General features: G+C 64.6%; 73 protein-coding genes, 1 tRNA gene and 1 pseudogene (2 of these 75 only partly in view). 38 read left to right on the top strand and 37 right to left on the bottom strand.

The features are described from left to right. Positions 1 to 1,582: the 5' portion of a sensor histidine kinase gene (locus GR702_RS04915; protein ID WP_160984841.1), read on the bottom strand. It extends 284 nt beyond the left edge of the window; the window shows 1,582 of its 1,866 coding nt (coding positions 1–1,582); its start codon is at positions 1,580 to 1,582; the stop codon falls past the left edge of the window. 252 nt (positions 1,583 to 1,834) lie between these two features. Here GR702_RS04915 and GR702_RS04910 point away from each other — a divergent pair, with 252 nt between their 5' ends. Both GR702_RS04910 and GR702_RS04905 read left to right on the top strand, forming a co-directional pair. After that, positions 1,835 to 2,299 carry an Lrp/AsnC family transcriptional regulator gene (locus tag GR702_RS04910; protein ID WP_160984840.1) on the top strand — a complete coding sequence of 155 codons (465 nt, stop codon included), beginning with the start codon at positions 1,835 to 1,837 and terminating at the stop codon, positions 2,297 to 2,299. A 7-nt stretch (positions 2,300 to 2,306) separates the two neighbouring features. After that, the gene (locus GR702_RS04905) at positions 2,307 to 2,792 is read left to right on the top strand and encodes a hypothetical protein (protein ID WP_160984839.1); all 486 of its coding nucleotides are present in this window, start codon (positions 2,307 to 2,309) and stop codon (positions 2,790 to 2,792) included. Here GR702_RS04905 and aroQ read toward each other — a convergent pair. The 4 genes from aroQ to GR702_RS04885 form a co-directional block, all read right to left on the bottom strand. Beyond that, positions 2,776 to 3,225, bottom strand: coding sequence for a type II 3-dehydroquinate dehydratase (aroQ, locus tag GR702_RS04900; RefSeq protein ID WP_160984838.1), 450 nt, complete (start codon positions 3,223 to 3,225; stop codon positions 2,776 to 2,778). The genes GR702_RS04905 and aroQ overlap by 17 nt on opposite strands. Before the next feature lie 68 nt (positions 3,226 to 3,293). Next, the gene (locus GR702_RS04895; RefSeq protein ID WP_160984837.1) at positions 3,294 to 3,656 is read right to left on the bottom strand and encodes a hypothetical protein; all 363 of its coding nucleotides are present in this window, start codon (positions 3,654 to 3,656) and stop codon (positions 3,294 to 3,296) included. A 64-nt stretch (positions 3,657 to 3,720) separates the two neighbouring features. Beyond that, entirely contained in the window at positions 3,721 to 4,134 is a 414-nt protein-coding gene (locus GR702_RS04890) for a holin family protein (protein WP_160984836.1), read from the bottom strand. Positions 4,135 to 4,268: 134 nt separating this feature from the next. Further along, positions 4,269 to 4,345, bottom strand: a tRNA-Pro gene (locus GR702_RS04885). 281 nt (positions 4,346 to 4,626) lie between these two features. Here GR702_RS04885 and yajC point away from each other — a divergent pair. The 4 genes from yajC (at position 4,627) to GR702_RS04865 (ending at position 8,591) form a co-directional block, all read left to right on the top strand. Then, a complete protein-coding gene (yajC, locus tag GR702_RS04880; RefSeq protein WP_160984835.1) occupies positions 4,627 to 4,962 on the top strand; it encodes a preprotein translocase subunit YajC in 336 nt (111 codons plus the stop codon). A 65-nt stretch (positions 4,963 to 5,027) separates the two neighbouring features. Continuing rightward, positions 5,028 to 6,638, top strand: coding sequence for a protein translocase subunit SecD (secD, locus tag GR702_RS04875; RefSeq protein ID WP_160984834.1), 1,611 nt, complete (start codon positions 5,028 to 5,030; stop codon positions 6,636 to 6,638). A gap of 15 nt (positions 6,639 to 6,653) precedes the next feature. Beyond that, entirely contained in the window at positions 6,654 to 7,646 is a 993-nt protein-coding gene (secF, locus tag GR702_RS04870; protein ID WP_160984833.1) for a protein translocase subunit SecF, read from the top strand. Positions 7,647 to 7,817: 171 nt separating this feature from the next. Beyond that, positions 7,818 to 8,591, top strand: a complete 774-nt coding sequence (locus GR702_RS04865) for an SDR family oxidoreductase (protein WP_160984832.1) — start codon at positions 7,818 to 7,820, stop codon at positions 8,589 to 8,591. Between the two features lie 59 nt (positions 8,592 to 8,650). Here the strand turns inward: GR702_RS04865 and GR702_RS04860 are convergent, their stop codons facing one another. Continuing rightward, entirely contained in the window at positions 8,651 to 9,337 is a 687-nt protein-coding gene (locus GR702_RS04860) for an SDR family oxidoreductase (protein ID WP_160984831.1), read from the bottom strand. A gap of 99 nt (positions 9,338 to 9,436) precedes the next feature. After that, positions 9,437 to 10,135: a TetR/AcrR family transcriptional regulator gene (locus GR702_RS04855; protein ID WP_160984830.1), complete on the bottom strand. Its 699-nt coding sequence runs from the start codon at positions 10,133 to 10,135 to the stop codon at positions 9,437 to 9,439. A 190-nt stretch (positions 10,136 to 10,325) separates the two neighbouring features. Here GR702_RS04855 and GR702_RS04850 point away from each other — a divergent pair, with 190 nt between their 5' ends. Genes GR702_RS04850 through GR702_RS04840 form a run of 3 tightly spaced genes read left to right on the top strand, consistent with a single transcriptional unit; the run spans position 10,326 to position 12,656 of the window. Further along, entirely contained in the window at positions 10,326 to 10,865 is a 540-nt protein-coding gene (locus GR702_RS04850; RefSeq protein ID WP_160984829.1) for a nuclear transport factor 2 family protein, read from the top strand. 34 nt (positions 10,866 to 10,899) lie between these two features. Beyond that, a complete protein-coding gene (locus GR702_RS04845; protein WP_160984828.1) occupies positions 10,900 to 12,222 on the top strand; it encodes an aromatic ring-hydroxylating oxygenase subunit alpha in 1,323 nt (440 codons plus the stop codon). Continuing rightward, positions 12,219 to 12,656, top strand: coding sequence for a nuclear transport factor 2 family protein (locus tag GR702_RS04840; protein WP_160984827.1), 438 nt, complete (start codon positions 12,219 to 12,221; stop codon positions 12,654 to 12,656). Before GR702_RS04845 ends, GR702_RS04840 begins: the two co-directional genes overlap by 4 nt. On the opposite strand, the gene GR702_RS04835 is transcribed toward GR702_RS04840, so the two are convergent. After that, entirely contained in the window at positions 12,646 to 13,002 is a 357-nt protein-coding gene (locus tag GR702_RS04835) for a putative quinol monooxygenase (protein ID WP_160984826.1), read from the bottom strand. The genes GR702_RS04840 and GR702_RS04835 overlap by 11 nt on opposite strands. Before the next feature lie 190 nt (positions 13,003 to 13,192). On the opposite strand from GR702_RS04835, the gene GR702_RS04830 reads away from it, so the two are divergent. From GR702_RS04830 to ssb (GR702_RS04820), 3 genes are all read left to right on the top strand, one after another. Beyond that, positions 13,193 to 13,432 carry a FeoA family protein gene (locus GR702_RS04830; RefSeq protein ID WP_160984825.1) on the top strand — a complete coding sequence of 80 codons (240 nt, stop codon included), beginning with the start codon at positions 13,193 to 13,195 and terminating at the stop codon, positions 13,430 to 13,432. Beyond that, positions 13,429 to 15,273 carry a FeoB small GTPase domain-containing protein gene (gene feoB, locus GR702_RS04825; protein WP_160984824.1) on the top strand — a complete coding sequence of 615 codons (1,845 nt, stop codon included), beginning with the start codon at positions 13,429 to 13,431 and terminating at the stop codon, positions 15,271 to 15,273. The genes GR702_RS04830 and feoB overlap by 4 nt, the downstream gene beginning before the upstream one ends. Before the next feature lie 81 nt (positions 15,274 to 15,354). Then, positions 15,355 to 15,942 carry a single-stranded DNA-binding protein gene (gene ssb, locus GR702_RS04820; RefSeq protein ID WP_160984823.1) on the top strand — a complete coding sequence of 196 codons (588 nt, stop codon included), beginning with the start codon at positions 15,355 to 15,357 and terminating at the stop codon, positions 15,940 to 15,942. Between the two features lie 79 nt (positions 15,943 to 16,021). Here the strand turns inward: ssb (GR702_RS04820) and GR702_RS04815 are convergent, their stop codons facing one another. The 3 genes from GR702_RS04815 to GR702_RS04805 form a co-directional block, all read right to left on the bottom strand. Beyond that, positions 16,022 to 17,011 (bottom strand): endonuclease/exonuclease/phosphatase family protein, encoded by a 990-nt coding sequence (locus GR702_RS04815; RefSeq protein ID WP_337192522.1) that lies wholly within the window; start codon positions 17,009 to 17,011, stop codon positions 16,022 to 16,024. Positions 17,012 to 17,178: 167 nt separating this feature from the next. Beyond that, the gene (locus GR702_RS04810) at positions 17,179 to 17,715 is read right to left on the bottom strand and encodes a DUF177 domain-containing protein (protein ID WP_160984822.1); all 537 of its coding nucleotides are present in this window, start codon (positions 17,713 to 17,715) and stop codon (positions 17,179 to 17,181) included. Continuing rightward, positions 17,712 to 18,287, bottom strand: coding sequence for a ubiquinol-cytochrome C chaperone family protein (locus GR702_RS04805; RefSeq protein WP_160984821.1), 576 nt, complete (start codon positions 18,285 to 18,287; stop codon positions 17,712 to 17,714). The genes GR702_RS04810 and GR702_RS04805 overlap by 4 nt, the downstream gene beginning before the upstream one ends. A 207-nt stretch (positions 18,288 to 18,494) precedes the next feature. Between GR702_RS04805 and GR702_RS04800 the strand changes: the two genes are divergently transcribed. The 7 genes from GR702_RS04800 to GR702_RS04770 all read left to right on the top strand — a co-directional run bounded on the left by GR702_RS04800 (position 18,495) and on the right by GR702_RS04770 (position 24,403). After that, positions 18,495 to 19,013 carry an outer membrane protein assembly factor BamE gene (locus GR702_RS04800; RefSeq protein WP_160984820.1) on the top strand — a complete coding sequence of 173 codons (519 nt, stop codon included), beginning with the start codon at positions 18,495 to 18,497 and terminating at the stop codon, positions 19,011 to 19,013. A gap of 82 nt (positions 19,014 to 19,095) precedes the next feature. Then, positions 19,096 to 19,656: an ATP-dependent protease subunit HslV gene (gene hslV / locus GR702_RS04795; protein ID WP_160984819.1), complete on the top strand. Its 561-nt coding sequence runs from the start codon at positions 19,096 to 19,098 to the stop codon at positions 19,654 to 19,656. Between the two features lie 14 nt (positions 19,657 to 19,670). Next, complete coding sequence (gene hslU, locus GR702_RS04790) at positions 19,671 to 20,969, top strand: ATP-dependent protease ATPase subunit HslU (RefSeq protein WP_160984818.1); 1,299 nt, start codon at positions 19,671 to 19,673, stop codon at positions 20,967 to 20,969. 109 nt (positions 20,970 to 21,078) lie between these two features. Then, complete coding sequence (locus GR702_RS04785; RefSeq protein ID WP_160984817.1) at positions 21,079 to 21,477, top strand: GFA family protein; 399 nt, start codon at positions 21,079 to 21,081, stop codon at positions 21,475 to 21,477. A 55-nt stretch (positions 21,478 to 21,532) separates the two neighbouring features. Further along, positions 21,533 to 21,769 carry a phytanoyl-CoA dioxygenase family protein gene (locus GR702_RS04780; protein WP_160984816.1) on the top strand — a complete coding sequence of 79 codons (237 nt, stop codon included), beginning with the start codon at positions 21,533 to 21,535 and terminating at the stop codon, positions 21,767 to 21,769. 25 nt (positions 21,770 to 21,794) lie between these two features. Further along, positions 21,795 to 21,995 (top strand): DUF1737 domain-containing protein, encoded by a 201-nt coding sequence (locus tag GR702_RS04775; protein ID WP_160984815.1) that lies wholly within the window; start codon positions 21,795 to 21,797, stop codon positions 21,993 to 21,995. 248 nt (positions 21,996 to 22,243) lie between these two features. Next, a complete protein-coding gene (locus GR702_RS04770; protein WP_160984814.1) occupies positions 22,244 to 24,403 on the top strand; it encodes a M3 family metallopeptidase in 2,160 nt (719 codons plus the stop codon). A gap of 69 nt (positions 24,404 to 24,472) precedes the next feature. On the opposite strand, the gene GR702_RS04765 is transcribed toward GR702_RS04770, so the two are convergent. Together GR702_RS04765 and GR702_RS04760 are read right to left on the bottom strand one after the other, a co-directional pair. Then, positions 24,473 to 26,062: an ABC-F family ATP-binding cassette domain-containing protein gene (locus tag GR702_RS04765; protein WP_160984813.1), complete on the bottom strand. Its 1,590-nt coding sequence runs from the start codon at positions 26,060 to 26,062 to the stop codon at positions 24,473 to 24,475. Positions 26,063 to 26,221: 159 nt separating this feature from the next. After that, positions 26,222 to 26,503, bottom strand: a complete 282-nt coding sequence (locus tag GR702_RS04760; protein ID WP_160984812.1) for a hypothetical protein — start codon at positions 26,501 to 26,503, stop codon at positions 26,222 to 26,224. 771 nt (positions 26,504 to 27,274) lie between these two features. Between GR702_RS04760 and GR702_RS04755 the strand changes: the two genes are divergently transcribed. After that, the gene (locus tag GR702_RS04755) at positions 27,275 to 27,451 is read left to right on the top strand and encodes a DUF5131 family protein (RefSeq protein WP_160984811.1); all 177 of its coding nucleotides are present in this window, start codon (positions 27,275 to 27,277) and stop codon (positions 27,449 to 27,451) included. Here the strand turns inward: GR702_RS04755 and GR702_RS22035 are convergent. The 14 genes from GR702_RS22035 to GR702_RS04690 form a co-directional block, all read right to left on the bottom strand. After that, positions 27,400 to 27,624, bottom strand: coding sequence for a hypothetical protein (locus tag GR702_RS22035; protein ID WP_202408073.1), 225 nt, complete (start codon positions 27,622 to 27,624; stop codon positions 27,400 to 27,402). The two genes, GR702_RS04755 and GR702_RS22035, sit on opposite strands and share 52 nt — an antisense overlap. Beyond that, complete coding sequence (locus GR702_RS04750; protein ID WP_160984810.1) at positions 27,621 to 27,893, bottom strand: hypothetical protein; 273 nt, start codon at positions 27,891 to 27,893, stop codon at positions 27,621 to 27,623. Before GR702_RS04750 ends, GR702_RS22035 begins: the two co-directional genes overlap by 4 nt. Next, positions 27,890 to 28,096, bottom strand: coding sequence for a hypothetical protein (locus GR702_RS04745; RefSeq protein ID WP_160984809.1), 207 nt, complete (start codon positions 28,094 to 28,096; stop codon positions 27,890 to 27,892). Before GR702_RS04745 ends, GR702_RS04750 begins: the two co-directional genes overlap by 4 nt. Then, the gene (locus tag GR702_RS22030) at positions 28,093 to 28,773 is read right to left on the bottom strand and encodes a hypothetical protein (protein WP_202408046.1); all 681 of its coding nucleotides are present in this window, start codon (positions 28,771 to 28,773) and stop codon (positions 28,093 to 28,095) included. The genes GR702_RS04745 and GR702_RS22030 overlap by 4 nt, the downstream gene beginning before the upstream one ends. Further along, entirely contained in the window at positions 28,770 to 29,246 is a 477-nt protein-coding gene (locus GR702_RS04735; protein ID WP_160984808.1) for a hypothetical protein, read from the bottom strand. The genes GR702_RS22030 and GR702_RS04735 overlap by 4 nt, the downstream gene beginning before the upstream one ends. Next, a complete protein-coding gene (locus tag GR702_RS04730) occupies positions 29,236 to 29,592 on the bottom strand; it encodes a hypothetical protein (protein ID WP_160984807.1) in 357 nt (118 codons plus the stop codon). The genes GR702_RS04735 and GR702_RS04730 overlap by 11 nt, the downstream gene beginning before the upstream one ends. 12 nt (positions 29,593 to 29,604) lie before the next feature. Further along, positions 29,605 to 30,513, bottom strand: a complete 909-nt coding sequence (locus GR702_RS04725; RefSeq protein WP_160984806.1) for a hypothetical protein — start codon at positions 30,511 to 30,513, stop codon at positions 29,605 to 29,607. Then, entirely contained in the window at positions 30,510 to 32,114 is a 1,605-nt protein-coding gene (locus GR702_RS04720; protein WP_160984805.1) for a hypothetical protein, read from the bottom strand. The genes GR702_RS04725 and GR702_RS04720 overlap by 4 nt, the downstream gene beginning before the upstream one ends. Continuing rightward, positions 32,111 to 32,791, bottom strand: coding sequence for a hypothetical protein (locus GR702_RS04715; protein WP_160984804.1), 681 nt, complete (start codon positions 32,789 to 32,791; stop codon positions 32,111 to 32,113). The genes GR702_RS04720 and GR702_RS04715 overlap by 4 nt, the downstream gene beginning before the upstream one ends. Before the next feature lie 64 nt (positions 32,792 to 32,855). Then, complete coding sequence (locus GR702_RS04710; RefSeq protein WP_160984803.1) at positions 32,856 to 33,392, bottom strand: hypothetical protein; 537 nt, start codon at positions 33,390 to 33,392, stop codon at positions 32,856 to 32,858. After that, positions 33,392 to 35,500: a phage tail protein gene (locus GR702_RS04705; RefSeq protein WP_160984802.1), complete on the bottom strand. Its 2,109-nt coding sequence runs from the start codon at positions 35,498 to 35,500 to the stop codon at positions 33,392 to 33,394. Before GR702_RS04705 ends, GR702_RS04710 begins: the two co-directional genes overlap by 1 nt. Beyond that, entirely contained in the window at positions 35,500 to 35,886 is a 387-nt protein-coding gene (locus tag GR702_RS04700; protein ID WP_160984801.1) for a DUF6950 family protein, read from the bottom strand. The genes GR702_RS04705 and GR702_RS04700 overlap by 1 nt, the downstream gene beginning before the upstream one ends. Next, the gene (locus tag GR702_RS04695; protein WP_160984800.1) at positions 35,886 to 36,434 is read right to left on the bottom strand and encodes a hypothetical protein; all 549 of its coding nucleotides are present in this window, start codon (positions 36,432 to 36,434) and stop codon (positions 35,886 to 35,888) included. Before GR702_RS04695 ends, GR702_RS04700 begins: the two co-directional genes overlap by 1 nt. Position 36,435: 1 nt before the next feature. Beyond that, complete coding sequence (locus tag GR702_RS04690; protein ID WP_160984799.1) at positions 36,436 to 38,934, bottom strand: tape measure protein; 2,499 nt, start codon at positions 38,932 to 38,934, stop codon at positions 36,436 to 36,438. A 195-nt stretch (positions 38,935 to 39,129) separates the two neighbouring features. On the opposite strand from GR702_RS04690, the gene GR702_RS04685 reads away from it, so the two are divergent. Then, positions 39,130 to 39,303, top strand: a complete 174-nt coding sequence (locus GR702_RS04685; RefSeq protein WP_160984798.1) for a hypothetical protein — start codon at positions 39,130 to 39,132, stop codon at positions 39,301 to 39,303. Between the two features lie 9 nt (positions 39,304 to 39,312). Continuing rightward, complete coding sequence (locus GR702_RS04680) at positions 39,313 to 39,558, top strand: hypothetical protein (protein ID WP_160984797.1); 246 nt, start codon at positions 39,313 to 39,315, stop codon at positions 39,556 to 39,558. A 214-nt stretch (positions 39,559 to 39,772) separates the two neighbouring features. On the opposite strand, the gene GR702_RS04675 is transcribed toward GR702_RS04680, so the two are convergent. The 10 genes and pseudogenes from GR702_RS04675 to GR702_RS04635 all read right to left on the bottom strand — a co-directional run bounded on the left by GR702_RS04675 (position 39,773) and on the right by GR702_RS04635 (position 43,596). Next, positions 39,773 to 40,222, bottom strand: a complete 450-nt coding sequence (locus GR702_RS04675; RefSeq protein WP_160984796.1) for a GTA-gp10 family protein — start codon at positions 40,220 to 40,222, stop codon at positions 39,773 to 39,775. Then, entirely contained in the window at positions 40,222 to 40,677 is a 456-nt protein-coding gene (locus tag GR702_RS04670; protein ID WP_160984795.1) for a hypothetical protein, read from the bottom strand. The genes GR702_RS04675 and GR702_RS04670 overlap by 1 nt, the downstream gene beginning before the upstream one ends. 39 nt (positions 40,678 to 40,716) lie before the next feature. Next, on the bottom strand, positions 40,717 to 40,962 hold the full coding sequence (locus GR702_RS04665; protein WP_160984794.1) for a hypothetical protein: 246 nt from the start codon (positions 40,960 to 40,962) through the stop codon (positions 40,717 to 40,719). 13 nt (positions 40,963 to 40,975) lie between these two features. Continuing rightward, a complete protein-coding gene (gene gp17, locus GR702_RS04660) occupies positions 40,976 to 41,437 on the bottom strand; it encodes a tail completion protein gp17 (RefSeq protein WP_160984793.1) in 462 nt (153 codons plus the stop codon). Next, positions 41,427 to 41,600 carry a hypothetical protein gene (locus tag GR702_RS04655; protein WP_160984792.1) on the bottom strand — a complete coding sequence of 58 codons (174 nt, stop codon included), beginning with the start codon at positions 41,598 to 41,600 and terminating at the stop codon, positions 41,427 to 41,429. Before GR702_RS04655 ends, gp17 begins: the two co-directional genes overlap by 11 nt. Continuing rightward, the gene (locus GR702_RS04650; RefSeq protein WP_337192521.1) at positions 41,600 to 42,031 is read right to left on the bottom strand and encodes an HK97-gp10 family putative phage morphogenesis protein; all 432 of its coding nucleotides are present in this window, start codon (positions 42,029 to 42,031) and stop codon (positions 41,600 to 41,602) included. Before GR702_RS04650 ends, GR702_RS04655 begins: the two co-directional genes overlap by 1 nt. Beyond that, the gene (locus GR702_RS22025) at positions 42,024 to 42,182 is read right to left on the bottom strand and encodes a hypothetical protein (RefSeq protein WP_202408045.1); all 159 of its coding nucleotides are present in this window, start codon (positions 42,180 to 42,182) and stop codon (positions 42,024 to 42,026) included. The genes GR702_RS04650 and GR702_RS22025 overlap by 8 nt, the downstream gene beginning before the upstream one ends. A 154-nt stretch (positions 42,183 to 42,336) precedes the next feature. After that, positions 42,337 to 43,101: a hypothetical protein gene (locus GR702_RS04645; protein WP_160984791.1), complete on the bottom strand. Its 765-nt coding sequence runs from the start codon at positions 43,099 to 43,101 to the stop codon at positions 42,337 to 42,339. A gap of 121 nt (positions 43,102 to 43,222) precedes the next feature. After that, a pseudogene (locus GR702_RS22645) lies at positions 43,223 to 43,351 on the bottom strand (putative metallopeptidase); the annotation flags it as partial. A 47-nt stretch (positions 43,352 to 43,398) separates the two neighbouring features. Continuing rightward, the gene (locus tag GR702_RS04635) at positions 43,399 to 43,596 is read right to left on the bottom strand and encodes a hypothetical protein (RefSeq protein ID WP_160984789.1); all 198 of its coding nucleotides are present in this window, start codon (positions 43,594 to 43,596) and stop codon (positions 43,399 to 43,401) included. Here GR702_RS04635 and GR702_RS04630 point away from each other — a divergent pair. From GR702_RS04630 to GR702_RS04555, 16 genes are all read left to right on the top strand, one after another. Beyond that, the gene (locus tag GR702_RS04630; RefSeq protein ID WP_160984788.1) at positions 43,595 to 44,041 is read left to right on the top strand and encodes a hypothetical protein; all 447 of its coding nucleotides are present in this window, start codon (positions 43,595 to 43,597) and stop codon (positions 44,039 to 44,041) included. The two genes, GR702_RS04635 and GR702_RS04630, sit on opposite strands and share 2 nt — an antisense overlap. A 111-nt stretch (positions 44,042 to 44,152) precedes the next feature. Then, positions 44,153 to 44,806, top strand: coding sequence for an XRE family transcriptional regulator (locus GR702_RS04625; protein ID WP_160984787.1), 654 nt, complete (start codon positions 44,153 to 44,155; stop codon positions 44,804 to 44,806). 478 nt (positions 44,807 to 45,284) lie between these two features. Continuing rightward, entirely contained in the window at positions 45,285 to 46,073 is a 789-nt protein-coding gene (locus GR702_RS04620; protein ID WP_160984786.1) for a DUF1828 domain-containing protein, read from the top strand. Beyond that, a complete protein-coding gene (locus tag GR702_RS04615) occupies positions 46,074 to 46,487 on the top strand; it encodes an HIRAN domain-containing protein (protein ID WP_160984785.1) in 414 nt (137 codons plus the stop codon). Positions 46,488 to 46,704: 217 nt separating this feature from the next. Beyond that, the gene (locus GR702_RS04610; RefSeq protein WP_160984784.1) at positions 46,705 to 46,866 is read left to right on the top strand and encodes a hypothetical protein; all 162 of its coding nucleotides are present in this window, start codon (positions 46,705 to 46,707) and stop codon (positions 46,864 to 46,866) included. An 8-nt stretch (positions 46,867 to 46,874) separates the two neighbouring features. Further along, positions 46,875 to 47,072, top strand: coding sequence for a hypothetical protein (locus GR702_RS04605; protein WP_160984783.1), 198 nt, complete (start codon positions 46,875 to 46,877; stop codon positions 47,070 to 47,072). A gap of 100 nt (positions 47,073 to 47,172) precedes the next feature. Continuing rightward, positions 47,173 to 47,466, top strand: coding sequence for a hypothetical protein (locus GR702_RS04600; protein ID WP_160984782.1), 294 nt, complete (start codon positions 47,173 to 47,175; stop codon positions 47,464 to 47,466). After that, a complete protein-coding gene (locus GR702_RS04595) occupies positions 47,463 to 48,227 on the top strand; it encodes an ERF family protein (protein ID WP_160984781.1) in 765 nt (254 codons plus the stop codon). The genes GR702_RS04600 and GR702_RS04595 overlap by 4 nt, the downstream gene beginning before the upstream one ends. 11 nt (positions 48,228 to 48,238) lie before the next feature. Continuing rightward, positions 48,239 to 48,769 (top strand): NUMOD4 domain-containing protein, encoded by a 531-nt coding sequence (locus GR702_RS04590; RefSeq protein WP_160984780.1) that lies wholly within the window; start codon positions 48,239 to 48,241, stop codon positions 48,767 to 48,769. Continuing rightward, on the top strand, positions 48,766 to 49,773 hold the full coding sequence (locus GR702_RS04585) for a hypothetical protein (RefSeq protein WP_160984779.1): 1,008 nt from the start codon (positions 48,766 to 48,768) through the stop codon (positions 49,771 to 49,773). Before GR702_RS04590 ends, GR702_RS04585 begins: the two co-directional genes overlap by 4 nt. Position 49,774: 1 nt before the next feature. Then, positions 49,775 to 50,113 carry a hypothetical protein gene (locus GR702_RS04580; protein ID WP_160984778.1) on the top strand — a complete coding sequence of 113 codons (339 nt, stop codon included), beginning with the start codon at positions 49,775 to 49,777 and terminating at the stop codon, positions 50,111 to 50,113. Beyond that, positions 50,113 to 50,694, top strand: coding sequence for a single-stranded DNA-binding protein (gene ssb / locus GR702_RS04575; protein ID WP_160984777.1), 582 nt, complete (start codon positions 50,113 to 50,115; stop codon positions 50,692 to 50,694). The genes GR702_RS04580 and ssb (GR702_RS04575) overlap by 1 nt, the downstream gene beginning before the upstream one ends. 11 nt (positions 50,695 to 50,705) lie before the next feature. Continuing rightward, positions 50,706 to 51,059, top strand: a complete 354-nt coding sequence (locus GR702_RS04570) for a DUF968 domain-containing protein (RefSeq protein WP_160984776.1) — start codon at positions 50,706 to 50,708, stop codon at positions 51,057 to 51,059. Then, complete coding sequence (locus tag GR702_RS04565) at positions 51,052 to 51,459, top strand: recombination protein NinB (protein WP_160984775.1); 408 nt, start codon at positions 51,052 to 51,054, stop codon at positions 51,457 to 51,459. The genes GR702_RS04570 and GR702_RS04565 overlap by 8 nt, the downstream gene beginning before the upstream one ends. Before the next feature lie 2 nt (positions 51,460 to 51,461). After that, positions 51,462 to 51,833, top strand: a complete 372-nt coding sequence (locus GR702_RS04560) for a VVA0879 family protein (protein WP_160984774.1) — start codon at positions 51,462 to 51,464, stop codon at positions 51,831 to 51,833. Beyond that, positions 51,830 to 51,858, top strand: partial view of an ATP-dependent DNA helicase gene (locus GR702_RS04555; RefSeq protein ID WP_160984773.1) — the beginning only. Its footprint extends 1,090 nt past the window's final position; 29 of the gene's 1,119 nt are visible here — the first part of the coding sequence; it begins with the start codon at positions 51,830 to 51,832; its stop codon lies beyond the right edge, outside the window. The genes GR702_RS04560 and GR702_RS04555 overlap by 4 nt, the downstream gene beginning before the upstream one ends.

Here is a 51,858-nt window from a genome sequence, read left to right as displayed (position 1 = left end):
GGTTCAAGGCCTCGCCCGGCGCGGTGGAACCAGCGAGCGCGGCGAACAGGCGCCAGACCAGGCGCTCCACCTCGGGACGGGCGACGCGGACCGGAAGGCGGGCGGCCGAGGGGTCGGAGGCGAGCGCGAAGCCGCTGCCACGAGGCTCCGTCCAGGCGCGCAGCCGCACGACGGTTTGCGCCAGGACGCGGGCGAGGTCGCACTCTCCCTCGTCGAGCGGGAGCGCACCCGATTCGAGCTTCACCAGCCGGTCGAGTTCCTCAAAACCCGCCAGGATATGTGCGCAGTCACCCGCGATGGCGGCGGCCAGCGCGCGATACTCGTGCGGAGCAGGTCCGTAGAGTTGCTGCTGGATGATCTCGGCGGCGACCTGGATGGCGTTGGCCGGGGTGCGCAGTTCGTGAAGGACTTCGCGCATGCGGTGGGCCCCGGCGGTGTCGGCCACGGGCGGGGCGACGACGACCGGAGCAGCGGCGGGACGGCGCAGGCGGCCGCAATAGCCGATGAAGGTGCCGGCGTCGAACCGGGGCACGGCATCGAGTTGCCAGCCGCCACTGACGGCAGGGGCGCCGGCGACCCGGACCCGGGCGCCGCGAAGAGGCATTCGCCTGCGCATCGAGGTCACGAGGTCCGTATCGGATCTTGAAGAGCGCGCCGCCTCGTCCTGCGCTCCGGACAGATCGAGGCCAATCACGGAAGGCGCGTAAGGGCCGTCGGCCCAGTTGATCCGCCCATGGAGGTCGGTGGCGAAATCGATCGCCTGCGCAAGGCGAACGGTGGCCGGCGCGCTGTCGCCCAGTGGAAGCCGGGGGGCATCCGCGCCGGTCTCGGGCGGGCCCATGGTCTCGCGTGCCTTGCGAAACTCCTCGATGCGCCGGACGATCGCGCCGATTCCCGCTTCACCCGGGGAAGCGGCGGGCATGGCGGCGACCTTGGCGTGCAGGTCCCTTTGCTGCTGGGCCGCGCGCGCCTTCGCCCACTCGCTGAGCGATGTGGGAGCAGGCGGATCGTCGCCCATGTCGAGCAATTCTAGGACGTCCTCGGACATGTCCTGATCGACCGCGATGTTTCCCGTAGGAGCCTTGAAGCTTGTGCGTGGCTCGTCGGGAAGAGGCGCTTCGGGGTCGGGCTCGTGCTCCGCATAAGGCAGGGCGCGATCGCGCACTCCCAGCCCTTCCAGCAAAGCCTCGACCGCCGGGCCAAGGTCACGACGATGCCGCAGTATGCCGCGTGCGCGAACCGGCAGCCGGGGGATCAGTGCCAGCCAGTCGGCATCATCGAGCCGGGCCGCACGAATCGCCGCGCAGGCGACTTCCGGCTCGGCTTCAACCAGCCGTGCGAGAAGCCGGGGATTGCTTACGGGCTGCAGCGGATGGCGCAGAAGACGCGCCTGCTCGGCCGGTGGTATCTGGCGCCCGAGCGCCTCGAGCCGGGCGAATCCCGCTTCCACGACTTCGCTGGAACCGGCGGAATCCGGCACCTTGCCGAGAAGATCGACGAGCTGCCTGAACTGCACGCGCGCCAGACCGTCCCCGGTCGGGGACAGGCGTAACACCGTGGCAAGGCGGTCGTCGAAGTGCATTCATTCTCCAGGTCCGCCATCCATGGCGGGCGAGACCCTATGGCCCAGCTATCTTTACCATAAGGAAAACAACGTGAGAGTCATGGCGACAATCTTTCATAGCAACCTTGAGTGACCGAGGAACTCGCTGTTTTCCAGCGTTGCAAAGCGGGACGATTACGCTATGGCCTAATAATATTACGGCACACTGGCCTTTTCGATGTGTAAGTTGCAACGTGGAGCGGAAGAAGCGCTCCGCCGGGGAAATTCGGAATGATCAATCTCGATGAAATCGACCGCCGCCTGCTGGCGGAGCTGCAGGCGGAAGGACGAATCACGAATGTTGAGCTGGCCCAGCGGGTGGGCCTTACCGCGCCGCCATGCCTGCGCCGCGTGCGCAGTCTCGAGGAAGCAGGCGTCATCCAGGGCTATCATGCCGATCTCGACGCCTCGAAGCTGGGCTTCACAATCACGGTCTTCGCGCTCGTAAGCCTGAAGAGCCAGGCGGAGGAATCGCTGCGTGCCTTCGAGGACCACATGAAAGGTCTTCCCGAAGTGCGCGAGTGCCACATGCTCAACGGCGAGATCGACTTCATCCTGAAGATCGTGAGCCGCGACCTTCAGAGTTTCCAGGAATTCCTGACCAGCAAGCTTACGCCCGCGCCCAACGTGGACAGCGTGAAGACTTCGCTGACGATTCGCACGGCGAAGAACGTGCCGGGCGTGCCGATCGAGTGAAGCCGCCATGCGCGTGAAAGGTCGCTCCCGGCGCACCCCGCTTCTGATCGCGCTGGCAGTGCTGCTGGTGGCCGCGAATGTCTGGTGGTTCGGACATGAACGACCGGCGGGTGAAGCGCCTTCGTTCGAACTGGCGGATGGCAGCGACCAAGGCCGCCATTCCGTGGCAACAGGGATCAGCCGCGCCGAGATCGAGGCGGCGCCGCTCTACGACCTTGAAAGCAGGCGCTGGACGGTGAACGGCCGCGCGGTCACCAACTTGCAGGCGCACCTCTTGACTGCGCCCGGCAGCGCGCTGTCCGGCCGCTTTCTCATCGCGCGCCTGCCCGCCGAGGCGACCACGGACGATGTACGCCGGGTGCTGCTAGACCTGGTGGAACGCAGGATCTGCCTCGTCGCCCTGCCCGACGCCACGGATCCGATGGCGATCAACGTGCGCAGGATCGTCTCTGTTCGCAACGATGCGGGGCGCGTGGTCAGCTGTCCGTCGTGAGCGCGACTGCGGCTTCAAGGGCCAGCAGGTAACTCTGCGCTCCGAAGCCGGCGATGGTGCCCTTGGCAGCCATGCCCACCCACGAGGTGTGGCGGAATCCCTCGCGGGTATGCGGATTGGAGAGGTGGACCTCGATCACCGGCACCGTGATCGAGCGGATCGCGTCGAGCAAGGCGATGGAGGTGTGCGTATAGGCGCCCGCGTTCAGCAGAACCGCATGGGCACCTGCGTCCTGCGCCTCGTGCAGCCAGTCCACGAGATCGCCTTCGTGGTTCGACTGGAAAAGGACGATGCTCGCGCCAAGGAGCCGGCCGCGCTCGGCCAGCATCGCTCCGATGTCGTCCAGCGTCTGCGATCCGTAGATCGCCGGCTCGCGCTTGCCCAGCCGGTTGAGGTTGGGCCCGTTGAGCACATAGACCAGCTTGTCCGACATCGTATCGCAGTCCCCCGTTCGAAAGGCCGCAGCTTTAGCGGGCCTGCAAGAGCGCGCAAGCGCAAGTCCTACTGGACGGGCGGTATCGGCGGCGGATGGGGCGCGGGCTGATAAGACCGGATCGGCGGGGGAGGGGGCGCAGGCGCGTCAATGGCGGCGGCGGGAGCTTCGGCGCGAGGCGCGGGACCGTCGTCGGCGGGCTCATCCTCGGGCGGCGCCGCTTCGCCCGCTGCCTCGTCGCCCGCATAGAACGCCTCGAGCGACTGTTCGTTCTCGCGTGCGCGGGCGGCCGCCGCGTCCCGGGCCGCCTGCGTCGCCGCGGCGGCCTCGCTCGCCTCCTGCGTGGCCTGCGCATCGATCTCGGTCTGGCTTGGACCGCACGCGGCAAGCGCAAGCGTGGAAGCGGCCAGCAGGCAGGCGATACGGGACAATTCGGGCGCTCCTGTACGATCGGCGGAAGGAGCGCCCTTGTACCGCATCAAGGTTAGGGATTGCTTAGCGCTCGAGGCCCTTTGCCTTGCCCCACTGACGCACGACCGCATAGCCGAGATAGCCGGTGCCGAAGAGGGCATAGAGCGGTTCGGGGATGCCGGCGAGATAGGCAGTCATGCTTTCGCCGATGGCCTTCGCGGTTGCCGGGCTAAAGGCACCGATCATGCCCATCGGCAGTGCCCAAAGTATCATGACGTATATGACGTAGAGAAAGCTTGGGCGTGCTCTGCTGGTCCACGGATCGGCGGAATTCGCCTCGGCGACCACGGCCGAGAGGCTGGCCTGCAGCATTTCGAGCTCGCGCGAATTCTCCAGGCGGAGCAGTTCCAGCTTGGCGCGGTCGCGCGCTTCGGGATCGGGAACGACCTTGTCGATGATGCGGGTGACGGGGCCGAGCAGCGAATCGAGCAGCGGCATGGGCGGGGGTCCTTTCCGTGAGGGAGTTGATGACCCGCAACCACATAGCCACAAGGGCCGATGTAGGAAAATGGTGAGGAAGAGCCGCTGGCCCGGCACGCGCTGAAGGGGGAGCGGCGTGCATAAGAAATAATTGGTCGGGACGAGAGGATTCGAACCTCCGACCCCCACACCCCCAGTGTGATGCGCTACCAGGCTGCGCTACGTCCCGACCGGAGCGCGGCCTATAGGAGGGTCTTTCGGATTGCGCAAGCGGGGTAGAAAGAGAATTTTGCCGCAGGCGCGGAGCACTTGAACAGGCGGCCTCGCGCGCCATCTGACGGCGTGGGGGCGGCGCAGGCGCGCAAGTCGGCGCGTTGCCAGCGATGCGCTTTATTGCTAACCGCCCGCATCCGGTTGCGTCCGGTCCGGGCAATTTTCCGACCGAACGCGCCCTGTCGGCCGGCGCGCGATTCGCCGGCCGTCGTGAGACAAAGAAGGCCCATCACTTCCATGCAGACCTCGATCCTCGCCCAGCTCGCCGCAGCCGCACCCGCCGGGGCGCCCCCGGCCTGGATTACGTACATGCCGTTCGTGGCGATGGCGCTGATCTTCTGGTTCCTCATCCTGCGTCCCCAGATGAAGCAGCAGAAGGCCCACAAGGCCAAGCTTTCCGCGCTCAAGAAGGGCGACGAGGTGCTTACGGGCGGTGGCCTGGTGGGCCGGATCGTGCGCGTGGACGACAACTATGCCGATGTCGAACTGGCGCAGGGCGTGAAGGTCAAGGCGCTCAAGTCGACGATCGTCGACGTGATCCCGCCCGCCGGATCCAAGCCCGCGAACGACTGACCGAGGCAAGATTTCCCGGGCAGTGCCGTTTTTGTGCGCCGTCCGTCTGGAGCGAACGATAGCCAATGCTTGAATTTCCAACCTGGAAGAAGGTCTGGTACTGGGGGCTGACGCTGGTGCTGTGCGCACTGTCTCTGCCCACGCTGCTGTCCTTCACCACTGTCCGCTGGCCGGACAGCCTGCCCAATCCCCGGATCAATCTCGGTCTCGACCTCGCGGGCGGTTCGCGCCTCCTGCTCGAGGCCGACCGTGCGCAGGTGATCGCGCAAAGGCTGGAGGGCATGGAGGAATCGGTGCGCACCCGCCTGCGCGCCGCCGAACCGCGTATCGCCATCGGCGACGTCTCGAGCCGCGGCGGACGCCTGTCGTTCACCGTGCGCGACGCCGCGCAAGTGGACGCAGCGCGTGAGGCGATCCTTCCGCTGACCTCCGGCGCCGGCCTTTCCGGCGAGCGCGACTGGGACATCCAGGTCGTCAACGGCAACCAGTTCATCCTCTCGCCCACGCCCGAGGGCATCGATCTTGCCGTCAGCAATGCGATGGAAACCGCGGTCGAGGTGGTGCGCAAGCGCATCGATGCTCTTGGCACCAAGGAGCCCGACATCCGCCGGCTTGGCGGCACTCGCATCGACGTGCAGGTCCCCGGGCTGCAGGATCCGGCGGCGCTCAAGTCGCTGCTGGGGCAGACCGCGAAGCTGGAGTTCAAGCTAGTCGACGAGACGGCATCGCCCGCGGATCTTGCGCAGGGCATCGTGCCCCCGGGCGACGAGGTCCTGCCCTATGCGGACGCAGGTGCCGCCGGGCAGCCGCCGGTCATCGCCGTCAAGCGCCTGGGCGGCATCAAGGGCGACGAACTGACCGACGCCAAGCAGGCGTTCGAGCCACAGACGAACCAGCCGGTCGTCTCGATCACCTTCAACCAGCAGGGCGGAGAGAAGTTCGCGCGGCTCACGACCGAGAACGTCAGGAAGCGATTCGCGATCATCCTTGACGGCAAGGTGCTTTCCGCTCCCAGCATCAACGAGCCGATCCTGGGCGGCAGCGCCCAGATTTCGGGCAGCTTCAACGTGCAGTCGGCCACGCAGCTCGCCATCGCGCTGCGCTCGGGCGCGCTGCCGGTCGATCTCAAGGTGGTCGAGGAGCGCACCGTCGGCGCGGACCTTGGCGCGGACGCCATCGACAAGGGCGTGCTTGCCATGGCGGTGGGCACTCTCGCGCTGGTGCTCTTCATCATCCTTACTTACGGTCGCTTCGGCATCTACGCCTGCATCTGCGCGCTGTTCATCAACGTGCTGATGATCCTGGGCGTGATGGCGGTCTTCGGAACGACGCTGACGTTGCCCGGCATCGCCGGGTTCGTGCTGACGCTGGGTGCGGCGGTCGACGCCAACGTGCTCATCAACGAGCGTATCCGCGAGGAGCGCGCGAAAGGCCGGCGCGTGGTGCAGGCGGTCGAGCTCGGCTACCGCGAGGCCAGCCGCGCGATCTTCGATGCGAACATCACGAACTCCATCGCGGCGGTGCTGATGTTCGCTTTCGGCTCGGGCCCGGTGCGCGGCTTTGCGGTCGTGCTCATGATCGGCATCGTCACTTCGGTGTTCACTGCCGTTACCCTGACCCGCATGTGGGTCGCCGGCTGGCTGCGCAAGACGCGCCCCTCCGACCTCAACCTGTAAGCTGGGAGGTATACGATGAAGCTCCTGAAGCTTATTCCCGACAACACCAACATCCACTTCCTGAAGTGGCAGTGGCCGTTCTTCATCAGCAACATCGCGCTGATGATCGCCTCGGTGGTGCTGTTGTTCACCCACGGGCTGAATCTGGGCGTCGACTTCGTGGGCGGGCAGATGATCCGCGTCACCTTCGAGCGCAGCGCTACGGCGCCCATCGATGCTCTCAGCGCATCGGTCGAGAAGCTGGGCTACGGCGAGGCCGTGGTCCAGAACTTCGGCAAGCCGAACGAGGTGTCGCTGCGCATGAAGCTGCCCGAGGGCGCGGAAGATCAGCCGCAGCTTTCGGACGCCATGGCGCGCAAGATCACGGCCACCATCAAGCAGACCTTCCCGGATGCGCGCATCGACGGCGTCGATTCGGTTTCCGGCAAGGTCTCGGGAGAACTGCTGAAGACCGGCGTGATCGCGCTGACGCTGGCGATGGTGTTCATCTCGATCTACATCTGGGTCCGCTTCGAGTGGCAGTTCGCGGCCGGTGCGCTCTTCGCCCTGGTGCAGGACATCCTGCTCACGGTCGGCATGTTCGCGCTTACGCAGATGGAGTTCGACCTCAACATCGTCGCGGCGCTGCTGACGCTGCTGGGCTACTCCCTCAACGACAAGATCGTCGTCTACGATCGCATCCGCGAGAACCTGAAGAAGCACCGCCGCATGCCGATGCCCGAACTTCTGGACCTTTCGGTGAACGAGACGCTGTCGCGCACGGTCGTGACTTCGGTGTCGATCCTGATCATGCTGGTCGCACTGCTGCTGCTGGGCCCCGACGTGATCTTCGGCTTCACCGCCGCCATCACCCTTGGCATCTTCATCGGCACTTACAGCTCGATCTTCATGTCGGCTCCGATCCTGATCTGGCTGGGCGTGAAATCGGACAGCTTCGTAGCGGCCGAAACCGCTCTCGACCGGCAGGAGCGTCTCGCCCGCGAGGGAAGCGCACCCAGGAAGGCCTGACGGTATCTCCTTCGATGCCCATGCGAAAAGGGGCGGCAGTTTCCGGCTAGGCCGGTGAACTGCCGCCCCTTTCTCGTCGTGGCCAAGGCCATGGGCCCGAAATCTTTCCGGGTGCCTCCTTCCGATCCGAGGGGGACGCGCTAGATTGGGGGCCAACCAAAGGAGGTCTCCATGAAGACGAGCGGAAATACCATCCTCATGACCGGCGGCGGCTCGGGCATCGGCGAGGCTCTGGCCCGGCGCTTCCACGACCAGGGCAACACCGTCATCGTCGCGGGCCGCCGCCTCGATGCTCTGGAAGCCGCGTGCGAGGGCCGCGCGAACATGCTCGCGCGCGTGCTCGACGTGGAGAGCGCGCAAGGCGTTGCGGACTTCGCAGCAGGGCTCCTGGCCGACTTTCCCGCTCTTAATGTGCTGATCAACAACGCCGGGATCATGCGCTACGAGCGGCTCGACAAGGCCCGCGATCTTGCCGATGCAGAGGCGACGATCGTCACCAATGTGCTGGGGCCCATCCGCCTCATCGATGCATTCGTGGAGCACCTTGTGGCGCGCGGAGACGGCGCGATCGTCAATGTGACCTCGGGGCTCGCCTTCGTCCCGCTTCCCGGCGCGCCTACCTACAGCGCCACGAAGGCGGCGATCCACAGCTACACGCAGTCGCTGCGCGAAATGCTGCGCGGGCGAGTGGAAGTGATCGAGCTTGCGCCGCCGGCCGTGCAGACGGATCTTACGCCTGGCCAGCGCACGCGCGAGGGATACCAGCCTCTCGACGAGTTCGCCGACGAGGTGATGGCGCTACTTGCACAGGACACCACGCCCGAGGAAGTGCTGGTGGAGCGGGTGAAGGGCTTCCGCACGGCGGACCGGGACGGTACGCATGGGGAATACGCAAGGAACCTTGCGGGACTGTCGACAAGGATGTTCGACCAGCTGGGGCTCTGATACTCGGTGGCGGCGAGGGCAGGGGCCGGTCGATACGACCAGTCCCCTGCCGGTCGCCGTTACCAGGGGTGCCGTTCGCCGTTCCACTTGTAGAACTCGCCGGTCTCCTCGATCGTCCAGCCGTCTGCCAGGCGGATGATCGAGGCCGCGCTTTCCTGCGGAGATATGTCGGCACCCGAGCCGCCCATGTCAGTCTGCACCCAGCCGGGATGGACAAGGCCGACGATTATGCCGCGATCCTTCAGGTCGATCGCGACCGAGCGCATGAGACGGTTCAGTCCGGCCTTGGCGGCGACGTAGGGATAGTGGCCGCCATAGGGCCAGGTCGAGGCGGCGAGCTGGCTGGAGAAATTCACGATCTTCGAATCTTCGCCCAGTCGTGGAAGGAACGCGCCGAGAACCCGCAGCGGACCTTTCAGCATGATTTCGATGGCTTCGTCGAAATCCTCCCAGTCTGTTCCGTCGAGCTGCGCCTCGGCTCTGCCTGCTACTCCCGCGACATTGTAGAGCACGTCGAGCCGGACCTCGCCGAGCGCTGCGGCGCCCTGCGCGACCGAGGCGTTGTCCGACACGTCCATCCGGTGCACGGAAAGCGCGCCGTCGGAGCTTTCCGCGAGGGCCGTCAGTTCGGGTGCGCCTTCCGGTCTGCGCACCAGGGCGTACACCCGGTCGCCTCGCTCGGCGTGCTGCCTTGCCAGTTCAAGGCCGATGCCTCGCCCTGCACCGGTGATTGCCACGTTCGCCATCGGGTTCCTTTCCTGCGGTGCCCGCGTCTACGGGATTCGTTGTCGCCAGGGAGTTTGAAAGACGCCACATCGGCGGACACCTGTAACTTGTGCGAGAAGTCAAACGCCCGTTCGCCCCGAGGCCTCGCCTTCCTCGCTCAGGCGCTGCATGGTGCTTGCGGCGAAGCGGCGAAGGCGCTCCAGCCGCTCGCCGGTGCCGAACACCGGGGCGTGGAGCAACATGCCGGTATGCACTGCGCTCGTGAAATCGTGCGCAAGCTTCAGGTTGTCCCAATCCTCGCGCCACTGGGGGAACGCCTCGATCATCTCGGATGTCCACACCGCATCGTAACGGCGGGCGGCGGGTTCGAAGATCGCGGCAAGCTCCGCATCGGTGCGCGCCGCAAGCGCAAGCTCGATCCAGGCTGCGTACTCACGCGTCTGGACCGAGCGCCAGTGCGCCTCGCAGGCGAGCTCGATCATCGGTTCGTCCTGCCGTCGTGCGGCCACGGCGGCGAAGTAATCCTGCAGGAAGGTGCGCATGCGGTGATAGACGACTTGCTCGACGACCGCCCCGACCAGTTCCATGCGCGTCGGGAAGTGGTGGTGCATGGCCCCGCGCGAGACGTCGCATGCGCCTGCGACGGCGGCCGTGGTAAGTCCCGGATAGCCATCCCGGACAAGGCAGTCGATCGCGGCGGAGACCAGCCGCTCGCGCATGAGGGCGCTTTTTCGCTGTTGCCACTTCTCGGGCGGACCGGCGTGCATCGCGGGCGCCAGGGCAGCTAGCATGCGGTCCTGCAGGGACTGCGCCTTCATCCTCTCTCCTTCTTCCCGGCCATGATCGCTGCCGGCGGACCGATGCCAACCTAGTCAAAATCGCAGGTGAGCGTCGGGGGCAGGGCATAGCATAAAAAACCGGCAGTTGAGTCGGTTTATCGGCGCTCCTGCAGTGGGTGAGCGCGCACGTTCCAGAGGCGCGCGGCCCGGTACGGGAGAAGGCTTGGGCATGACTGCCGCCGTCACGAACTTCAATCTTGAAGCCGAGATCCGCGATCTGGCCGCAAGGCGCGACATCGCCGATGCCGCCGCGCGGTACATGCGCGGGCTCGACCGGCTCGATCCGGACCTTCAGCGCAGCGCGTTCCATGACGATGCCCGGATCGACTGCGGGCTGATGAAGGGCGGCGCGGACGAGTTCGTCACCTTCTCGCAAGAGTTTCTAGGCGCGTTGGAGGCAAGCCATCACCTGCTGGGCCAGTCGCGCATCACCGTTCGCGGCGACCAGGCGAGCGCGGAATGGTACTTCCAGGCCTGGCACTCCACGCGCGGCGAAGACGGGCAACCGCGCGATCTCTTCATCGCGGGGCGCTATCTCGACGAGTACGCCTGCCGGGGCGGCGACTGGCGGATCGTCCGCCGCACCCTGGTGACGGACTGGGTCAAGGATGATCCCGGATCGCTCGACTTCTTCGCCGCGAACCCCGCTGCGCCGCGTGGCGGCAGACGCGGGCAGGACCCAAGCCAGCAGAACAACGCCGCCATCTGAGGCGGGATCGACGATACACAGGAGCCGGAACGCCATGAACGTACAAAGCCAGGCATCGCGCTACTCGCCGGACTTCGACATGCCGGTCCGTGGCGATCCGATCACCGCCGACCGCTACATCTCGAAAGAGTGGATGGATGGCGAGATGAAGAATCTCTGGCCCAAAGTCTGGCATCTCGGCTGCCTCGTTGCGGAGCTGGAAGAACCGGGCGACATCGTGCGGCACAACTTCGCGAAGGAATCGGTGATCCTCGTCCGACAGGAGGACGGAGGTATTAAGGCGTTCTACAATTCATGCCCGCATCGCGGAAACCGGCTGATCCTGGGGGAAAGCGCCAGCGTGCCGCGCATCACCTGCGCCTATCACAGCTGGACCTACGATCTCGACGGCACACTCGTCAAAGTGCAGGACCCTGACGATTTCGACGGCGGTACCCCCTGTGGCAGGGTGCATCTTTCGGAGCTGCGGTGCGAGACGTGGGGCCCGTTCGTGTTCTGGTGCATGGACGACGACGTGGCGCCGCTTCACGAATGGCTGGCCCCGTTCCCCGAGCGCCTGAAGGGCTATGGCATCGACAACTGGGTGCGCGTCCTCAAGGTGTCGGCGGATTGCGAGTTCAACTGGAAGATCATCCGCGATAACTTCAACGAGAGCTATCACCTGCCCACGATCCATCCCGAACTGGCGACCTTCATCAACGACGGCCTGCCGGACACTCTGTTCGAGATGTATCCCTCAGGGCACAATTCGATGTGGATGAAGGGCCACCAGGCGACCACTCGGGTGGATTACCACACCACCGAGGTGCCGGCGCCGCTCGATGAGGTTGCGCGGGCGTGGGAGATCGATCCTGCGGACTTCCACGGGCGCACCGGCGACCTGCGCGAAGCGGTGATCGAAGCCAAGCGCCGCCTGGGACCGGGGCGCGGCTTTGCCAACTACGATCAGATGAGCGACCAGCAGCTCGTGGATTATTTTCACTGCACGCTCTTTCCCAACCTCACTCTCACCATGAGCCCGGAGCAGCTGCAGGTACTGCGCACCGAACCGCATCCCACCGATCCGGAAAAGTGCGTGTTCCAGCACTGGTGCCTCTATCCTCCGGTCGAGGGGATGGAGGAGGTGATGACCCCTCTCGGCATGCTGCCCCTCGAGCCGGACGCGGTGGCCCGTCACTCCGTCTATGGCGACGGCGTCTCGGTTGGCTATGTCGCGGACCAGGACCTTTCCATCGGGACCAGCCAACAGCAGGGCCTGAACTCGCGCGGGTTCAAGGGCTGCATCCTGCCCGGCCAGGAAAAGCGCATCCAGCGCTTTCACGAGCTGCTGGACGACTATGTGAAAGGGCGGGAGTGACTGCCTGCCCGGTCGAGGATCGGCTGGCGATCCAGGACCTGCTCGTCGCCTATGCCCACGCGGTAGACAGCCTTAACGACCTAGACGGGATCTGCGCCGTCTTCACCCGTGACGCGGTGTTCGACCTTTCGGGCATAGGCTTCCCGAAGCTGGAGGGGCACGCCGAGATCCGCGGCTTCTTCGAAGAGACGTTCGCCTCCATGGCTGCCCATGCGCACTATCTGACGAACTTCGCCATCACCGCATACGATGGCGATGCGGCTTCGGTTAGCGCTTACGTGACAGGGATGGGCCGCTACCGCGCCGGTGGTTCGATCACCGTGCACGGGCGGTACTACTTCGATGTCGTGCGGACCGGGGATGGATGGAAGGCCACGCGCTATACGATGGACTTCCTGATCCCTCCCGGCTCCACCGAAGGCGCTACAGAGTGATCCCGAAGATCTCCTTCCGCGGCCAGCCGGTCTCGTCGTAGACCGGCTCTACGCCCGCAGCGGAGTAGACCTGGACGCCGAAGCCGGTCAGTTCGTACCTGCCAAGATGTTCGCGCATGGCAAAATAAGGCGGATCGGCAAAGTGCTGCAGCAGCGCGCGTTCGCTTTCCCATTCCTCGTAGACGTGCATCAGTCCGGGATCGAGTGGATCGATGGACCAGTCGTAGGCGATGCAACCCTCTTCGGCCCGGCCGGCAAGGATCAGTTCGCGCCCGCTCAGGATGATCTCCTCGCAGGTCTTCTGGTCTCCGTCGAACCGCAGCGACCCCGCGACGATGATGCGCATGGAACTCTCTCCTCCCTTCGTGGGTGGAAAAGCTAGGCTCCCGCGGGACCGGGCGCTTCTGGCACTTGTCACAGGCGGGAGGGTACGGCGACGCTCCCGATCGTTGCCGCTTCCTTGCCGGTTTCCGGAAGTTTGCAGGCGTTATTGCGATCCAGTTGCATCTACTCGCTTTATCTGGCAGCGGGGCCGCATGACCTTAGACCTGCTTCCCATCGGCCAGGGCGCACGCATCGTCGCCGTGGACTGGTCCGCACTCGTCCAGGAGGAAGCGAGCCGCCTGCGCTCGCTCGGGCTGGAGGAAGGAGCCCGCGTGGCCGTCGCTCACCGTGGGATCCTCGGGTCGCGCGATCCGATCGCCATCACGGTGGGCCGCATGACCGTAGCGGTGCGGCGGGTCCATGCGGCCGCGATGGAGGTGGAAAAGCTGTGAGCCGTCAACGCAAGGTCGCGCTCGTTGGAAATCCCAACGCGGGCAAGAGCGCTCTGTTTAACGCGCTCACCGGCGCGCGCCAGAAGATCGCGAACTATCCCGGCGTCACCGTAGAGCGCAAGTCGGGCCGTTTCGTGCTGCCCACCGGCGAGCCCGTGGAGATGACCGACCTCCCGGGCGCCTATGGCCTCGATCCGACCAGCCCCGACGAGGAAGTCACGTCCAAGGTCATTCGCGGTGCATTCGCCGGAGAAGCGGTGCCCGATGTTTTGGTGATCGTGCTCGATGCCTCGAACCTCGAGCAGCACCTCGTCTTCGCGCAGGAAGTGCTGGCGCTTGGCAAGCCCAGCGTGATCGCGCTTAACATGGTCGACCTTGCCGAGCGGGATGGGCTGGTCCTTGATCCCGCGGTCCTTGCCGAAGAGCTTGGCGTGCAGGTGATCCCCACCGTCGCCGTGCGCCGGCGCGGCCTTGCCGAACTGGGCGAGGCGATCGCTTCGGCAGGAGAGCGGCACCCCGGGCCCGGCCTCACCCGGATCGGCGCCACCGAGCGCAGGGTCGCGGCCCACGCGATGGCGGCCGCGGCTGTCCTCTCCGAATCCAAGCGACACCGCCTCCATGCCAAGCTCGACCAGGTGCTGCTGAACCCCTGGCTCGGGCCGCTGATCCTGCTTGGCGTGCTCTTCGTGGTGTTCCAGGCGGTGTTCGCCTGGGCGACGCCTTTCGCGGACGGGCTCGATGCAGCCGTCTCTGCGCTTCACGACGGGGTCGCCGCGGCGCTTCCCGAAAGCCTGCTGCGCGATCTCCTGACCGATGGCATCATCACCAGCGTGGGATCGGTGGTCGTCTTCCTGCCGCAGATCGTCATCCTCTTCGCCTTTATCCTCGCCCTCGAGGCTTCGGGCTACATGGCGCGCGCGGCGTTCCTGATGGACCGGATGATGGCGCACGTGGGCCTTTCGGGGCGTAGCTTCATCCCGCTGCTCTCCAGCTTTGCCTGCGCGATCCCCGGGATCATGGCGACCCGTTCCATCACCGATCCCAAGGACCGCCTGACCACGATCCTGATCGCGCCGATGATGACGTGCTCGGCCCGCCTGCCGGTCTACGCCGTCATCATTGCGGCGTTCATCCCGAACACGAACGTGGGCGGTGGGGTCGGGCTGCAGGGCCTCGTTCTCTTCGCGCTTTACGTGGCCGGGGTGCTGGGAGCGATGGCGGTGGCGCTGGTGCTGCGCCGCTCGATGACGCGCGGCGCGGCATCGGGCTTCATCATGGAACTGCCCAAGTACCAGATGCCGCGCCTCAAGGACATGGCGATCGGCCTGTGGCAGCGCGCCTGGATATTCCTGCGCCGCGCGGGCACGATCATCTTCATGGTGACCGTGGTCCTGTGGGTCATGCTGAACTTTCCCAAGGCCGCACCCGGAGAAAGCCAGGTCGATGCCTCTATCGCGGGCAAGGTCGCCAACGGCCTCGCCTACGTCGTCAAGCCGATTGGATTCGACCGTGACATGGCGCTGGCCCTGATCCCGGCGATGGCCGCGCGCGAAGTGGCGGTCTCCTCGCTCGCGCAGACCTACGCGGTGGATGCGGGCGACGACGAGGAGCAGCAGGCGCTCGAACTGGGCGATCAGATCAAGGCGCGCTGGACCCTGCCGATGGCGCTGGCGTTCCTTGCCTGGTTCGTCTTCGCGCCGCAGTGCATGTCCACGATCGCCGTTACCCGGCGCGAGACCAACGGGTGGAAGTGGCCGGCGTTCATGCTGTTCTACCTGTTCGCCTTGGCCTATGTGGCGGCGGGCGCCACGTACTGGATCGCGGTGGCGGCGGGGCTGTAGAAAAACGCCGTTGCCTGACTCGCACCGGCGCCCGGCATTCGCTAACCCGAACGCCGAAATTCGAAGGAAAGCGATTCCCGCATGGCAGGCAGTGTCAACAAGGTCATCATCGTCGGAAACCTGGGCGCCGATCCCGAGGTGAAGTCGTTCCAGAACGGCGGGCGCATCGCGAACCTGCGCATCGCCACGTCGGAAAGCTGGAAGGACCGCGCCACCGGCGAGCGCAAGGAGCGTACCGAGTGGCACTCGGTCGTTCTGCAGTCCGATGGTCTGGTCGGGGTTGCCGAGCGTTTCCTGCGCAAGGGCTCGAAAGTCTACATCGAAGGCCAGCTGCGCACCCGCAAGTGGCAGGACCAGAACGGTAACGACCGTTACACCACCGAAGTCTCGGTGGGCGGCGTCGGCGGCGTGCTGACCATGCTCGACGGTGCGCCCGGCGGCGGCGGCGGCGGTGGCCAGCGTGGCGGCGGCTGGAACGAAGGCGGTTCCGGGGGTGGCTCCGGCGGCGGCTTCTCGGGTGGCAATCGCTCGGGCGGCGGCGATGACTGGGGTCGCTCCGGTGGTTCGGGTGGCGCTGCAGGCGGTGCTTCCAGCGGCGGGAGCGACTGGGGCCGCACAGGCTCGTCCGGCGGCTTCGGTGACGATCTGGACGACGATATCCCGTTCTGATCGGCCGTATTCAGGCACATCAAAGAGCCCCGGCCCGCACGCGCGCGCCGGGGCTCTTTCGTTGCAGGGCGGTAGCGGCTCAGTTCAGCTCGTAGCGGGCCACGTAGCCCAGATGGTCGGAAAGCGCCCTGCCGCGCGCGCCGCCCAAAGGCACCTCCAGTCCCTTGAGGCGCAGCGCGCCGCGATAGAACTGCTTGTCCTTGCCGCGCTTCCGGATCGCCGCGACGTCCGCGTGCAACTCGGGCGCGCAGCTTGAGCAGTCCGCCAGGGCGCTCGCTTCACGTCCTCCGGGAACGAGGTCGCGGGCGGCCAGGATGCGGGCCTTGTCCTTGCCGATGTTGAAGTCGCCGCCGAAGACCAGATCGTCGCCCGGATCGACGTTCGCGCTGATGAAGTCCCTTGCCGCGCGGGCCTGGCGGGCGAAGGCGCGGTTCGCGCGCTCGGGGCCGACGCCTGCCGCCTTGCGGGCGTTGAAGTGCGTGTCGGCAATGGCGAGCGGCCGCTCCCGGCCCGGCACGGACACCCAGGCGATCACGACGCCTTTTGCGGCCAGACAGTCGAACCCTGCACACATCGTATCGGGGAAGACCATGCTGCGAACGCGGACGATCGGAAGGTCCGAAAGGATCACCAGCCCGCTGTCGAGCCACCGGCCCATGCCTTCGCCATGGATCCACGATGCCTGCTGCAGGAAGGCGTCGCCCGCCCCGTTCGGCTCCAGCTGCGTGTCCGCATCCGCGCCGGTCACGACGTGGGCGTAGCCAGCCCGCCGGGCGATCGCTTTCGCCTCGGGCGTGAAGGCTTCCTGCAGGACGATCACGTCTGGCTGGCGACCGGCGAGACGCAGCTCGCGCAAGGCCTCGCCGATGCCGGCAAGCGCCGCCGGACGGTCCTGCGCCAGGGGGAAGGGCAGGCCCTTGACGTTGTAGGTCATGACCGAAAGCGTGCCGTCGTCTACCATGGCGGGAAGCGTCGGCCACTCCGGCGCTGCGGCGGGCGAGGGCCGCGACAGGTTCAGCACGGTGACGGCCGCAAGGGCCGCGATGGACATCTTCGTCAGGCGCTTCACGCGGTTCGTTCCCCCCGAACGTTCGCAGCAGCAGTGTCGCTGCCGCCTCGTAGGGGAGCCGTGTGAAAGTGGAGTTGCGGAGCCGTGAAGGTCCGGTTGCAGTTTCCTGAAGGTCTTGCGTCAACGGTCCTTCACGGAGGCCAATTGCCGCCAGTCCCTGCTTGCCGTCAGTCCTTGCCGAGCTTCAGCCCCTTGAGCGCCGCGAACCCGCCCTGTTCCTCCGGCTTGCCGATGCCCGCCGCCTTGCGTGCTGCGTCCGCCTGCGGCCCGGTCAGGAACGGGTCGATGGCAAGTCCCAGGCTTTGCGTCACCGCTTCGCCCAGGTCGAAGTGCGATCCCGAATATTCGATCTCGTCCCATTCCTCGGCCGAAAGCTCGACTTCCTCGTCGGCGCCGTAGACGGTGGCTTCGGGCACGAAGCGGAAGAACAGCGCCTCGTCGACGGAGACGTCCATGTCCTCTGCCGACACGGCGCAGGGCTGGACGAAGTCGGCCTGCAGCCGCCCACGGGCCTCTACCACGCGGTCGTGGCGGTGGAGTTCGAGCTCGGCGACCATCCGGTCGATCCGCACCAGACCGAACCGCGCGGCAATGGCGGCGCGCTCGGCCTCTCTGGGTTCGAGGCGAGGGGCCTTGCCCTCGGCCTGCCGGACGTCGAGCATGTGGGAGTATTCAGGCGCACCGGCCCGGGCATTGTCGTTCATCGGCTGATCCTTGCCGCCATGAGATCTTCGAAGGAGAGCGAATCGATATCCGCGTGAAGCCGGCGCACCTCGCGCTTGAGCCAGGCCATGTCCGCGCCTGGCGAGAGGGTAAGGTTGCGTTCGAGGACCTGGGCGAGAGCGACGTCGTCGTGGCCGGCAAGCGCTTCGCGAAAGGCGCCAATGCGCCCGCCAAGCACGCTCATGAGCCTGCCCATGCGCTTGCCCACGCCAAGGTCGCCAACACCCGACTGGCGAAGCTGACCGTCCATGTCGTCCACGAAAAGCTCGGTCAGACGCACGGAAGGTTCGATCAGGCGGTCGTCGCCCCTGACCCCACCGTTGTCACCACCGTTGCCACCGCCCGCCGGAGCATGCTTGTCCCGCTCCATCCGCAGCATTACGAGCGCCAGGACAAGGGTCACGGCGTCGAACCGGCCGGGCACGGTGTCGGCCACGCCCCCTTCCGCGTACCAGGCCCTTTCGCGCGCGATTTCGACCACCCGGTGCCAGAGTGGGCGGACCGCATCGCGGGAATCGGGGCGCTTGCCCAAAAGGCGGGAAATTAGGGACACGGTAACGCGCAGGGCCTTTCGTTGGAACGCCTGCTCAAGCACTTGTTCAGCCGCAATTCAAGCGGCACGCCGCAACGCCCGGCGTGCTGGCGCACAACGACCATTGCACGGCGGCATCCGGGGCCTTAAGGCCAAAGGCGATATCGACCCCGGCGGCTGCGCGAACGCCAGTCCGCCTGCGGGTCACCAGGGTTTTGGAGTGTTTCAATGCGCAAGGTGGGTCTGAAGACCGGGTCAGCCAGGATCGCCATGGCGAGGATCGTCGTCGGAGGCGCTGTCCTGGCGCTGGCAGGTCTTGCCGGGGGCTGCTCTTCCATTCGTGACCACCGCGGCTACCTTGCCGACCAGTCGCTCGTCGACTCGGTCCAGCCCGGGATCGACAACCGCCAGTCGGTGGAAAAGACCCTCGGCCGCCCGACGTTCGAAAGCCAGTTCGGCCAGAAGGACTGGTACTATCTGTCGCAGACCGTGAAGGCTCCGCCCTTCCGCAAGCCGCGCACGGCCGAGCAGACGCTGCTGCGCGTGCGCTTCGATCAGGCCGGCAACGTCGTCGGCGTCGACAAGCGCGGGATGGAGCAGGTGGCGCGCATCGATCCCGATGGCCACACCACGCCCACCCTTGGGCGCGAGCGCGGCCTGCTCGAGGATCTGTTCGGCAACATCGGCGCGGTGGGCGCCGGCGGCATGGGCTCCGCCCCGCAGGGTCCGGGGCCGAACGGCAGCTGATCCGGCTGATACGGGTAGGAAGCGCGCGGGCACGGCTCGGGCGCTTCTTGAACCTTGCGGCGGCGGGCATATATCCGCGGCCATGAACAGCAACGGGGCGAGCCACGGCCTCATCGAGTGGCACGGGACGACCATCATCGGCGTGAAGAAAGGCGGCAAGACCGTCATCGCGGGTGACGGTCAGGTTTCCATGGGCAACACGGTCATGAAGCCGAACGCCCGCAAGGTTCGGCGCATCGGGGAAGGGGGCAAGGTCATTGCCGGTTTCGCCGGCGCGACGGCGGACGCTTTCACTCTTTTCGAGCGGCTGGAACGCAAGCTGGAGCAGTATCGCGGCCAGTTGATGCGCGCCGCCGTCGAACTTGCCAAGGACTGGCGGACCGACAAGTACCTGCGCAATCTCGAAGCGCTGATGATCGTCGCTGACGCCGATACGCTCCTGGTGCTTACCGGCAATGGCGACGTCCTCGAACCCGAAGGCGGCATTACCTCGATCGGCTCGGGCGGGAACTACGCGCTGGCAGCCGCCCGCGCTCTCGATGCCTACGAGGACGACGCCGAGGTGATCGCGCGCAAGGCCATGCAGGTCGCCGCCGACATCTGCGTCTTCACCAACGACCGCGTGACGGTCGAGACCGTCTGAGCGGGAACCCACACATGAACGACAACCTGACGCCCAAGGCGATCGTCGCGGCGCTCGATGCGCACATCATCGGACAGGCCGAGGCCAAGAAGGCCGTCGCCGTCGCGCTGCGCAACCGGTGGCGCCGCCAGCGCCTTTCCGCCGACCTGCGCGACGAGGTGACGCCCAAGAACATCCTCATGATCGGCCCGACGGGCTGCGGCAAGACCGAGATCAGCCGCCGCCTGGCAAAGCTCGCCGACGCGCCTTTCGTGAAGGTGGAGGCGACCAAGTTCACCGAAGTCGGATACGTCGGCCGCGATGTGGAGCAGATCGCGCGCGATCTCGTCGAGGAAGCCATCCGGATCGAGAAGGAGCGCCGCCGCGAGTCGGTGCGCGAGGCGGCGAGCAAGGCGGCGATGGACCGCCTGCTCAATGCCCTGGTGGGCGAGGGGGCGTCCGAAGCCACGCGGGCGGCCTTCCACCAGCGCATCACCGAAAACGCCATGAACGACACCGAAGTCGAGATCGAGGTGGAGGACAGCCCTGCCGGCCCGATGGAAATCCCCGGCATGGGCGGCTCGGTCGGCATGATCAACCTTGGCGACATCATGGGCAAGCTTGGCGGCAGCCGCATGAAGCGCCGGAAGATGAAAGTGCCCGACGCCTGGGACAAGCTGGTCGACGAGGAATCGGAAAAGCGGCTCGACCAGGACGATGTCGCCCGCGTCGCGCTGGTCAACGCCGAATCCAACGGGATCGTCTTCCTCGACGAGATCGACAAGATCGCCGTTTCCGACGTGCGCGGCGGCTCTGTCAGCCGTGAAGGCGTTCAGCGCGACCTGCTGCCGCTGATCGAGGGCACGACCGTTGCGACCAAGTACGGCCCGATGAAGACGGACCATGTCCTGTTCATCGCCAGCGGCGCCTTCCACGTCGCCAAGCCGAGCGACATGCTGCCCGAACTTCAGGGGCGCCTCCCGATCCGCGTCGAGCTGAAGGCGCTGACGGAAGAGGATTTCGTGCGCATCCTTTCGGAAACTCGCGCCAACCTGATCGCTCAGTACAAGGCGTTGCTCGGCACCGAGGAAGTGACCGTCGAAGTTACTCAGGGCGCGATCGGGGAAGTCGCCCGTATCGCGGCTCAGGTGAACGAAAGCGTCGAGAACATCGGCGCCCGCCGCCTGCAGACCGTCATGGAAAAGCTGCTCGAGGAACTGAGCTTCGAGGCCGAGGACCGCAAGGGCGAGACCGTCACCATCGACGAGAGCTACGTTCGCGAGAAGCTCGACGGGCTGGCGGGCAATTCCGACCTGTCGAAGTACATCCTGTGAAGCGCGGGCCGGGACGATGCCGCGTGCGTCGTCCCGGCCTGCGCCGAAGCAATTTCGTTCCTTGAATGTTCCTGCAAATCGCGTAGCTTTCCCGCGAAGGAGATTCGCGATGACGCTTGAGGGTGGATGCCAGTGCGGCGCGGTGCGCTACCGGATAGAGGGTGAGCCGGAGCATGTGGCCCTTTGCCACTGCGCGGATTGCCGCAAGTCCTCCGGTGCGCCGATGGTGGCCTGGGCGGCCTACACGACGCCTGAATTCGCGGTCACCGCGGGCACGCCGTCCGTCTACAATTCGAGCGGGGCGGCCATGCGGCACTTCTGCCCGGCATGCGGCTCCGGGCTCTACTACGTGAACGAGGCCTACCTGCCCGGGCTTGTCGACATACAGGTCGCAACGCTCGACGATCCCGATGCCTTGCCGCCCCAGGCGCACATCCAGGTGGCGGAGCGCATCGGCTGGATGAAGGACATCGCCGCCCTCCACGAGTTCGACCGCTTTCCCGGGTGAACGGCGATCTCGAATTGACCCGCGACGGCGCGCAGCGTCTTTCTGCAACGCGCCTTTGCTGATCGCGGCAGGTTCACACAGGATCGGTCGGGTTCCTGCCGCGCGGGCGGCGGAACTGGCAGCGGGGTTTCCGGTCCATGCCTGCCTGGCGGAGGCCGGTGACGGCTGGATCTATCACACGCCCATCCTGCACGCCTCCGATGCCGCACGGCCCGGCCGACGGCGGCGGGTGCTGCAGGTGGATTACACCGGGCAGGACTTGCCAGCAGGGCTGGAGTGGCTAGGCATCTGACATCGGCTATCAGAAAGACACGACCATGTACCAGACTCCGGAAGATCGCCCAATCTACCGCCTCCTGACCGGCGCCGACGATCGCGCCTTCTGCGAGCGGGTGTCGGAAGCTCTCGCCCAGGGCTGGCGGCTTTACGGCTCCCCCTCGCTTGCATGGGACACCGCCGAGAACTGCATGAAGGCGGCGCAGGCAGTGGTCTGGCATGAGGCCGACGTCTTGAAGTGAGAGCCGGGCGCCGTAGCGGTGCCCTTCTACCGGTAACTTTTCACCTGCTGCGATGCCTGCTTCGTTTGCGGATCGAACACGCTGTCCGGTTTTTGCGCAACGCTGCAGTTTCGGTGCTTTCGAGTGCTTGCGCCCGCGAACCTTCTGCGCTTCAAGCCTGAGCATCGACATTTCGGCAGCGCGCCCGGGAAGCGGTACACTTTCCGCCAGGGCATTTCCTCCGCTGCCGAAGCCAGGAGAAAAGCCAGATGAAGAACCGGCTCATGGCCGCCGCCGCCCCTCTCGTTCTTGGCGCCGGCCTGCTTGGAGGTATTCCCATGACCGCGCATGCCCAGACCACGCGTCCCGCTGCGGCGGCCGAGTATACCGGCCCCTTCGCGCAGCCCAGCACGCTGCCGCTCCACGCTCCGGACTTCCGCCTCTACAAGGACGCCGACTGGCAGCCCGCGCTCGAGGCGGGCATCGCCGCCAAGCGCCGCGAGATCCGCGCCATCACGGTCGTCCGCTCCGCCCCCACGTTCGAGAACACGATCGTTGCGATGGAGCGCGCGGGCACGCTTTTCGACCGGGTCTACGCCGTCTTCGGCCAACTGACTTCGGCCAACACCAGCGATGCGCTGGACGCGATCGACACCGCGATCAGCCCGCAGGTAAGCGCGCTCAACGACGACATCTATCTGGATGAGGCGCTGTTCGCGCGCGTGAAGGCGGTTCACGACAGCCCGGCCGGCAAGGCGCTCACCGGCGAGGACGCCATGCTGCTGGCGACCACGTACGACAAGTTCGTCCACCGCGGCGCGCTGCTTTCGGCCGCGCAGAAGGGCGAACTCAAGGCACTGAACCTCGAGATCGCCAAGCTCGAGACCGCGTTCTCGCAGAAGCTGACCACGGCCACCGCCGCGAAGGCCCCGCTGTTCGACACCGCTGCCGAGCTGGACGGCCTTTCCGCCGGAGAGATCGCCGCCGCCGCCAAGCTCGCGAGCGACAAGGGCCATCCGGGCAAGTACATGCTGGCGCTGGGCAACACCACGCAGCAGGCCGCGCTCACCAGCCTGACCAACCGGGCCTCGCGCAAGAAGCTCTGGGACGCGAGCGTCAACCGTACGTCGGGCGGCGACGCCTACGATACCACGGCGATGGTCACCCAGATGGCGACGCTGCGCGCGAAGAAGGCAAGGCTCATGGGCAAGCCCGACTTTGCGACCTACCAGATGTACGATCGCATGGTGAAGACGCCTGCACAGGCCATGGAGTTCATGAAGGGCTTCGTACCGGCTCTTCGCGCCACGCAGGACCGCGAGGCGAAGATGCTGCAGGACGCCGCGAAGGCCGAAGGGCAGAACATCACGCTCGAGCCTTGGGATTATGGCTACTATGCCGAAAAGGTCCGCAAGGCCCGGTTCGATCTCGACGAGAACCAGATCAAGCCGTACTTCGAGGTGTGGCGCGTTCTGGAAGACGGCGTGTTCTTCGCTGCCAACAAGACCTATGGCCTGACCTTCAAGCGACGGACGGACCTGCCGGTCTATCATCCGACGATGCGCGCCTATGAAGTGCGCGATGCCGACGGCAGCGAACTGGCGATCTTCTATTTCGATCCCTTCGCCCGGTCCAACAAGCGGGGCGGCGCGTGGATGAACAACTTCGTCGAGCAGTCGTACCTGCTGGGCGAGAAGCCGGTCATCTCCAACACGCTCAACATCGCGCCGCCTGCGGAAGGCCAGCCGGCGCTTGCCAGCTATGACGACGTGGAGACGATGTTCCATGAATTCGGCCATGCGCTGCACGGGTTCTTCGCGAGCCAGAAGTACCCCTCGCTGTCGGGCACCAATACCGCGCGCGACTTCGTGGAGTTCCCCAGCCAGTTCAACGAGAACTTCGCCACCATTCCGGCGGTGCTGAACAATTATGCCAAGCACCACGAAACCGGGCAGGTGATCCCCGAGGCGCTCGTCGGCAAGATCAAGGCGGCGTCCACCTTCAACCAGGGCCTTGGCCTTGGCGAGACGCTTTCGGCCGCGATGATGGACATCCAGTGGCACCAGCTCTCGCCCGAGGAAGCGGCACAGCCGCCCATGGCGTTCGAGGCCAAGGCGCTGGCCGCGACCGGGCTCAACACCGACCTGATCCCGCCGCGCTACAAGACCCCGTACTTCCGGCATATCTGGGACAACGGTTACGCCTCGGGCTACTACTCGTACATCTGGACCGAGATGCTGGCGCACGATGGCTGGGCTTGGGTGGAAAAGAACGGCGGCATGACCCGCGCCAACGGCGATCACATCCGCAAGTCGTTCCTGGGCCAGGGCCACACGAAGGACTTCGGCGAGCTCTATCGCGACTTCACCGGCCATGACCCGCAGGTTCAGCCGATGCTGGAAGCGCGCGGTCTCGCCGCGAAGAAGTAAAGAGGGGAAGGTGAGGGCGGGCGACGGCGAGAGAGCCGGCGCCCGCCCCGCTGCCTGCCGATCCAGCCGCTACAGCGCGATCTCGCGCGTCACGCCGATGTTCTGAAGGAACCGGGCGTCGTGGCTCACCACCAGCAGTCCTCCGTCATAAGCGGCAAGCGCTGCTTCGAGAGCCGCGACGGTGTCGATGTCGAGGTGGTTCGTCGGCTCGTCGAGGATCAGCAGCGGGGGCGGTGCCGGATTGCCGAGCGCGCAGGCGAGCGCCGCTCGCAGCATTTGCCCGCCGCTCAGCGTCGCGGCCAGCCGGTCCCCGCCACCCGCGCGAAAGCCGAAGCGCGCGAGTGCGGCGCGGCAGGCATTGCCGCTCACGCCGGGATTGATCCGCCCGAAGTTCTCCGCCAGCGTCGCCGCCCGGTCGAGCAGGCTCACGCGCTGGTCCAGCATCGCAAAGGCCACATGCCGCGTGGCACGTCCCGCCAGCGGTGCCAGTTCGCCGGCGACGACGCGCAGCAGCGTGGACTTGCCCGATCCATTCGCGCCAATGATGGCGACCCGTTCGGGCCCGACCATCGTCAGCGAGACGTCGCGAAGCACGGGCGCGCCCCCGTATCCTGCGGTCACGTGCTCCAGCGTCAGTAGCCTCTGCGAGGGAGCGAGGCCGGTGGAGGCAACCGCAATGGCCAGCGGCGGCGTCCGCTCGATCCGTTCGCGGGCCTGTTCCACGGCACGGTCGACTTCGCCGCGCTGCCTCTCGGCGAGCCGCACATTGCCTGCGCCGCTGTTCTGGGCCCGCTCTCGCCGCGCGCCCATGAGGATGCGGGGCATGCCGCCGCGTGCGGCATTGCGGCTTCCCGCAGCGTCTCTGCGCTGCTGTCGCTCGGCCGTGACCTGTGCCTTGCGAGCCGCTTCGCTGCGCGCGCGTTCGGCAACGGCGAGATCGTGCCGGGCCCCGGCCAGCTCGATTGCCTTGCGCTCGCGGTAGTGGCTCCAGTTGCCGCCGAACCGCGCCGCGCCAAGCTTGGTCAATTCGACGATCGCGTCCATCTCCTCCAGCAGTTCGCGGTCATGGCTGACGACGACGGCGCCGGCACGCCATCCCCGCAGCATCTGGATGACGGCCCGCCGTCCATCGCGGTCGAGGTCGTTGGTGGGCTCGTCCAGCAGCATGAAGTCGGGGCGCGCCAGCAGCATTCCCGCGAGTGCGGCGCGCGTGCGTTGCCCGCCAGAAAGATGAGCAAGCGGCGTCTCGGGCGGCGCTGCCAGCCCCATCTGCGCCAACGCTTCCTCGACCCGGGCGCCCAGCGACCAGTCTGCGGCATCAAGCTCGTCGAGCGTAGCGGTTCCCGCCTCGGCCCGGCGCAGAAGGGCAAGGTCGCCGGCCACGCCGAGCAGGTCGGCCAGGGTCTCGCCGGGTTCGATCTGCACGATCTGGCGCATCGCAGCGATGGAGCCATGCACTGTCACGGTGCCTTTGGCAGGGATCAGCTGTCCGGCGACAAGCTTCAGGAGCGTGGACTTGCCGACGCCGTTGCGCCCTACGAGCCCTGTTCGCTCCCGCCCGAAATCGAGCGTGAGATCATCGACGACGCGCTGGCCGTCAGGCGCAGACCATGTGAGATGGGAAAGGGAGATCGAAAACGCAGGAGGCGTGGCAGGCATGAACGTGGCTTTCGCTGGCGGCAAGGCGGGGCGGCTTTGCAGTCAGGAAGATGTCCATGGCGCGTACTCCTTCGCGGGAGCGCGCAGGCATAGTCGAACACAAGCGGCGGCACAAGCACACCGTACAGGCACACCGCGCAAGGGTGCGGGAGCGGCGGCTCAGCGGCCGCGGGCCATCCGGGCAACAAGCTCACGCCCGGCAGCGCGGTTGTGCTTCGCTTCCTCTGCAACCGAGCGCACTTCCTCGGTATAGCCGGCGAGGCGGATGGCACCGATCTTCTCGGCATGCACCGATACCTGATCGGCAAGGCTCGTAGCGATCGTTTCAACCTCTTCGGCCGGAGCCTTTGCAAGGATCCGCGCCACGATGTCGTGAAGCGCGTAATGCGCCCCCTCCAGGTGCAGGATGGCGTCTTCGAGGGCTTTGATGCGTTCGCGCATGATCGACGATCGTCTCTGGTAAGGCTGGGCGGAGTCTGGCGCGGCCGTTACAACCGATTGCAGCTGAGTGCAATTGATCTGGATCAAGGCACGCGTAATTCCAGTCATGAAGCGGGGATGAGAGGTGCGCCTTCCGCACCTGCTTCCGAGATGTTCCGTTTCCGGAACGGAGGACTTGCCCGCCAGCCTTGTTGAAGGCTAGGGCATGATCCCCCTCAACTGTACTCTTACTGTCTGATTATGCGAAAAATATTGTGCCTGCTGAACCGCCATCAACCTCGCAAGGGCAGCGATCGATGGAATGGTAGTGTCTACGTCCGCGAGTGCACGTCCTGCACCCGTTACATCGTGCGGGACAGTTTCGCGCGCAGATGGGTGGCCGTGAAGTTCGGCGAAACCCGCCGCTTGAAAAAGGCCCGCTGAGGCCCCGGCGGCAGCACCGGTCGGGGGCTGCCGCCGCGCAGGCGACAGGCTCTGCCGCCAGCATCGGTGCGGCACGCGAAAGCCGCCGATTCGCGTACGGCTTCGGCCAAGCAGCGTATGACCTGCGGCCCGGGGAGCGCCCTGCGAATTATCTGATGTGGGAGAGAAGGCAGGCTCACCCTTCACGAGTGACGGAGCCGGGCCATCTAGAAGATGTTGGCTCCCCGAGTAGGTCTGCCAGAAGTGAGGATTTCTGCGGGTTTGAGAATGTCTCACCCGCAAACTTGACCGACGGTAGTCTGCCGAGTCCCGAGGCTGCTGTCTCACCAATTTTCGACGGTGGTCAGCATGGCTGATCACACGAAAATTGAGTGGACTGACGCCACGGCGAATGTGGTCAATGGCTGCTCGCTCGCATCCCCCGGCTGTACGAACTGCTATGCGATGCGACTTGCGGGTACCAGGCTCCGCAATCACCCGAGCCGGAAGGGCCTGACCACACAGACGAAGGCTGGGCCGGTCTGAAACGGTGAGGTCCGCTTCCCCGGATACGATGCAATGGATTGCTTGATGATCCGTTGCTTGATCTGGGCGTCAGTGTCGCGGGCGGCTGCTGGCGCAGCAAGGGAAAGCGCTGCAAGGGCGCCGAGGAGTAGGTTGGCGTTTCTGGGGAGGGCGGTGAACCAGGCGAAGATCATGGCAGCTTTCCTCCCGCCTGATGCATGAAGCGCTGGACGTTCAGAACTGCTTGTTCCTCGAGCGAAGCAAGGTGATAGTCCTTCGCCGTCATGTCCTCGCCCGCCGCTTGGCGCATGGATTGGCTGGGCAGGTCGAGCATGGCGCACAAGGCGTGGTGAAGGGGATCGTGAGCCCGGTTCATCGTCTCGACGCTGACGCCCATCCAGCGCGCCATTTCAGCCTGATGCTGATCGAGAGACTGGCCCGGCTTTTGGCGGGGGTAGGTCACTGCCCGCCATCCTGACGCGCGGCACGGGCCTCATCGAACCATGCCTTCACAACCCACCCGACAAGCGGCCCCATCGTGGCCAGCACGGTGTTGACGAAGATCGTTGAGCCCTCTTCGGTCGGCACGAAGATAGCAAGCGCGCCGAAGCACAGGTATCCGCCGATCACGAGCACCGCGAGCCAGAAGTGATGCACGGACTTCATGCCCAGCCTCCCGACACTGCGGCATCCTGAAACTGCACGGCGTATCCCGCAATCATTGCCGCCCTGTCCGTCCCGTTGATGATGCGGCGGGCGTCCGTGAACTCAGCGACCGTGCCGCGCTGGCCAACGTAGTCCCCGAGGCTTTTGCCGGTGAACGCCCCGTCTTCCATGCCCTTCACCAGAATGAAGGCAGCGATGTCGGGGCGCATGACGAGCGAGAAGTCAGCCAGGATCGCGCCGCGCGGCAGCAGTCCGGCTTCGGCGACTGCCTTGTCGGCCCACTCGTAATTCGTGTCCCAGGTGAGCTGGACCAGGCCGCGACCATATTGCGCTTGCCCGTACTTCCCGGGGATGCCGTAGGGGCGGCCCTTGCCCTTGCCGATTTCCTCAATGGGCATCAGCCGGGCCTCGTGCCATGCGGTTGCAAGGCCATACGCCAGCCACCCGACGGGCCAGTGCGCGGCGGACGCGAGTAGCCCGTTGATCGTCTCGACCTGCGTGCTGTTGAGCGGGCCGGTGATCTTCCGGACGGCGGCGAAGAAGGCGGCAGGATCACCCATCGTGTGGACCTGCTCGCTGATGCCCAGCGCCTTGCCGATCGCCTTGAGGGTTGCAGGCCCCAGGATACCGTCGGCGGCCACCCCGACATGGGCCTGAATGGTGCGAAGGTCGGTCATGGTTTCACTCCTTCAACATTCGCGCGCACCCACTCCTGCAGGGCGGCTAGCCGGATCATCGCAGCACGGGCCTCTTCCGCTTCGGCCTCGCTCATCGGGCACGCGGCGGGTTCATCAGTTCTGGCGGGGGGCTTGGGAGCTTGCACACGCATGGGGGCGGGGCAGACTGGGCCTGCTTGCCCGCGCACGATGCGATCAAAGCGCAGGCGAACGTCAGCAAGACGATCTTGGTACTCAACGGGAACGTCCTTCCTCGGGATGCTGGCGAGGCGTGTCTCGAGATCCAGCATGCGGTTGTTCGTGATGGTCAGCCGGTGCGCTGCAACCTCCCGCTGCCACAGCGCGCGGTAATCGCTGGCGGCGCGCACATGGCGCATCCGGGCCGCCTCGGAAGCGATCAGCGCGCCCGCCAGGCACAAGATCATCAGCAGTGGGGCGTGCCTGCCAAGCCAGGTCAGAGCGCTATCGAGCATGGCCGCTGGCCTGTGCCCCCTGCTTCCCGCCGGTCACGATATCGAGCGTCGTCTCGATGCGGGCGAGGCGGCTGTCTACCGACTGCATGATGACCTGTGTCTGGTCGTACCGCGCTTCCAGCTTGGCGATGTCGGACGAATTCTCGTCCACCTGCTTCGACTGGATCGCCAGCGTCCAGAAGGCCGTGACGACGGCGACGACGAGCGGCATCCACTTGAGGATGAGGTCGCCCGGCGTCTGCCCCGTCTTCAACTCCGGATGGCGGGTGAGCACCTTGTCGAGCACGGCAGTGGCGATGCTCTCCGCCACCTTCATGCTCTGCTCGGTGTTGCCGGTTTCAGGCATGGGTCGACACGATCACGGGGTATAGCCCGCCAGCAAGTCCAGCCCCATCATCTTCCAAGCCGCACGCCACACCTCGCGAACGTCTGCGGGAGGCTCGCCTTGCGAGTTCATCCACTTGACGATGGCGATGCCAAACACGTCGAAGATGAGCCCGGCGTTGTTGTTGTTGCTCGTGCCTCCGACGTAGAACGGCACATCGCTCGTCTCGCCGCTGAACGTGCCGTCAGTGGTGGAAATCTGGCGACCGAACTTGTCGTTGAGCGTGGTCCAGCGCTTCGTCCCGAGATTCTCGGTGCTCCCGTACCAACCATGCCCAAGCATGAAGGGGGTGCCTACCGTGTAGGTCGCCGCTTGAGAGGGGACGGGGTAGACCGGAGAGTTGAAGGTCTCGTCATAGACCCCGCCGATGTTGGCGTTGTTGAAACGAGAGCCGAAGTTCCCCGTCGCCGAGGCCGTAGCAGGAAGGGTTACGGCGATGCCGGTCGTCGTCGGCACACCCCATCCCAGAAGCCCATGCGCAACGGTCCCGCTCTTGGAGATGATGTTGCCCATCAACAGGAAGCCGTATTGCTTCATGCCGGGCTCCGGCCTCGCGGAGTTTGGCAACTGGATACGTGGCGTAGTGCTTGCAGCAGACCCGGTGAAACGCAGAGCGTTGCCGGTGAGCGTCAGTCCCGCCACTCGATCAACCACGGCGGGGTCGCGGCCAAGCACAAGGTTTGGAAACTGCGTACCGATCGCAAGAGAGTCCGGGCGATTGCGACTATGCCGAAAGTCCCAGATGTCGCTGACATTCGGATACAGGTTCTTGAGTTTGTGGAAGTGGGCCAGTTCGCTTAGCGCAGCAGAATTGATGCCTGCCGTGTCGCCTGCAGCGGCTGCGCGAGCGGAAAGGCTGATGTTCGTTCCCCGCCTGATCATTGTGAGAGCACTCCGTTTGCGACGAGGACGGGCTTGATGACGTCCTTGTTTGCATAGTGGCCAGCGTTATTCGGATGAACGTCACCGCCATCGCCCTGGAAGATCAGGGATTGCGGAGGAACCCCGTCCGCAAAATCTTGCAGGTCTTGCGCGGTCGGCTCAGTTATATCTACGTCTCCGCGCGCGATAGCTATCGCAAGGGCTCCATTGGGCCCCGGATCAATCATGTGCGCGTTGGTGTCGGCCCATCGCTCGGGGCCAAGGTATGCTTTCATCGCGGCGTTGGCAGCATCGACCTGCGTTCTCGCAGCCATCCCGATTTTGTTCGAAGAGCGGCGATAAGGAATGTCAAAACCAATGAGCCGTTTATTGTATGGCTTCATCTTCGCCTCAATTCGCTTGAGGTCGGCAAGATTTACCACCGGGTCAACATTATTTCGCCCGATACAGACAATGTTGGTCATCGAAAGGCGAGGATCGTCGTCCGCGAGCGCTTCGTAATTGTCCGCGATCGCCCATGACGGCGACCCGGAAAAACCGAAATTGTAAACTTCGATACCTGCAGCCCGGAATTGCGGGTCCAGCCATAGGGCCAAAGGATACCCCGAACCCGCATTGAAGGAATTTGGAACCGATGCGCCGGAAAGCCCTGTGCCTGCAGCGTTCGCGGTGCCCCCATTCCCCGCAGAGATGCTGTCACCGTCGCCGCATATGTCGCTGGTGGATGTGCGCGGATATGCAATTTGCGTCCCGTCAGCGCGAATGTGCATCCGCTGCCAGCCAAGTCGCATGCCCATGTACTGCTCGAAGAACACAGACTGCTCGTTCGGAGACATCATGACGTTGCGGATATGGGCTGGCGTCGTCGTAAGCTGGCGATCCGCTCCGGTCGCAGGGCGCACCCACAACAGTCCATTGACGACGCGAGGCTCGTAGTTCGCGCTTTGGACCCGAGGCGTCGCCCAGCTTTTCAGCGGCGTCTCGTAGGGCCGATTTTGGTAATCGACAGCCGCGTCCATGATCCTGCCATCGATATCGATAGAGGCGTCAAGGAAAGAGGTGAAGTACGGGTCGTAGTTGGGAAGGAGCAAGCCGCTGGCTGCATCAAGAGCATCTTCCGTGGCCTCACGCGCCGATTCCGCCAGGGCCGCCTGCTCAGTGGAAATCTGCTCCCCCAAGCTCCCCACTCGCAGCAGCGCCCCGCCTGCCTGCTTCTCGTACACGCCAGCGTTCGGAATGGCCTCGCCCACCGTCGCCGCCGTTCCATCAAGGCGCACCTCGCCAGCAACGGCAGCGTGCGTTCCGGTGTCCGAGGTCGATACCGTCGTGCGCTGGCCCGTCGTCATGCTAGGGGCGAAGGTGTTGGCTTCGGAGAGGGTGGGGAAGCCGGCGGCGGCCACCGCATCGTTTCGGGCGGGCTCGATGATCGCGCGTACGGCGTCGGGATCACCGCCGGCACCTGCCGACACGATGTCGAGGTTGAGCGCGTCCAATGCAGCGCGGATCTCCGGCTTGATCGGCTCGTTAGCGCCCGAGGCCGGTATCCCGTCCGTCTGGAAGTCGCGGAAGGCTTGCTTGAGCGCTTCGGTGCCTGCGGTCATGTGTAGCTCCCGGTCATGTCTTCGACAAACCTGAGGGGCTGGCCCTCGGCATAGCCCATGCTGCGAGGCGCCCGCATGTCGCCGTCAATGCGCATGGTGCAGCGGGGAGTGGCGAAATCGATCGGGACGCCAGCGAGAGTTGCTTCGCGCAGAGGCGGGCGAATCGAGATCGTCGCGGTCGTCGCGGTCTGCGCCAGGATCTCGGCGACCTTGTAACAGCGCCAGCGCCAGTTCTCGTGATCTATGGCAAACCAACCCAGCGGATCGCCGTTGATGGCCGCCATGTTGATCTGGATAACGGTCGCGCGCAGAGGCGCATCGGCCGCCAGCGACACGTCCGTGCCGGGCGTGCTGTACAGGCTTTCATCGGAGAATGGGGTGCCGTCACTGTGAGGGACGCCGTCGAACTGGTACGCAGGCTGGTGGACCGCGTCACACAAGGGCACGATCATGGGCCGTAGGCCGCCGTCCATGTAGGCGTCGATCGCATCCCAAGCTCGCGCGACCTCGGGCTCATCGAGATCGAAGTCGTTGAACTCGACAACCACCCGGCCGCCGCCATCGGTCCCGATCAGCGTCTCGCCACCGCTCAGGGCAGTCCCGCCGCTGATGATGCGGCGATCAAGGTACGGTTCGTTGCCGTTGGGCGCGAACAGGCAGACGGGAAAGAGCTTCATGCGCGTGAGCATGGGTCACGGGCATGGCGCGGATTACCGCCATCACTGCTCGATGACGAGGACGTTAGCGACTGCACCGACCAAGAGGCTGACGAGGCCGGTAAGCAGCGTCGCTCCGCGGACCGTAACGGTGCAGCCGTCCTTCGTGACGTTGCTGATGGTTGTCGAGGTATCCCTCGAAAGGACAGCCGTTGTCGCCTTGAGCGGTACGACCACCGGCGGGGAGGAGAAGCCGGCCGACGCGAAGCTGATCACCGCGATACCCTTGGGCATTTGTCGGTCCGCTCGAGAAGGGCACGACGCGCTTCGACGCGTTGAAGTTGAACGCCTGGGCCTTTGTTGCGACATAGCCGGCGGTGCCGATGTACATGCCCGTGGCGGGCTTCGTGCCCTGACCGCCAGTCCAGTCCGCGACCTTGATGAGCGTGCGCGTGCCGTCGGCCTCACCGGCGAGCACGGGCGTCCAACCATTATTCCCCCCGGGTCCCGGGACTGTCGATGCCGCGCCCGGCGCCCCCGGATCGCCCTTGTCGGCCACATAGGGAGCCAGCTTCCCGCCTTGGGTGACCGCGCCACCGACCACGTTCATCTTGATCGCCATCACGTCACCGTCGCGCTCTGCGGGCCGGTCGGGGACGCCGCGACGCCCCCCGCACTGTAGGCCCGAACCCAGTAGTACCAAACGCCCGCTGTCACTGTGTCCGTGACCTGCTGAACCTGCCCAAGGCCGCCGGTGATGTCGCCGCCGATCTGGGCCGCCGCGCTGAACACGTTCGTTGTGCCACGATAGATGCGCACATAGCCGAAGTTGCTCGACGTTGGATTGCGCCAGGCGACCGTTGCCGAACCGGCGGCTCCGGTGGCGGTCAGTTCCGTAGCAGGGGCAGGGGCAAGGCTGGCCGTCGAGGTGCTGACGCTACTGGCCTCGGACCACGGCGAGACGCGCCCGTCACCCGTGGAGTATGCTACGGCCACGTCAACGGCTATGTCGACCGGCACGACGGACGTTACCAGCAGCGCTGCTGGTCCCGGGTCGACATCGCTGTATTCCTGCTCGTTCCAGCTTGCGTCCGTGGTGGCGCGCCAGCGAGCGTACCATGTGATATCGTCGCGATCATAGCCTTCGACCATGATGCGGATTCGGGCGCCGGTCGCGGTGCTGTCCAGTTCCGCCGCAGCAGTGGAGATCGTGGGCGTTTCCAGCGGCTGCGGGGCGACCCGATTGCCGATTGGGGCGGGCTCACCCTCTTCGGTTGCCGCGTTCCAAGCGTCGATGTTCGGGTTAGCGGCAATCCAGTCGAAGGTGACGCCGCCGGTCTGGAGGTTGCGGCGCAGACGCACGATCTCGGCAGTGCCCGAGAAAAACACCGTGCCAGCCTCCTCAAGGTGCAGCGGAATGAAGCGTTTGCCGCGGATCTTCCGGCCCTTGGCATTCGTAGTGACCGAGCCGCGATGCTGAGCCATGGTCTTCGCCATCAGGCGCTTGGCGAGGCGACGTGCCTGTCCGTGGCTCGGAACCGAGTTCTCTAGCGCCGTGGACTTGATCTCCCCGGCGGCGCTGATCGCATCCATATCCTGCCATGCGGTCGCATCCACCGTCGTGTAGTCGTGGTCCGCAGACAGGTAAGAGACGGCGATCTCGTTAAATTGGTCCTCATCGACGACACCATAGTCCCACGAATAGGACACGATCTCATCCGGGCCGATCAGGTCGTCAGGATCGGGATCGACATAGCGACCGGACCAGGCGACGAGGGCGCCATCGGCGCGCGGTGCCACGAAGCCGTCCCAGCAGGCCAGCAGGTTGCCGATTGTCACCTTGTGAGCATCGGTATGCTTGTGCGCCAGTGCGACGCGGTAGCGCTTTTCGGTGCCGCCTGCCTTGAGGGGGACCAGGCTGTCGCAATCGTCCGCAGCCGCCGTCCAGTATTCCAGCGTCGGCAGGAAGTGCGTGGCCCAATCCTTGTAGGCGCGGTTCATGTAGTAGTGCGCGGTGCAGAGCGCTGCGTTGTCGCTCCACTTCCATGTGTCGGGATCTTCCGGGTCTTGCGTGGGGTCGCGCCAGTCGAACACATGCTGGGCATCGACGACTATGGACAACACGTTCGCATCCGGCCCGCCCGCCGGATAGACATCGTTGAAGTTCTTCGCCTTGACCGGCTTGGAGATCATGCAACCCGTCACCACGCCGGCGCCGCGGTGATTGGCGGTCCAGACTGACGGAAGGCGAGAAATCAGTTCGGAGAATGCAGTCTCAGTCGGCAAGCCAAGGCGCGTGCCGATCTGGATGGTATCGCCACCCCCGAACTCACCGTCCTTCTTCTGCACCCACCCGCCGGTCACCGTGACTTGAATGTCGCGCAGATAGTGGCGCAAGATGCGGTAGACCTTGCCATCATGGAAGGCCCATGCATCGCAGGCGTATCCGTCCTCATTGGTCTGGTAGAGGATATAGGCGCCGTATAGCCTGACTGTGCCGTAGGCCGATACACGCGGGGGCAGAGCAGTCTTGATCGCGCGTTCCTGCTGCTCAGGTTTCGGTCCCTTGGGCTTGAACAGCGTGGCCAGGGCGAGGGCGGCGGCAGCGGCGATAGGCTGGCCTCCTGGAATGAAGGCGGCCACCACCGCCACGACCTGCAGGACGGCCCGGCCGAGACCCTTGTCGATGATGCTGAGGGGCGAGACGATCGCGCGTGCTACGGCCGCCATCATGCCCTCCAAATACTGAGCGGTTCGCCGACACCGAACATCGTTCCGTTGCGATGGACGCTGGCCCAGCGCACGCCGGTCCATATGCCGCATGTCTCGTCGGTGCCGTCATCGGTGGGAATAGACAGGATCGCGACGTCCCCTGGTTCTGGTGTCTCGACCTTGACGACATCGATCGATGCCATGCCCGCGGACCACAGCGCGAGTAGGCCGCCGCCGCGCCCAATGACGAGCTGTGCCTCGCGCTCGCTGGCGTACTGGATGCCGATCGCAGCCATCGGCGATCGATGCCCGCGCGCTACAAGGTAGCGGTCGAGCCAACGGCTGCAGTCGTGCTGCACATAATCGAACGGCGGGCAGGGCGCGCGCAGGAATTCGCCGAGCATCATCGGGGCCCGAACGTGCGTGAGGTGCCCTGATTGATGCCGGACACGTTCGAGAAGATGGCATCGGTCTCTGACCGGCGGCGCTGGTCCTGATCGGTGAAGTAGGCCATCGGCGCACGATTGCGGTTCGTGTCCTCGGTTCCGATCGATAGGGTGATGGTGCGTGAACGAGCATCGCCTTCGTCGCTCTGGACGCTGATCTTGTCCGCACGGAACACCGCCTCGTATTCCACTTCGACCAGCTGCCAGTTCATGTCGAAGCGCATCGTGACGAAGTGGACCCGGGCGTTCGTTACCTCTGCGGCCGCCTCAATCGCCAGCCTGATGACCTCGGTGGAAGCGCCAGAAAGCTGGATCTCGATGCGTTCGGCGGTGAAGTTGATGCCTTGGTCGAAGTCCGGCGCGTTGAGCAGTTCGCCGCCGCCGATGTAAAGCGCGGGCTCGCTTTCCACGATATCAGGCGGGACGATCAGGTCTCCATGACCGCTCCACATGCGGAACGGGTCGTCCGTTTCGATGCGGAGGGCGAAGCTCTCACGAAGCTGCATGTCAGCCCTTCAGCTGGTTATATTTGTTGATCGTGCCGGGGGCGGACTGCTGCCCGGCGGCGTAGGAAGCGGCTGCCGACTGGTTCGCCTGGCGCGCGGCGATCGGAGTGGCTACGCGCGCGGCGCGGCCATCGACCTTGCCCCAGAACTCTTCGGCGCCGGGACCATAGTAGTTCGTGATGTTCTGCTGGACCGGGGCGACCGATGCTCGCACTGCCGACGTTCCCGCCATCGAAGATGCGGCGCGGCTGTTCGCCATGGCGGCAAGGTTCTGCACGCCGATCCTGCGGACCGCATCGGCAGGGAACACGTACTCGCCCTTGTGGACGATCCCAGCGGGCTTGTTGGCGGGGCCATCGCCTGTGTAGCCGCCGTCCTGGAACAGGGCCGCGTTGTTGGCGATCGTAGACCCCACTGTCTGGTTCGCGGCTGCAATCCCGGACGAGCTCATGCCACCGATGCCGACGATGCTGCCGAGGCGACCGAGGAAGCCGCCGATACCGCCAGAGCCGCCGAGGAGTGCCTGCTGAGCGGCAAGCCGGATCACATCCCGGATGATGCCGTTGATGACCTCTCCGGCGATACCGCCGAGCTTCACATATTCGGCCGCCGTGTTCGCGACGCTGTCGCCAAGGCGGTCCATCGCAGCGACCTCGATATCCTCGATGCGGTCGCCCATGTTCTGAGCATCTTCCCGGACCTGCCGGCGGCGCTGCTCGAGCGGGCTTTCATACTGCCGGTTCGTGCGCTCGACGTCGTAGCTCTTCAGCTGATCAAGGATGCGCAGGCGCTGTTCCGCGATCTCTTTCTGGGCTGCCGAAGCCGTCTCGCTGTTGAGCACCGCCTGTTGTTCGGCGCGCTCCTGTTCGTAGCTAAGGTCGAGCAGGCGGAGTTCGATGTCCCGGCGAGCCTCTCGCGTGGTGACAAGGTCCGCCTGGGCGCGCAGCAGGTCGCTGTTGTCCTGCACCGATGCGCTGAACCGATCAAGGTCGTCGCGGCGCGCGTTCTCATCTGCGATGCGCTGGACGCGCTGGCGCTGGAGGTCAGCGATCTCGGCCACCGCCTTCGTGCGGTCGGCAAGCTCCTGATCAGTGATGCGACCTAGCTTGCGTTGCGTCTCGTACTCGGCAGTGCGCTGCTGCTTCTCGTTCTCGATCGCCTGTAGGTTGTAGGCTAGAACGTCTTCCGTTGCGACGGCCAGCGCTGCCTTTGCGGAGTTGATGTCGTCCTGCAGGTTGGCCGCATCGCGGGCGTTGCTGGCATCCTCTCGGATGGCGCGCAAACGCTCATTCTCGGCCTTGCGGGCTGCGGCTGCTGCCTTCCGCTTGTCCGCATCAGAAGACGACGCAGCGGTGGATCGTGCGGCAGGGGCTTGGCCAGCGCTGCGATTGGCCTCAGAGAGCTTTCCCAGCACGCGGCTGACGGGCGTTTGACCATTCGCCCGCTCAAGCCTAGTCTGTGCCGCCGACTGACTTTGCCGAAAGCGCCCCTGAAAATTGGTCTTCCCAGATGGCGATCCATAAAGCCGAGCGTTGATGTACTGCTCGAAAGGACTTTCCTGCTTGGCTAGTGCGCCGAGGAAGCTGTCTAACTGGCCAGCGGACTTATCGATGTCTCGCCGCAGATCGACGTTGGCCGATTGGCCATTCACATAATCAAAGAAGCCCTTCGCTTCCTCAAGAATCGGTTGAAACGCGCCAACTAGGCCTTCGATACTGGACCGGATTGCGATGCCCATATCAACGGCATCCTGCTCCAGATCCTTGAATCCATCGCTGCCATCGGTGATGAAGTTGGCCAGTGCTGTCGAGAACTGGCCGCCCCTGTCGAACCCGCCGAACGTGATGATCGCGGCGTTCTCGATCTGCGTCATCGCATCATTGAATGTGACTGGCAGTTCACGGAACTCAGCGTCGATGGTTTCGGTGTACTTGCGGTTCGTAAGGGCATTCAGCAGGACTTCCGAGGTCAGTTTGCCTTCTTCACCCAGTTCTTTGATCTTGCCGATCGGGAGGCCCATGCTCTCGGTTAGCAAACGAGCGAGGCGAGGCGCCGCCTCCAGCACTGAGTTAAGCTCATCACCCCTCAGCGCGCCGGCCGCCAGCGCTTGGCCGAACTGCAGCGTAGCTGATGCCGACTGGTTTGCGTCCGCGCCACTAACTTTCAGGGTTTTCGAGAACGTCTCGGTCGCTCGGGCAGCTGCCTCCTGATCCGCGCCAAGCTCCTTTGCCCCCCGCGAGAAGTTGCCATAGAGGGAGGCCGTCTCCTGCAAGCCGGAGCGGGTATCAGCGGCGATCCGACGAACATCCTCTTGCGCTTGTGCGAACGTGCCGAACCCCGCGGTGGCAAGGCGGAGTTGTGCATCCAGGGACTTAGCGGTGTCGGCCACGTCAAGAAACTGCTTGGCGAGCGCAACGAGCGAAACACCCGCTGCGAGTCCGGAAATCGAAGTTCCGATGCGGCTGATAGATCCGGCGATGGCTCCGGACGAACTGCGCATTTGATTTTCGAGGCTCAATATTGACCGCTCTTGCAGGCTTAGGCTCGCCTGAACCCGCCTGGCGGTCTGCTGCATGTCGGCATTGTATTTAGCGACATCAGCCCGAAGCTGGAGAATGACGGGGTCGATTTCTGCCATTCCTCCATGCTAAAGGGGCGTAGAGGGTGGTCTTACCGCCCGCGATCAGGAGGGTTGATGGCGCTTTTCAAGGTTCTCACGTTCGTCGGCGCGGTAATTGGCCTGCTGCTGGTGGTCGCGTCGTTCAGCATGAGTGCTCCGCAGCAGGGAGCGGCGGCGGCCGTCGCGGTGTTCTTGGTAATCGCCCCATATTGCGTGCACGGCGTGATGTACCGATCGCGACGGGACTGAAGCTGCTCGATGCCGAAGCGCTACCCCACCACTGAGGAAAAGCGTGAGCAGGGCCAAGCGCGCATCATGAAGATCGCGACGCAGTTTCCCGAGGCGCGTTTCAAGCCCCTAGCAAACAATATGGCGGCGGGATCCTGCAAGGCCTGCAGGGCTGCCGCCAGAAAGTCGTATATCGCAGCTGATGTGCCGCTGATGCCGCTGGATGGGTGCCCGCATCCAGATCAGTGCGTGGACAACTACCGCACCATAATGTAAGGTCGGCTCAGCGGCCGAGGTCAAGACCCAGACCCAGACCCGTCATTGTGTCTTCTATGCGCATCAACAAACCGCCGCAGCCGGCCCGCATCCATAGATCCGAGCCGGTCGGTCCCAGGCGCTGCGTGCGCTTCGTTGTGGGCCTCTAGCGCCTCGAAGTACCCGGACAGGCTAAGCCGCTCCCAATTGAGGTGCATGCCGCCGCAGTTGGCGATCAGCTGTCCTTTTCGGAGGGGCTGGGGCTTCCTGTCTCGTCCGCGTCCGGCGCTTTTTTTTTGAGGTCGATGCCGACGATCGCAGCATGCAAGATCGACCAGGCGACGTGCAGGCCTTCCGTGAGCGGACGCGCCGGGAACGTGTAGGTATCGACGAGATCGCGCGCCCGGTTGGGGCCTACCTCGATCTCAGAACCATCAACCAGCGCCGAGCCGCCGCCGATCAGGCCGAGGCGGATCGTCTCACGGATATCGGTTACCATGGCAGTGCTGCCGCCCATGTAGATAGGCGCTTCGCCAGCCATGCCTAGCCCGGCGCCCATTGCGTCATACATGGCGAACACCGACTTGCCGCCGCATTTGCGCTCCAGCTCGACCACATGGGGAAGGGCGAGCCAGAACCGATAGCGCCCGTCGGCGAAATCCAGATCGACGGCGGTGTCAGGCATCAGGGCGCGGCGGTCCAGAGCAGATCGCCTTCACCCTCGATGGTGATGTCGGCGGTGCCGGCGTCGTCGCTTCCCTGCGCGAACGCTTGGTTGCGGGTCGTCATCATGCCGGTGCCCGCATAGCTGCCCATGAGCTCGCCCGCATCCGTGTCATCATCGCGGTAGAGCTCGATGACGTAGTCTTTCTTCACGCCGAAGGCTTCGGAATAGGCCGCCTCGATGTCGGTATTGTCCTCGCCGTTGCCGCTCACGTTCCAGGACTGGCCGTTGTTGCGGATCTTGCGCGTGCCGGGACGGTTCGGCTTGGCGCAGTCGCGGCGGTAGCGTTCGCCCATGTTGACGCTGCGGTTGATCGTGACGCTCTGGATCCCGCAGAGCAGGGTCAGGACGACAGGCGGTCCGTCCGCAGTCTTGATCTTCAGAAGGGCGAAGTCGGCGCTATTCGGCTCGGACACAAGGCATCTCCAGCATGGTTTGCGGGAGAATAGATTTCGTCAGTCGTCAGCCTTACCGCCGTCGATGGCGTGGAACCGTGCTCGGGCGCGATCCGCAAGCCACTCCGATTGTTCCGGCGCGTTGGCCTCGACGATCAGGCAGCGCATTGCGTGGGCAGCCTCTATGTCCCCATCGCGCTCCAGGCGGTCGGCGGCATCCTGTATATCGTCAGGGTCGACCGCCTCGGTTCGGATCATCTGTGTCAGAAAGGCGCGCAACATGCGCTCGGCAAGGGGCTGGTCCATCCCGGCCGGTGTATCAGCCCTGGAAGGCCCTTGCACGAACAAAGGCGATGCCGTGGTAGGCGTCGGATTCCCCGCCATCCTTCATGAGCCGCGAAGACGTGACCGCGAACTTGTAGCGCCGCCCGGCAACCGTGAAGGCATGGTTGTGGATCGCTTCGACGACGGCCGTGTTGATCTTCCCAGCGTGATCGCGGGCGGTCTCGATCATGGCGCCAGCGCTGTTCTTCCGGGCCTTAGCGAACGAGTGCAGCTGGAACGTCACGTCCGATCGCGCGGAACAGCCCCGTCCCGACGGGATTGCCTGGGTGCCTTCCAGCGTGATGAAGGGCCAGATCGTGTAGCCGTCAACATCAACGCCGGCAGTGCCGGGCTGGGGGTCGATCGATGTCTTCGCAATGATCGCGGCAAGCGGTGCATCGGCTTTCAGGCACACGATGCAGGCGCGTTCGGTTGCACGAAGAATGTCATTCGCCATCAGCCTTGGCCTTCCTCGGCTTCGGGGACACCTTGAGCGCTCCGGCCTTCTTGGCTGCGGTCGCAAGCTCATTACTGACCTCGAACTCGCCCGGCGGGTAGATAGCGGTGCGTAGGGCGTCCTGCTGGTGGCGATACTCGCGGGTGAAGATGACGGTCTGCATCAGGTGTCTCCGGACTTGCTGCGCTTCACAGCGCGATCGACAGCTTTGCGGACAAGCTGGGTGACCTCGTTTCGTTTGGCGTCCCGGGCCGGGGCCATGTAGGGACGGGCGGCCATCTTCGACGTGCCCACTTCTAGCGGAAGCGCGTGTGCCGAGTTGCTGCTCACCTCTACGACCAAGGGCGCGACCTGCTTGGTTTCGATCTTGCCCGCGAGGTCACCAGTGTCATTGTTCGGCGGCTGCCCTGGCGCAGAAGGCTTGTGGTTTTTGCCTGACACCGCCCCGGCAGTGATGCTGATCTGCGCCTCTACCTGTATTGCCTCCCCGGCCACGAACAGCGCCTTGCCAACTTCGCGGATCATCGTTTCGCCGGTCAGCTTCTTCAGCCGGTTCGCATGTGCCTTCGCGCCTATCAGCCGAGACTTAGGCACGACGCCCAACCCCGACCCATCCGGCCGCCACGGGATCGCGCTCCAAGCTGCTCACGCTCCACATGCCAGCGAACGGCCCTGCCAGCACCTCGACCTCCGCATCGGTTCCCAGCGGGCCGGTGAACGTGGCGGCAAGGACGACGAAGCGCACATCCGTGTCACGACATGCGCGCCAAGCCCCTGTTGCCACGGAACACCGGGGATAGGGGCAGTCCGGTTCTTAGCCTTACTCAGGAAGTCGCCCTGCAGCGGATAGTCCGCCAGTGCATGGGCAGCCAGCAGGGCGATTAGCATCATCATCGGCGTCATTCCTCGGTGACCTTCCGCTTCCAGTCGAGGTCCAGCGGCTCGAACAGTTCCGGGCCAAATTCCAGCGCGCCGGTGAACGGCCTCACTGCCGTCAGGTCCATGTCTGTCGGCACCTCGAATGAGATGGTGACGTGAGGGTGGTACTCGTCGAAGTCGTGCGATCCACCTGCCTCGACCATGTCACGGTGGCGGCTCTGCAGATCCCACGATGGGAACAGCAGCACGACGGCGTTTTCGCCAAGGCGCTCGACCGCGCGCGGGCCGCCGGGCTTGATGCGCACGTTGCCGTTTTCGTCCTCGCCCCATGCCTGGCCCATTTTCATGGGGTCCACGGGCTGGCGGGAATAGAGCACCGTGACGTGCAGATCGTCGGCGGCAAGCGTGGACGTGAAGCCCTCTTTCTTGGCCCAACCAATGATGTCGGTGCCGTTCAACAGCTTGCGCTGGACGTACAGCGGGCGAGGCTGGGCATCGGCGAAGAATACCGCGGCGTCGTTAGCGGCACGGCGGGCCGGGGGTTGAGCCCGGCCACCGGCAGATGCAGGATCACCTCCTTCCGGTACGATTGCGCTGGGGTCGTCGTCGTCGTTGTCCGCTGGCGGCTTGGGCTGCAGCCCGAAGCGCTCATCCTCGGATATCTTGGACAGGGCATCGGCAAGGCCGGGCATGTAGCCGCGTTCCTCGATGAGGTTCTGCACGGCGCGGGCCATCGCCTCGTCTGGCACCATGCCCGATGCGATGAGCGCGGTGATCGCCTCCATGACGATCTTGAACGTCTCCGCCTCTTCCTTCTCTGTCGGCTTGCGGAGCGGGGCCCATGGGCGGCATCAGTTCCGCCTGTCCGATGACGGCGCGCATCTGCTTGCTGTTGTCGCAGTTGGTCCAGAGCACTCCCAGATCGGCATCGCGCAGGTGGACGTGCTCGATGTTGAAGAGCGGGCTGGCCTCGTCGAGGAACGTGGCGCGGATCCATTCCAGCAGGTCAGGCGCGGGGACGAACCGGTCCTGCATTTCCAGATCGGACAGCGTCGCCAGGTCTTCGGGGGGATAGGGACGTGTCATCGGCCCGCCTCCTCCTTGAGGTAGCGCTTCCGGATCTCGGCCATCCGCTTGCGGCCTATGACCTTCGACCACGCAAGCACCGTCGACTTGCCCCAGATGTTCTCCACCCGGCGCCAGCCATGCTGCTTGAACTTCTCGAGGAACTCCGGCGGGATCGGTTTTGGCGCGGAGGTGGGCAGCAGCTTACGCGTCATGGTGGACCTCGTCCTCGTCGATGATGCCCTCGAAGCGGACCGCCTTCACAAGCTCAGCGAAGTCGGCCCGGGCCTCGGGGGTGGCGCGGTTCCATGCGCGCACGATGTGGGTGCACAGGGTGCTGTCCGTGTCCTCGTCATCGAAGCGCTGGCCGGTGCTGTAGCGGTGCTGGGTCACTACCTCCCGGCATTCGTTGACGGACAGGTGCTCGCGGGCGGCGCGCTTCAGCAGCGGCAGGGCCTCATCCTTGGGGAGGCTGGCGACCGCGGCGTGGTGCTCTACGGACAGGGTGCTGTCGCGCAGGGCTGGCGGGAATACCGTCGCGGCCTTGAGAGCATCCTTCAGGCGCTTGGGGGCGAGGCCCAGGTTCTCGGACAGGAAGTCGAACTTGGCCTGGCTGAGGTGGCCGGCTTCCTTACGGCCACTTTCTCGGCCTTGAGATAGTCGAGCAGCTTCATGTGCCCTGATATGCCCAATATGGGCACATTCAGCAAGCGGAAAATGTGCCCAACTGGTCCACTATCCCGTTATGCCCTTTCTGGGCACATAGGCGGCATGGCAGCGAACAACATTGCGGCATTCCGAAAGCAGCGGGGGCTATCTCAGACGGAGCTCGCCGAGCGGGTAGGAACGACGCTCAACATGCTAGGGAAGCTGGAGCGTGGCGATCGGTCGCTCGATCAGGCATGGCTCGATAAAATCGGCAGCGCTTTGGGCGTGGCGCCGCACGAGCTCATTGCGCCGGATATCACCGAAAAGAAGCTTGCTCCCGTCGCCGTGATTACCCCTGCGGCGGAAGACGTCGTCTACATCCAAAAGCTGGATCTCTCCCTCTCGATGGGACCAGGCACCCATATCGAGGATTGGGTAGAAGCCGAACCTGTGCCGTTCGGCCTCGACTTCATCCGGACGGTGACCCGCACCTCATCGGATCGCCTCAAGCTCGTGACCGGCATCGGCGACAGCATGTACCCGACCCTGAACTGGGGTGATGTGATCCTGATCGATACGACAGAGCGCCAACTGGCGCGCCAGGATGCCGTCTACTGGATCGACCTATATGGTGCTGCCGGGCTCAAGCGCCTGCGCACAGTTGGGCCGGGCCGGGTGCTTGTCGTGTCTGACAATCCAAACGTGCCGGATCAAGAAGTGGATGCCGCTGATCTCCGCATACAGGGCAGGGCTATCTGGTTGGCAAGGGGGATCTGAGCTGGATGAAAGTTCGACACCTTTTGGCGATACCGAAAGTCCAGACAACTGACACGCTGTGGCGCATGGACGACTTACCGCCACGATTTTTCCCTGTGTTCCCGAAGACTCGCCCAATGCGGGCGGGATGGCAGTGGAGATCGGCGCGCGCAGAAGGCGCAGGTTGTGAGTTTGTGATGACGTCGCTTGTAAATATAGCGCGCGGCGATCTTAAATCGACGCTCATGGTCGGGGCGACGGGCGGTTACTCGGTCGTTGCGCGCTATGAATTCCACTCTAGTCACCCAGGCCTTCACTCGCATGCGCACTGCGACCGATCAGGCATTGAGCTGGGGGCAACCGGCATGGGCGATTTAGCCCGGGTGCCTAAGGCAGATGGATTCCACCGCCATACCGCGGCAATATCCCACTCGACTTTTTGGGAAGAATCTCGCAGGTTCTTCCGTGTGAAGGACGACCTCGGCCCCCTGTTCAAATCATGAGCATTCAGCTCGAAAGTGCGCTTTGCTCGGCGTTTTGTGGTGGGCTAGAGGTTCATCCAATTTCGACCGGTTATGCTGTGTCGACAGCTTTTCGGGACAACTCAGGGGATCGGATTTCCTTCTACATCGAGAAGTCGGCCGACGGCTTTGATCTGGTCGATGGCGGCGACTTTCTGCCGGACTTGATCGCTAGGGACATCCACATCGAAGCTGGAATGCGAGGTGATCTTCTTACGGCGATCCTCGCCGAGGGGCTCGCATATTGGGATCGAGATACGTTCGAAATTCGTTCGGACGCGATCGCAGAGAGGGACTTGTCGCAACGCTCAATAGGCTTTCTTTCAGCTTTGATCCGTGTTCGCGACCTCGCGCTCATCACGCGCGAGAGGGTGAAGTCTGCGTTCCGTGAGGATTTTCTGCGAGAAATCGGAAAGCGGTATGGCGATCAGCTGGAAGTCGAGGAAAATGTTGCGCCAGCAAATGACTTGGCCGAGTTCCCCGCCGACGTGGTTCTCCGCTCGAAGACGGGGGGACGGCCTGGTGCAGTGTATCTCATCAACAGCAGCGACAAGTTGAACGAGGCGCTCTTGGCGTGGCAAGAGCTCGAACATGTTGATGCGAATGTCGCCATGGTAGCCGTTATCGAAGACAGCCAATTTCACAACATTAGTCGCAAACGGTTTCAGCGGGCTCAGAACCGTCGGCTGCCGATGCCAATTTTTCGCGGCGATGAAGCACAGACCATTTCTTTCATTGTGAAGGAGATGAAAGCGGAGGTTGCGTAGTTGCGCCTTCAAGCGCTTTCGCTCGCCATTGTCGGCGCCGATTACCCCAACAAAGGCAAGATGCCTGGCCGCCGTTTCGAGATCGCCCTTTGCGCGCCGGGCGATCCGCTGGAGCTACGGCCAGAGCCTGAGAACCCGGCCGACGAACACGCGATTGCGGTCTACTCTGAGCGTGGCGTCCAGATCGGCTACGTCTCATCACAACGCGCGGTTCGCATCGCTCAGCTGATCCGGCAGGGCCACTCTCCGATCGCCATCTTCCAAGAGGTTGCGCCCTATGGGGCAGTGGCCCGCGTGTCGTTTGATGGTGAAGCTCCGACGCTTCCCGAAACGGATCGGACGCGCGACCTAGATTCGTTCGATGACTTTGATCAGTCCCCGAGGTGGGACGATGCGGACGATTGGCCCGCCTGAATTATGTGCCCAAACAGGGCATATTTTTAGCATTGACATATGCCCAAATAGGGCACATTAAATCTCCATCAGCCCGACAGTGAGCCGCAAGCGCAGACCTGCCGGGACCTTCGTTGGAGATCACGATGCCCCGCATCATCCTTCAGACCCGTTTCACAGACGATACCGTCCAGCATGAGTACGACTGCGGCGATCTTGATCTGAACGCCGCCCTCGGATGGGCCGTTCGCAACTGGCACCCCGCACAGGGCCCCGCATCGACGGCGGCGAGGGGTTCTACCTCAACCATCGCCTGCTGGTTTCGATCGACGGCGCTGAGTTCGTGCCGGTCGCGGCTGCAATGGCCCGCGCCTATACTCCGGTCGGTCTAGCAGCATGATCGCGCCGATGACCCGCCCCGTTCGCCTTGATCCCGAGGCTATCCGCTTCGGTAAAGTGCGCGGCCTCCTCGAATGCCTCGTAGACGCTGTTCGTCAGCCGGAGGGCACCCCGGCGCGTGAGGAGTACATAGAGTTTCTCCTGCGCAAGACGGATGTCGTTCTCGCCGAGATCGACGGGGTTCGCGCCGGGAGCATCGCGGCATGATCCGCCTTCGGCTCACCAGCGGTCACCATCTGGCCTTCGACAATATGGTCGACCTGCTCGACTTCATCGTGGAGCGCATGCTCCGGGCAGGTGAACTGTGATGCCCCGCTGGATCAACCACACCCGGACCGCCCAGCGCGCGCTCTGGCACGGCAAGATCAAGCCGATGCTCGAGGACGATGCCACCTGGCAGCCGACCTACAACATGCTGGTCGCGGCAGTGCTTGCTGTCTGGGCCACGGCATTCCTGATCGGCCTTGCTGCTTGGGCTCAGATCGCCTTTCCCGCTGACCATGTCCCAACCGTCGCACCCACCAGCACGTCCCCCGCTGGTCCGACGTCCTCCAACGCTCTCGGCACGGGTGCTGCCGAGGCTACGGGAGATCGCCCGTGAACGCTCAGTCCAAGATCGAAGCGGCTGCCATCCCCGCCGTCTACACTGCCATCAGCGCCGTCATGGAGCACATGGCCAAGGAGGGCATTGGCAAGGACCGCCGGAATACCCAGCAGGGCTACAACTTCCGCGGCATCGACGACGTCTACAACACGCTCTGTGGCGTCCTGGCGGCGAACAAGCTGATGATGCTGCCGTTCGTCGTCGAGAAGGAACGCGAAGAGCGTCAGACCCAGAAGGGTGGCGTCCTCAACTACACCATCCTGACCGTGGATTTCAAACTGGTCTGCGCGCTGGACGGCTCGTCTGACACTGTGCGCATGATCGGCGAGGCCATGGATAGCGCCGACAAGAGCAGCAACAAGGCTCAGTCGGCGGCCATGAAGTATGCCGCGCTGCAGGTCTTCATGATCCCGACCGAAGGGGACAATGACGCCGACGCGACGACGCATGACGTGGCCCCCCGCCAGCAGCAGCGCGAAAGCCAGACGAACCAGCGTGACGAACCACGCATGATTGCCCGTGCGCAGTGGACCAAGCTGACCGAGCTTCTGAAAGCAACAAGTTCGACTGCCGATCCGATCCTCAAGCACTTCAAGGTGAAGGATCTGCGCCAGCTGACCGACGTGCAGGCGATCAAGGCGATCAACCAGCTGGAAGACAAGCTGGCTGACCTCGCCAAGTCCGAGACCAACCGCGCCGCCGATCCCGCGCCCGCCAACGGGCCTGACGACATCGGCGAAGACAGCATTCCATACTGATGGAGGTGATAGTGATCACTCCTCTTCTTGAATTTGAGCAATGGCGCTCAGTGCCGGGTTTTGAAGGTCGATACGAAGCATCAAACTTTGGTCGTGTGCGAAGCCTGCGAAATGCCGGACATGGATACGACTACCTTCGCTCTGAACCTCGCATTCTGAAGGATAAGGCGAACCATCGGGGTTATCGGGTCGTGACCCTTGGCGGTGGCGAAACACCGATAGGTGTTCATCGTGTCGTTTGCCTTACTTTTCATGGTGAACCGCCCAGCTCTGACCATACTGCGGCACACCGCGATGGGCACAAACCAAACTGCCGCGCTGACAATCTGCGCTGGGCTACTTGGGTAGAGCAAGCCGCTGACAGGCGCCTCCACGGCACTCTTGCTCGTGGTGAGCGCATCGCACGCTCGAAATTGTCTCGACAACAGATCGACGAGATCAGGGCGAAAGCACCTTTCAAAAAGCAGGCCGATCTCGCCGCCGAATACGGCGTTGGCCAGCCCCACATCAGTTCAATCATCCGCGGAGCAGTCTGGTCATGATTACGCACTACGAATCCTCGTCTCGCGGCAAGGTTGAAATCGCCGCGATGCCGCTATCGTTTGCAAAGAATTCGCTGAATAAGCTGCTCCGCACCGAGCCGGAGCGCAAAGCCGAGATCGACGCGCTGCAGGCGCATGTCGATAAGCTCGCTGCAGAATCGGAAGCGAAGGCGCTGTCCGGCGAGGGCGATGCGAACCCGCGCGCAGTGATCGGCGGCAACCACCCGCCCGAGCCAACCCCGGACGTTGCGGTGGCCAAGCCCTCCGGACGCGACGCCATCGACACCCACGTTTCTGACCTTCTCACCGAAGCGTCGAACTGGGCCGATGGCGTTGCGATCGAGAACGAAGGGCAGGCCGCTGCCGTCGGTACGCTTCACCGCAACATGCAGACCGCCGTCACCCTCGTGAAGGACAACGCCACTGCCGAAAAGAAGCCCCACAACGAGGCGATCTCGGAAATCCAGGCGTGGCAGAACGGCTATGTCGCCAGCGGCCTCAAGGGCACGCCGGACGGCAAACTGACCAAGGCCATCGCCGCGACCGGTCGCCTGTCCGCTGCCTGGCTGCAGAAGGCCGAAGACGAACGCAAGGCCCGCGAGAAGGAAGCCGCCGACGCCGCGCTTGCCGCCGCACAGGAGGCCATGGCCCTGCGCGCCGAGGCCAAGGAAACGACCGACCTTGCCGTCATGGACAAGGCCGAGGATGCGCTTGCCGACGCAAAGGCCCTGCTGCGCACTGCCGAGACGGCGGCCAAGCAGAAGGTTCGCGTCGATACCGGGGAGGGCCAGCGCGCCGTCACCCTGCGGACCATCTACCACGCCGATCTGATCGACGCCCCGGACAGCTGGGCGCGCGCCTACGGCCACTACAAGACGAACCCCGAGTTCATGGCCGAATTCCATGGCCTGATCCAGCGCTGGGCGACCCGCGATGCTCGCATCGAGGCGACTCGCGTCCGCGGCATTCCTGGCTTCCACATTCGCGAAGAGAAGGTCGTCTGACATGACGGATATCAAGTTTGCCCGTAACTATGGGCTCGCCCCGGCTGCGCCGTTCTGGCTTGTCTGGAATGAAGACGGCTTCATGCCCCGCTTCAAGCATCCGAACCTGTCGTCGGCGGAAGCCGAGGCCGCGCGCCTCGCTTCCGAGAACCCCGGCACCGCGTTCCATGTGCTTGGCGTGCTCTCGACCATCGCCACCAGCGCCGAGATCGTCGGAACCCGCTTCGATCCGATGCGTGATCCCCCGGTGCCTGTCGGCGAAATTGCCGCCCCGCCGCCGCCTGTGGAGGCCTTCCCGGTCCCGGCGTTTCTCGCCGAAGATGACGGGCAGCCGTTCTAATGGCCAGCGTCAACAAGGTGATCCTCGTCGGCAACCTAGGCGCCGACCCGGAAGTGAAGAGCTTCCAGAACGGCGGCCAGATCGCCACGCTGCGCATGGCCACCAGCGAAAGCTGGAAGGACCGCGCCACAGGCGAGCGCAAGGAGCGTACCGAGTGGCATTCGGTCGTGCTGCAGGGCGAAGGCCTCGCCAACGTGGCGGAGCGCTTCCTGCGCAAGGGCAGCAAGGTCTACATCGAGGGCCAGCTTCGCACCCGCAAATGGCAGGATCAGAACGGCAACGACCGGTACAGCACCGAGGTCGTGGTTGCGGGCATGGCCGGCAAGCTTGTCATGCTCGACGGCGCGAACAGCGACGGTGGCCAGCGCGGCGGGGACCGTGGCGACTGGGGTGGCGGCCAGCAGCGCGGCCGGTCGAACGATCGCGGCGGGCAGGGCGGTGGACGCTGGGCCGATGGCGGCACCGGTGACCGAAACGTCTACGACGACAGTCGTGGTGGCTGGCAGGACAACAGCAACGGTGGCGGCGGTGGAGGTTCCGGCAGCAGCTGGGACGACCTCGACGATTCGATCCCGTTTTGAGGGCGCGCACCATGGCTCTTCCCCGACGCATCCCCAAGCAGCGCAACCGTTCCGACCGTTGGCGCTCTCAGGCCCACTGCACCTTCGTGCGCTCGCACCACTGTAGCGTACCGGGTTGCGACAACATGCCGATCGAGGTCGCGCATGTCCGCTCCGGGTCCGACGCCGGGATGGGCCGCAAGCCGTCCGATTGGTTCACGATCAGCCTGTGTCGGGATCATCACTCTGAGCAGCACAACGTTGGCGAGGCGTCCTTTGCTGAGCGTCACGGCATCGACCTCCATGCCCTTGCGGCGGAGTTTGCTGCCGAAAGCCCGAAGGCCGCAGAGATCCGCCTTGAACAGAAGGAACGGCGCCATGGCTAAGCAAGGCGGACAGACCATCACGCTCGCCAATCGTTCGGTGCGCGAACTGGCTCATCGACTTATCGAGGCCGCGCCCACCGGTGCCGTGGTCAACATCAAGGAAGCGGCCCGCACCAGCGACCAAAACGCGAAGATGTGGGCAATGTTGTCCGACATCGCCCGCGCGAAGCCGATGGGGCGGGTGCTCTCCACTGAAGTCTGGAAGGCGCTCTTCATGAATGCCGCCGGGTTCACCTGCACCTTCGAGCCGACCCTCGACGGGCGGGGCGTGATCCCCCTCGGCTTCAAGTCGAGCCGCCTGAGCAAATCCGAATTCTCCGATCTCATTGAGTGCATGCACGCCTTCGCGGCGGAGCACGACATCACCTTCACCGATCCTGTCGAACGAAAGGCAGCCTGATCATGGAAAAGATCACTCACGACGAGTTCCGGGCCCGCCTGTCAGCGCAGGGCATGGAGCGCGAGCATTCCGCATTCATCTGTCCCATGTGCGGCACCGTGCAGTCCATGGCGTTGCTGCGCAGCGCTGGCGTCCCGGAAGACAAGCTCGATACGCAGATCGGATTTTCCTGCGTCGGCCGCTGGAACAACGCGGGGCCGGCGACGCGCGAGGGCAAGCCAGCGAATGCCGACAAGCCGGGTTGCGATTGGACGCTGGGCGGTCTGTTCCGGTTGCACCAGCTGGAGGTCGAGCATGCAGGCAAAAGCCACCCGATGTTCGTCATCGCCAGCAAGGAGCAGGCGGAAGCACTGCGGGCGCAGGTGTCCGCATGACCTGGTCCCCGCAACAGGACGCGGC

Source organism: Novosphingobium silvae (genome assembly GCF_009856825.1).
Lineage (GTDB): Bacteria > Pseudomonadota > Alphaproteobacteria > Sphingomonadales > Sphingomonadaceae > Novosphingobium > Novosphingobium silvae.
Note: the sequence above shows the minus strand (reverse complement) of the source record. Positions and strands in the feature narration are given on the sequence as shown.

Coding starts and splice junctions, on each gene's coding strand:
- GR702_RS04910 (WP_160984840.1), top strand. CDS start 1,835: ATGATCAATCTCGATGAAATCGACCGCCGCCTGCTGGCGGAGCTGCAG.
- GR702_RS04905 (WP_160984839.1), top strand. CDS start 2,307: ATGCGCGTGAAAGGTCGCTCCCGGCGCACCCCGCTTCTGATCGCGCTG.
- aroQ (WP_160984838.1), bottom strand. CDS start 3,225: ATGTCGGACAAGCTGGTCTATGTGCTCAACGGGCCCAACCTCAACCGG.
- GR702_RS04890 (WP_160984836.1), bottom strand. CDS start 4,134: ATGCCGCTGCTCGATTCGCTGCTCGGCCCCGTCACCCGCATCATCGAC.
- yajC (WP_160984835.1), top strand. CDS start 4,627: ATGCAGACCTCGATCCTCGCCCAGCTCGCCGCAGCCGCACCCGCCGGG.
- secD (WP_160984834.1), top strand. CDS start 5,028: ATGCTTGAATTTCCAACCTGGAAGAAGGTCTGGTACTGGGGGCTGACG.
- secF (WP_160984833.1), top strand. CDS start 6,654: ATGAAGCTCCTGAAGCTTATTCCCGACAACACCAACATCCACTTCCTG.
- GR702_RS04865 (WP_160984832.1), top strand. CDS start 7,818: ATGAAGACGAGCGGAAATACCATCCTCATGACCGGCGGCGGCTCGGGC.
- GR702_RS04860 (WP_160984831.1), bottom strand. CDS start 9,337: ATGGCGAACGTGGCAATCACCGGTGCAGGGCGAGGCATCGGCCTTGAA.
- GR702_RS04855 (WP_160984830.1), bottom strand. CDS start 10,135: ATGAAGGCGCAGTCCCTGCAGGACCGCATGCTAGCTGCCCTGGCGCCC.
- GR702_RS04850 (WP_160984829.1), top strand. CDS start 10,326: ATGACTGCCGCCGTCACGAACTTCAATCTTGAAGCCGAGATCCGCGAT.
- GR702_RS04845 (WP_160984828.1), top strand. CDS start 10,900: ATGAACGTACAAAGCCAGGCATCGCGCTACTCGCCGGACTTCGACATG.
- GR702_RS04835 (WP_160984826.1), bottom strand. CDS start 13,002: ATGCGCATCATCGTCGCGGGGTCGCTGCGGTTCGACGGAGACCAGAAG.
- GR702_RS04830 (WP_160984825.1), top strand. CDS start 13,193: ATGACCTTAGACCTGCTTCCCATCGGCCAGGGCGCACGCATCGTCGCC.
- ssb (WP_160984823.1), top strand. CDS start 15,355: ATGGCAGGCAGTGTCAACAAGGTCATCATCGTCGGAAACCTGGGCGCC.
- GR702_RS04810 (WP_160984822.1), bottom strand. CDS start 17,715: ATGAACGACAATGCCCGGGCCGGTGCGCCTGAATACTCCCACATGCTC.
- GR702_RS04800 (WP_160984820.1), top strand. CDS start 18,495: ATGCGCAAGGTGGGTCTGAAGACCGGGTCAGCCAGGATCGCCATGGCG.
- hslV (WP_160984819.1), top strand. CDS start 19,096: ATGAACAGCAACGGGGCGAGCCACGGCCTCATCGAGTGGCACGGGACG.
- hslU (WP_160984818.1), top strand. CDS start 19,671: ATGAACGACAACCTGACGCCCAAGGCGATCGTCGCGGCGCTCGATGCG.
- GR702_RS04785 (WP_160984817.1), top strand. CDS start 21,079: ATGACGCTTGAGGGTGGATGCCAGTGCGGCGCGGTGCGCTACCGGATA.
- GR702_RS04775 (WP_160984815.1), top strand. CDS start 21,795: ATGTACCAGACTCCGGAAGATCGCCCAATCTACCGCCTCCTGACCGGC.
- GR702_RS04770 (WP_160984814.1), top strand. CDS start 22,244: ATGAAGAACCGGCTCATGGCCGCCGCCGCCCCTCTCGTTCTTGGCGCC.
- GR702_RS04765 (WP_160984813.1), bottom strand. CDS start 26,062: ATGCCTGCCACGCCTCCTGCGTTTTCGATCTCCCTTTCCCATCTCACA.
- GR702_RS04760 (WP_160984812.1), bottom strand. CDS start 26,503: ATGCGCGAACGCATCAAAGCCCTCGAAGACGCCATCCTGCACCTGGAG.
- GR702_RS04755 (WP_160984811.1), top strand. CDS start 27,275: ATGGCTGATCACACGAAAATTGAGTGGACTGACGCCACGGCGAATGTG.
- GR702_RS22035 (WP_202408073.1), bottom strand. CDS start 27,624: ATGATCTTCGCCTGGTTCACCGCCCTCCCCAGAAACGCCAACCTACTC.
- GR702_RS04745 (WP_160984809.1), bottom strand. CDS start 28,096: ATGAAGTCCGTGCATCACTTCTGGCTCGCGGTGCTCGTGATCGGCGGA.
- GR702_RS22030 (WP_202408046.1), bottom strand. CDS start 28,773: ATGACCGACCTTCGCACCATTCAGGCCCATGTCGGGGTGGCCGCCGAC.
- GR702_RS04735 (WP_160984808.1), bottom strand. CDS start 29,246: ATGCTCGATAGCGCTCTGACCTGGCTTGGCAGGCACGCCCCACTGCTG.
- GR702_RS04730 (WP_160984807.1), bottom strand. CDS start 29,592: ATGCCTGAAACCGGCAACACCGAGCAGAGCATGAAGGTGGCGGAGAGC.
- GR702_RS04725 (WP_160984806.1), bottom strand. CDS start 30,513: ATGATCAGGCGGGGAACGAACATCAGCCTTTCCGCTCGCGCAGCCGCT.
- GR702_RS04720 (WP_160984805.1), bottom strand. CDS start 32,114: ATGACCGCAGGCACCGAAGCGCTCAAGCAAGCCTTCCGCGACTTCCAG.
- GR702_RS04715 (WP_160984804.1), bottom strand. CDS start 32,791: ATGAAGCTCTTTCCCGTCTGCCTGTTCGCGCCCAACGGCAACGAACCG.
- GR702_RS04710 (WP_160984803.1), bottom strand. CDS start 33,392: ATGGCGATCAAGATGAACGTGGTCGGTGGCGCGGTCACCCAAGGCGGG.
- GR702_RS04705 (WP_160984802.1), bottom strand. CDS start 35,500: ATGGCGGCCGTAGCACGCGCGATCGTCTCGCCCCTCAGCATCATCGAC.
- GR702_RS04700 (WP_160984801.1), bottom strand. CDS start 35,886: ATGCTCGGCGAATTCCTGCGCGCGCCCTGCCCGCCGTTCGATTATGTG.
- GR702_RS04695 (WP_160984800.1), bottom strand. CDS start 36,434: ATGCAGCTTCGTGAGAGCTTCGCCCTCCGCATCGAAACGGACGACCCG.
- GR702_RS04690 (WP_160984799.1), bottom strand. CDS start 38,934: ATGCGCAGTTCGTCCGGAGCCATCGCCGGATCTATCAGCCGCATCGGA.
- GR702_RS04685 (WP_160984798.1), top strand. CDS start 39,130: ATGGCGCTTTTCAAGGTTCTCACGTTCGTCGGCGCGGTAATTGGCCTG.
- GR702_RS04680 (WP_160984797.1), top strand. CDS start 39,313: ATGCCGAAGCGCTACCCCACCACTGAGGAAAAGCGTGAGCAGGGCCAA.
- GR702_RS04675 (WP_160984796.1), bottom strand. CDS start 40,222: ATGCCTGACACCGCCGTCGATCTGGATTTCGCCGACGGGCGCTATCGG.
- GR702_RS04665 (WP_160984794.1), bottom strand. CDS start 40,962: ATGGACCAGCCCCTTGCCGAGCGCATGTTGCGCGCCTTTCTGACACAG.
- gp17 (WP_160984793.1), bottom strand. CDS start 41,437: ATGGCGAATGACATTCTTCGTGCAACCGAACGCGCCTGCATCGTGTGC.
- GR702_RS04655 (WP_160984792.1), bottom strand. CDS start 41,600: ATGCAGACCGTCATCTTCACCCGCGAGTATCGCCACCAGCAGGACGCC.
- GR702_RS04645 (WP_160984791.1), bottom strand. CDS start 43,101: ATGGAGGCGATCACCGCGCTCATCGCATCGGGCATGGTGCCAGACGAG.
- GR702_RS04630 (WP_160984788.1), top strand. CDS start 43,595: ATGGTGGACCTCGTCCTCGTCGATGATGCCCTCGAAGCGGACCGCCTT.
- GR702_RS04635 (WP_160984789.1), bottom strand. CDS start 43,596: ATGACGCGTAAGCTGCTGCCCACCTCCGCGCCAAAACCGATCCCGCCG.
- GR702_RS04625 (WP_160984787.1), top strand. CDS start 44,153: ATGGCAGCGAACAACATTGCGGCATTCCGAAAGCAGCGGGGGCTATCT.
- GR702_RS04620 (WP_160984786.1), top strand. CDS start 45,285: ATGAGCATTCAGCTCGAAAGTGCGCTTTGCTCGGCGTTTTGTGGTGGG.
- GR702_RS04610 (WP_160984784.1), top strand. CDS start 46,705: ATGGGCCGTTCGCAACTGGCACCCCGCACAGGGCCCCGCATCGACGGC.
- GR702_RS04605 (WP_160984783.1), top strand. CDS start 46,875: ATGACCCGCCCCGTTCGCCTTGATCCCGAGGCTATCCGCTTCGGTAAA.
- GR702_RS04600 (WP_160984782.1), top strand. CDS start 47,173: ATGCCCCGCTGGATCAACCACACCCGGACCGCCCAGCGCGCGCTCTGG.
- GR702_RS04585 (WP_160984779.1), top strand. CDS start 48,766: ATGATTACGCACTACGAATCCTCGTCTCGCGGCAAGGTTGAAATCGCC.
- GR702_RS04580 (WP_160984778.1), top strand. CDS start 49,775: ATGACGGATATCAAGTTTGCCCGTAACTATGGGCTCGCCCCGGCTGCG.
- ssb (WP_160984777.1), top strand. CDS start 50,113: ATGGCCAGCGTCAACAAGGTGATCCTCGTCGGCAACCTAGGCGCCGAC.
- GR702_RS04570 (WP_160984776.1), top strand. CDS start 50,706: ATGGCTCTTCCCCGACGCATCCCCAAGCAGCGCAACCGTTCCGACCGT.
- GR702_RS04565 (WP_160984775.1), top strand. CDS start 51,052: ATGGCTAAGCAAGGCGGACAGACCATCACGCTCGCCAATCGTTCGGTG.
- GR702_RS04560 (WP_160984774.1), top strand. CDS start 51,462: ATGGAAAAGATCACTCACGACGAGTTCCGGGCCCGCCTGTCAGCGCAG.